The sequence below is a fragment of the Persicobacter diffluens genome, assembly GCF_036244895.1.
In the GTDB taxonomy this organism is placed as follows: domain Bacteria; phylum Bacteroidota; class Bacteroidia; order Cytophagales; family Cyclobacteriaceae; genus Persicobacter; species Persicobacter diffluens.
The window spans coordinates 3229600-3287270 of record NZ_BQKE01000001.1; the positions used below are offsets into that span (position 1 = coordinate 3229600).

A 57671-nucleotide genomic window follows, 5' to 3' on the forward strand; every position below is an offset into this window, starting at 1 on the left:
CGGTTTCTTTATACTTTTCTACAAACTCAGTAGCTCCTGAAAAAGCAATTTGGTTAATATATTTTTTAACCTCTTCGGCTGTCATACCAATACCGCGATCCTTGATGGTAATGGTCTTCGCCTCTTTGTCTACCTCCACCGCTACAGTCAAATCGCCCAGCTCACCAGTGAACTCTCCGATAGAACTCAATTTTTGAATTTTCTGGCTAGCATCTACTGCATTGGACACCAATTCTCTTAAGAAAATCTCATGATCTGAGTATAAGAATTTCTTAATGATGGGAAAAATATTCTCGGTATGAATAGAAATAGAGCCTTTCTCTTGCATGACCTGTGTTATTTATAGTTATCGTCAATTTTTTTACAAGACTCATTTCCCAAATTCCATTCCAAGCTAAGTTTTGAGAAAAAATGACACGCTTTCGGTCATTTTGACTGAAAAATCAAAAATGCTGTCTTGTTCATAAATCCCCCTTTTTTATGTCATTTTGACTCAACCCTCCCATTTTCCGTCGGATCATTACTTGCCAAAAAGCGTAAACACCTGAAGACGAAGGAAGTAAAATTAAATAAAAATGATTTTTTTTGGACAAAAAGCAACATTTCATGATGACAGGAGTTGTATAATTGATGTTTACTGTTAAAAAATTTACTTATTCCAATAAAAATTATTGTAACTATACGAAAAACATTACACTCGGCATTTTTTTCATTAAATCAACAATAACTATATTAATCCTCAATTGATCCATATTTGGCTCCCCCAAATAAAAATAGTATCGGATTATGGCGAAACTGAAGAATATAATTAGGCAACTTTCGGAAAAAGATTTTAATGCGGTTTATAACTCCCTTATAGACAGTAATGCTGAGAAGTCTGCCTACCTTTTAAAATCGATGCGAGAAAAGTCTCTTCCTGACAGCAAAATCATGGAAGAGCTTGAAGTGAATACGAATGCTTATTATACCCTTCGCTCTCGCTTGAATCAAAAAATTGAAGAGTATTTGTTACAGCAAATGGAAAATCCGAGAACGGATATTCTTAAAAAAGTAGCGAATATTAATGAAATCATTTTTACGAAAAAGCGGGCGATTGCCATTGCAACGCTGAAGAAGCTGGAAAAAGAATTATTAGACTATGATCTTTCTAATGAATTAACGATCGTCTATAAATCTTTAAAAAAATTGCAGGTTCACAGCCCTGATTATTTCAATTATTCCCAATTATACAACCGTCATGTGGCTTATATGCTTGCGGTGGATAAAGCGGAAGATTTGGTGGCTGACTACTTTAAAAAATATGGTCATTACACATTGACTCAGGGACCTACGGATTTACTAGAGCTTTCCCTGATCAATAAAGAAGTGAATTCGACCTGTTCACTCTATGATTCTCACCGCCTTTATGTATACAAAAGCTGCATTAACATTTGGCACAGACTATTTGTAGAGCCGGATGAAAATGTCAGTGAAGAGGAGCTGGAGCCGGTAGAAGACATGCTGTTGAAGGTGGATAAAATTCTGGATGAATACCATCTGGATTCCATTTACTATCACCTGCGTGTGGTCTTTGAATACTTGAAGCTGGAGTATTACAACCACTACCATGTATTCCGTAAAGCGGAGAAATACTTTGAGGAGGTGAATGAAAATATTCCTACCCTGATGAGCAACTACAGCTTGTTTACTTTCCCGTCGCACTTTTTGAACACCAAACTGGAACGGGCTTTACGATTAGGTAACGAGCAGGAATTATATGAGGAGAATGATGCGATTTTCGCCATCTACGAACCGGACATGCAGGATATTCCTAAGCTTTTAAACTACATTGCCTACCGTGCCTTAAGTTGCTATTATGCCGGGAAGTATTCGGAAGCAGCCCGTTGGATCAACAACCTGCTGAATGAAGTAAGCCTTAAAAAGTATCCAATGGCACAGTTAGAGATCAAAGTACTTTTGGCATTACAATATTGTCTGATGAATGATTTCGACCTTTTCAATCAGTTGATTAATAGTATTCAAAGGCAAATCAGAATTTTGGGTAAAGATAATGTAGAGCCAATTTTGAGCTTTACAAAAGCACTCAAAATTGCAATTAGTGAAACTAAAAGACAGAAGGAGCAAAAGATTCGGGCCGTTCTGGACAAATACAGATTATTTGAGAAGCCGGACAATATTTTCTCTCCAACGATGCAGATCAGAATTGACGATGAATTTATTATTAAACTTAGCCATTAACCCGAATTATTCACTGCTAGACTTAGCGAACCACTATAAGTGTTTCGTTACCAGTATTTTGCGGCTAGTCCTATCGAATTATCAATAGCTCAAATTTAGGCATGCCTGCTTTCTCCTCATTCATCTGCTTCGTTGGGAAAAACTCGAAATAGGAAACTATTCCTTCATTTTTCCCGCCTAGCAGCTAAACGAGGATTAAGCATGAATAATCCGGCTTAAGAGATTCAAAAAATTTTACAATAGATAAGGGAAGCGAACCACATTGGTTCGCTTTTTTGTTGAAAAACGCTTTTTTTCTTACATGCTTTTTATATTCGTCTATATCCACATCTCCCCTCTTCAACTCCTACGTTAATCTATTTAAGCGCAATAGATGAAAATTTTTCTTTAAATGAATCAAAAAGTAGCATTAGTCTTAGGTAGTGGTGGTGCCAGGGGATTGGCCCACATTGGCGTGATTGAAGCCCTAATGGCTAATGGCTTTGAAATCAGCTCACTGGCAGGAAGCTCCATAGGGGCGGTGGTGGGAGGCTGTTATGCCAGAGGAAAACTGGACGCTGCCAAAAACTGGTTTGGGGCTTTGGATAAATTCGGACTTTTTGGTCTTTTAGATTTTACCCTCTCCCGGCAGGGTTTAGTGAAAGGGGATAAACTTTTTGATAACCTGAAGACCATTATCGGCGACCGCCTTATTGATGATCTGTATCTGCCCTATGTAGCCATCGCTACTGACATTAATCAGAGTAAAGAAATCATCTTCCGGCATGGCAGTCTTTTTACCGCCATGCGCGCCTCTGTGGCAATCCCTTCTTTTATTACCCCTTTTTTTTATCATGGTAAAGAACTGGTAGATGGGGGGATTTGCAATCCATTGCCCATTAACAGGGTGCATCGGCACCGAGGAGACATTTGCATTGCGGTGGACATCAATGCCAACATTCCCTATGAAGCTCCACCGGTGAAACAAAATATGCCGAGTGAATTAAATATTCAGGGAGAGCAGGGAACCTATGAAAAAAACATCAAAACTTTCATCTCCTTTTTCACCCAGAATCAAACCGTTTCTGCCCAAAAGCAACAAATCACGTCCAACGAATTAGGATTTTTTGAATTAATTAACCGCTCCTTTGACATTATGCAGGATCATATGGCCGAGCAAATGTTACAAAACCATCCCCCCGATGTATTGATTAAAATTTCGAGAAAAGCCTGCGGAACTTTAGATTTTTATAAGATTGATGAAATGATAGAGGCTGGGAAAAAAGCGACCATTTCAGCGCTTAGGGAAAAGGGGTATTTACCCCGTAAGAAAAAGCGATTTTTTCTTTTCAGGCAGTAGCCAATGCTATGCCGGTTTTCTTACTCCACTTTATTTTGAAAAAAGAGAGTACGGTAGATTTGAGGGTGCTTAATGCCGCGGCATTCTTTCCTTTATTCAAAATACAATAATCGAGAATGATGCGGGTAAAACTGGTTTTAAGGTTCAGGTCGAAAAGCATTTTATGAAAAGCCTCTTTCCAGTCATCCTGTAATTTTTCTTCCAAAGAACGGCCATCGAAAATAAACTCCAGCTGATTATCCGTATTCTGAAATCGGTAAATAGCCGCCATTAATTGATAGATTTCCGATAAACCTTCCACATGATACTGCTGACAATCCTGCAGAGAAGCAATGGTATCATCCACCAGCCCCAGCGGATTACTCTGCTGGTAATAAAATGCACGCGTAAACCTCACCAATTCCAAGATCAGGGATTCCTGACATTGCTGCTGCATATTCCATAGCGGGAAATTGAAATCAGAAGGAAAGTACTTTTGCATAGGGATTTATAGATACCAAAGACACAAATATATCAAAAAATGGATAGCTTGAAGCCTTTATGAGCCACAGATTCCCTATAGCTGCTTATGCTGAACCGTAGCTTGCTGTTTTCCAATAAATTGCCCGGACAAATAATCAAATGATAATTCCTGATATATCATGGGAATCAGGTCTATACCCGAAGTATTACTCACTCCGAACTTTCCCTTCCGGCTGATGATTAAAAAGTCCTCATTGACCTGCTTGATCTCATCAAACTTCACTGACAATCGCAACTGCCCGGCTTTATTGACAAATCCCTGTTTTCCGTTTAAACTCACGAGGAAGCCTCCTGCAGGCAGCGGTTGAATTTGGTCATATTTCGTAGGAATCACCTCTTTTCCCTGATGGTTGACCAGCCCCCAAAGCGCCCCTCTTTTCACTGCTACATAACCATGATGGAAATCCCCCACTTCATCATAGACCGGCTGCACCACAATTTGCTCTCTTTCGTTCATAAAGCCCCAATGTCCGCGCATTTTTACCGGCGCCCGGTTTTCATAAAAGCGTCCCACGCCATCATAGCGATTGGCCAGACGCAGTAGGCCTGTCATGTCCAAAAAGCCATACTGATGATCAAGTTTTGCTCCAATGTACGTTTCTCCAAAAGCTCCATATTGCTTCACCCCCCGGGAAAATGGAATCTTCACGTCACCACTACCATCTAACAGGGCCGCTCGCCCCTCCTGATAAATGGCAAAGTAACCATTACCTACTGGGCTCAGGCTGTCATATTCCGTGAAAAAATTCAGCTTTCCCTCTTGATCCAGCAGGCCTATTTTATGGCGATGATCAGTTATTAAAAAACCTAATGGATGGACTTCCATTGGGTCGAAGGAAAAATACACCTCCTTGCCTTCCGTATTGATGAGCTTATAACCAAACTGGTCTTTTGAAAACCAAAGACCGTGATGCCACTGTACTTCGGCAGGTCGTGGTGCTACAATCCAGCGCTGTTCGGCATTGACCACCGCATTTTTACCTAAATATTTCACCAAAAACTGTCCCTGATGCTCTTCCAGTATATCATCGTAGCGAGCATAGAGCACGCGCTTATTTTCTGTATCCGTTACTCCCCAGTATTTTCCCTGCTGGAAGGCCCAATAGCGTTCATTAATGATTTTCAAACCCTTATGAGGGGCGCTTAATCTTTTCCCTTCTTTATTAAAAACGGTCATGAACTGCCGATTCCGGCTCATAATGATAAAGCCATGCTGTACATAGCCGGAGTCATATTCAAAGGGCGCTAATACTTCTCCTGTGGTACTGACCAGGCCCATGCGGCTCCCCTGCTTCGCCAGCAGTACATTTTCAGTTAAAGGGCGTAAAAAAGGATAAATTACTTCAGAAGAATCGCTCTGTTCTGCATTCACCAACATACACATCTCCCCTCGATGCAACACCCAACTAGTATTGGATACCGGCACCAGGCTATCTCCTCTGTAAATATTTTGTTTTTTGTTCTCCAGTGACAGCTGAATTAAAGAAGCATAAGGTGACAAGGTCAGCTGTTGGCCCGATAATTCAATGGATTTAAATGCCGCATCCTCCAGGGTATTTCCCTTAAAATCAATAATGCCGGCCATTCCGTCTTCATATACTTTCAAGGCCTGATCTCCCAAACCTTCCAGACTATCGAAACGAAATGCGGTGAGCAGCTCTCCATCAGCTTTTGAAAGGGCATATTTTCCTTCCTTATTTTGAACTGCCAGCAACTGCGGTTTTAATGGCTGAATTTTGGGATACTGAAAATTTAAAAGTGGTTTTCCTTTTTTGTCGATTACGCCAAAATACACCTGATTGCCTATCTTTTTACGCGCTAAAAAGCTTTCACTGCCTTCCACCGGCCACAAATTCACAAAGCTGAAAGGCAAAACCACCTTCCCCTTAGCATCTAAAAGCCCGTACAAAGTGTGTTGAGAAAACCGATCCAGATAGCCCGCCAAAAAATAACTACCCACCGGATACATGGTATTGTATTTGGCTTTGGTTATACGAATATTTTCTAAATTCAATATCCCCCACAAGCCCGACTCCTGATAGCCAATCACTTTTTTGGGATCAACCTCTTTAATGCCATTCGTCCAGCCCAGATCATCATAAACCATCGGCAATATTGTATTGCCACCCTCATCTACCAAACCCTTCTTCGCGGACTTTTCTACCACCTTGTAAGTGTCTGCCCAACCTGAGCCTGAATAGCAAAAAATAATTAATAGAAAATAAATAAACCTCATCAAAGATTCTGAAAAGCAATTGTTTGACCAAAAAAAAAGGAAATACAAAAGTACTTCCTCCTTTCGGCTTTTACTAAATAATCGGGGCGCAAATCTAATAATTCTTTCAGGCAAACTGTGAGGGCGTAGCCTCCAGTCTATCTTTCAACAAGGAAAGGTCAATAGAAATACCATACTTCATCCTTAGGTACCGGTGTATGACGGCGACACTCTTGCGCCGACCCCGGCTTTTGGCGATCACTTGTTTAATTAAATCTTCCATCTACTTTATCGGCTTATACATTTCTGACCCGGAAGCGCATTTTACTCTCCCTCAATTGATTTGATAAATCTTTTCCAGGTACCATTGTTCAGCAATGGAATTGAAAAGCCCTGATATTGGTCGAAATGTCGGTTTAATGATTGTTGATAGTTCGTCATTGGAGTGGCACCATAGTTTTGTTGCCCCTGCCATACCTGCGCCTGTTGCTGATTTACATTGCCCATGACTACTCTTTGTTGTTCATCAGGAAAACGCATTTGGGCAATCGCATCCTTAGCATCTTCCTCGGTGGCATATGGCAAAACATCCATATTCGGCAGCATCAGCACATCCGGTTCCAAATGCAAAGCTACACTAATATTGGTATTGCGGTCCCTCGGGATAATAATCGCCCGGTTGACATAGTTAATAGAACTGACAATAATGCTATCGCCCGGCAAAACAGGCATGGTGAAATATCCATAGGCATTCGTAGTGGTTCCTCGCCCGGTGCTGGGCACAAAAACGTGCACGCCCTGAACCCCACGCTCTGAGCCTGTTTCTAAAATCACCCCGGAAAACTGAATGATATCCCGCTCCTTTCGATCCTTCCCTTCCTGTGCTAAAACCTCCTGAACAGGAAATAAAAAACCGAATAAGAGGATTATTGAAAAAATATATTGCATAAATTTTTGCATCTGCCTTGATTCCTTTTCCCAAAAATATACTTATTTACCTAACTATACGCAAAATCAGCTCCATTTCTAAATGAAGTGGACATAATTTTAATCACTTTTAACTGCCATTCACAATGCGCATTAAAAAAGTCAACCTCCCTACCGGCTGTCATCTGTTCAAAGCATTAAGTGAGGACGCCCGTCTCCGTATTCTGCATTTAATTTATAGAAATGAGGAAATGTGCATCAGTGATTTGGAAATCATTCTGGACTTCACTCAGACCAAAACCTCCCGGCACCTGAATTACCTGAAAAATGCCGGCTTGCTGAACAGCCGTAAGCAGGATCACTGGGTTTTTTACAGCATCAAGGAAGCTATGCAGGACATTGTAACCAGCCTGCTGACCATCGTAGATACCGATCCCAGATTGGTGAAAGATCAGGAGGTTTTTGAGATCATGTATACTAACCGGGAACTGGCCCTTTATAAAAGTCAGAAAAATCATTGGCGTAACCGACATCAATTTGATTTTTAAGCTTTTTCCGAGAAACAGCTGAATGGGGCCGATTTATTGTACCACAGCTCCCAATTTTCAGTCAGCAGACTTAATGCCTTTCCAATGAAATCATCTTAATTCCATAGCAAAGTCCACCAACCAAAAGGGGAACGAAATTTGTACCTTGTGAAGTCAAAATTGCCGGTAACAGGAAAAAATGAAAAAAACACTCCTTCTTTGGGCGGCTATGGGAATGGTATCCCCTGCCCTGAGTCAAAATAATCCAGAAAAGCCCATTGCTTACGAAGTTATTGTTCGGGAGCGACCGTCCATTAAAGCAGATCACCAATTTGATGATCAGGCATTTGAATTTTATTTTAAAGCCGAAGATCCTAAAATCGTCATGCAAATGCTGGATGCCGGTGTGAACTTGTGGATTGATACAAAGGGAGGCAAAAAGCGGGAGGTCGGCTTATTGTGCCGGGCGACGATGCTTTCCACCGAAGAAGAGCTTTTAGAGCAGGCCCTGGCTATGGCGGGAGATCAAAAAATGAACCGCAAACAACTGGCAGGCAAACTGGCCGAAGTGGTAGCCGAAAGCTTTAACCAGAATAAGAAAGTTACCCTGAGAGGCTTCAAAGAAGAAGATTTTACCCGCACTAAAAACCCCAATATGATTGACGCCCATTTTGAAGCGGTGGAAACAGGAATGACCGTACGATTTCGGGTACCGAAGGTGCTTTTTGCTCAAACTAAAAAAAATCTGGGGGTAACGCTTGAGATTCCTTATTTCAAAAAGAATGAGAGTAAAATGGGTGATGACTTGGATCAGGTGTACAATCGTGAATTCGGAGGTAAAAGATCTTATACCCAGGCTCAGATGATGCAGGGAAGGTGGCAGGACCCAAATTCCCCGGGGGCTATTGACATGGGCGGAACCGGATTAAGAGGGGGAATGCCTACTGGACCTGAACCTCAGGAAAAGAAAAATAACCAATGGTATTATCAAAAATTACCTTTGTGAAAGCATTAACAATCTTTGGAGAGCATCATTCGGTGCTCTTTTTTTTGCCCTCTGAAAAGGTTCAAAAACAAAACGTGGTAAAACTAAAACCCTTCCCCTGTTGAAGGAGAGCTTTTGCTTTATAGGTGACAGACTTCAACCGAATTATTCACTTCCAGATTAAGTAGATCATAAAAGGAGTTTATTTTCAACCCTATTAGATTGGATTGGTTTTGCTTATTTATTAATAACCTAAGTTTGAGCAAACTTGCTTTCTCATCATTCATCTACTTTATTCAAAAAAACTTAAAATAAGGAACTATTCCTCCATTTTCCCGCCTTACCCAAAAAGAGGATTTAAACATGAATAGTCCAGTTTCATAGGCAATAAAAAAGGCTGTCCGGAACAGACAGCCTTTTTAAGGATATGTTTCCTGCTAATTAGTTAGCAGGAAGAATTTCAAATAATGCCGGAGAACTGATCGTGATTTCATCATTGTTTCCGTAAGTAGCAAATTCCACTCTGTAGATATCTCCTACTTTCATTTGATTGAAAAGGTTCGCTTTAAGTGCGGTACCAATTTTTTCTGTTAAAGACTCATTTGTATTGTAACGCAAATCAAAGTTAGGATAAGCCTCACCTACAAAGTAGTAATCTTCATTCTTCAAAGTGTAAGAAGCTGTTGGCGCTCCTTCTGTAACATGCTTCAGGATATAAGGATCCGAAATCCACTCGGTATTCAAATAATCCTTTGCATCTTCCATGAAAATGAAATTGCTTGAATTCTCCAGCTGCGTGCTGTTCCAGCTCACTGCAGCGTAATCCCAATCATGACCGTCAGCAGTAAAACGCTCCCAGTTCGTGCCGTCGTAAGCATAAGTCAGGATATTCTCAAAGTTACCGAAGTAAGCATATTTCAACGTCACTTCATTTTTATCATTGAATGCTTTCTCAAGGAAAGCAGGCAACCATTTTGAAGGACGAACAGAGTCGGAGAAATTATTGTTATCAGCCGGAGTTCTTTCATTCTCATCTTCCGAAGTCATTGTCTGATAATCAGCGATGGTCAATTCGTATGCACCTGATGTATCAAACTCTTCCTCCATTGCCGGAACAGCTTCCTCACCTACCTGTGCCCACTGGCCATCAACTTTCGCCCATTTCGCGAAACGATTTCCTGTTCCATAAGCAATATATTGAACGGTCTGACGAGTACCCGGCATCTGGTTACTCAGTTTCTCCTTTAAAAAGAAATTCATAGACTCATCCTCACGCCCTAAGGTAATAGAACCGTAAGTATTACCCGTATTTGCGTAATCATCAGCCTCAAACTCCAAATCATTTTCGATCAATTCGGTATTACTCTCGTGAATCTCATTGTAGATTACCGAAAGGAACTGAACATGCTCACCAAAATACTTTTTAGTCAAAATTTCCGGCATAAACTCCGTAGCAGGATATTCTTCAGAGAAAGTTCCGTCGCGGCGGATGAACTCATTTGATGACAGGGAGTAATCGCCTTCCTCCAATACAATCTGATCTTCCTCCATACGCTCACGGCTTCTTTGGAACATCTGCTTTTCTTTCAACCAATCCGTTCCGTGCTCTAAATCCTCACGAACATCAGAAAGTGGATCACAGGCTATCAAGCTTCCAAAAAGCATGAAAGCGAAGAATTTATTGATATTTTTCATTTGTATTTCCTCTTTTAACAGATAGGGGGAGCCGGTAATTCACCGGCTTAAAAATTAGAATTCGATTCGGAAACCAATAGTGTAAGTTCTACCCATTCCCATATAACCGTACATAGACATCAGGTCAGCGCCATCGTTAGCATCTGCGATGTACTCTGTATCAAACAGGTTATTCACGTTACCTGAAAGAACAGCATCCAATTTACCCATTTTGAAGCGGTAGTTTGCTCTCAGGTCCATCAAACCGAAACCAGGCAATTTCAATACCTGCTCGCCTTCTAATTCAGGATTCGTTCTTCTGGTAGGATCAAAGTTAGAGTAGTTGTTACCATTGTAAACATAGTCCGCACCAATCTTGAAGTTAGTGAACATCTCGTAGTCAGCACCGATAGAAGCAGCCAATTGAGCAGCATTTCCAACTTTCATATCCTTGATGTAAAGGATTTCAGTATCACCAATCTGGTTTTGGTTCTGATCGAAGAAAGTTGCATCTACATTGTTATCCCATCTCCAGTCACCAACAGAGGCCATACCGGTAACCGTTAAACGGTGAGTTGGCTTCCATGTGAAATCCGCCTCAATACCCATATGAATTGCGTTCATGCCCATGATATTGGCATAAATATCTTCTGGTAATGGCTCACCACCAGGACCAGGAGTACCTGCGCGCTGCGTTCTTACCATTGACTTATCCATCCACTTAGTATAGTAGGCGTTCAGGTTTGCGGCGAAAGTAGAAGAACGGTAACCATAACCTAATTCAAAAGACATAATACCTTCATTGTTGGCTCCGTCATTGATACGGTTGGTGTGGTTCATAAACACGGCGTTCATCATTGGAGGACGCTGGAAGAATCCGGCATTAGCAAACACATTGTGGTGTGCATCCAAATTGTAGTTCGCTCCACCTTTGACACTAACCGTTTGGTTATTTACGAAATCAGAGATATGCTCACCCTCAGCGTAATTTCCATAATCGTATCTTCTGTAAGAAACATTTGCCAAAGCCGCATTAGCAAATGCAGAAATATCATTTTTGTCATATTCCAACTGACCGAAAAGAGATCCCCAAATCACTTCACCGTCGTTATCATAACCCATTTTCTCTCCTTCTCTGGCAACGTGTTCTGTGCGCTCTCCGAAAATATTTCTGTCAACTACGATATAATCACCACCAATGGCATCATCCAGCATTTGGTAGTGCTCACCATAGTAATAACGTACATCAGCTCCACCTACAAAGTTCAATTCATCATTGATTTCCCAGCTCAAAGTAGAAATACCACCATACCAGTTGTGGTTGTTCATACCAGATATTCTGTACAATGAAGACTCTCCTGCCTGACCGTTCTCCTCATAGTGACGAGTGAAATCAATCGGGTTATTCGGGTTGTCACCAATGTAGTACAACTTACTGTTATCTGTCTCATTCAGACTTCTTCCTCCACCGCGACCAAAGGAAGCATAAAGGGAAGTAGACAAGTTCATTTTCTCGTTTATCGTCCAGTAGTGATTCAAAGAAAGCTGAGGCTTGCTGTAAAAGTTCTCACGTGCATGGTACTGGCTCCCGTTTAAAATACCCCAGTCTCCGTTGTAACGACGACCATTGTTCTCATAAGTCTGCAACTGCTGCATCGTTCGGTTCTGGCCGTGCCACTGATTTGCACCAAAAGCACTAAAAGCTAATGTATGGTTCTCGTTAATAATTTTCGAGATGTTCGCAAAGTAAGAATAACCTTCAAATGCTGTCCCGTCGATATATCCTTCACCTTCAGTCTTTGAACCGGACACAGTAATCGCCCAGCCATTATCCATCAAACCGGTAGAAGTAGTGAATGATAACTTCTGATAACCATTGTTACCCATTGTTACTCCAACATTACCACCTGCTTCGGCATCAGTCGTTTTTGTCAAAATGTTGATGGTACCACCCGCAGTTGGTACTGCTAATTTGGAAGCACCCATACCACGCTGTACCTGCATGGTACGCGTTACATCAGACAAACCTGCCCAGTTGGACCAGTATACCGCACTGTTTTCCATATCGTTAACTGGGATACCATTGATCATTACCGCGATGTTGTCATTACCGAAACCACGCAAAGTAATACGGGAATCACCAAATCCACCACCCTGGTTTGTGGTATAAACACCCGGAGTGGTTTTCAATACGGATGGAAATTCTGCATTACTTAATTTTGCTTCCAACTCTTTTGGTGTTACATTAGACACCGCAACAGGCGTTTTACGGTCCTGCGCTACGGAAGCAATAATCTGTACCTCTGCTAAACCGACAGCATCAGATTTTAATACAATTTGTCCTAAATCTACGGTAGATCCAGACAACTCCACCTGAATTTCTTCCGTAACCATACCTACGAAAGATACCAGGATGGTTTGCTTGCCGCTTTTGCTAGTGGAAAGCTCAAAGTTACCATCGATATCCGTGATGGTACCTTGTGAAGATTTTGAAATGATTACGTTTGCACCGATAATGGGCTCATCGGTTCCGTCTTCTAAAATTTGCCCTTTTAGGACGGACTGTGCCTGAGCGAAGGTCGCTGTGAAGACCATCAACATCAGTCCTACAAGAAAGTAGAATTGTCTTTGCATTTAAAATGAATTGAAGAGTTCAATGAATTTTCACTGCAAAGATGTTCGGCTAAAAAAAGTCCTCTGATTACAAGGCGAAAGAACGGTAAAACCAAAGCGATCAAAAAACGCCATTTTAATCTAGCTTAAGCGCTCTGTATCGGCCTATTACCCTCCTTTTTTGGTAAGATTTTAATCCCCAAATGAGAGCGTTACCATTTATTTACCACCCCCTTACTATTATTCTACTCAAACCTTTTTAAGGGATATAAAAGTCCAAAATCAGCGGTTGGGATTATGAATAAATTTCCAAAAACTAAAATAAAACGCAAAAAGAGATTAGAATTTGATTAATCGGTCGAATTGTTGAAATTTCTTAATTTTAAACAAAATCCCACTGAATTTCACTAAAAAAAACCTCCGGGAAACCGAATCTGGACAAAATACACGGAATAAGGATAATCCTAATCCTTCTTATTCCCCTCACCATCAGCTAATCACTAACTACCAGTAAATTATCCCCATTAAATTTCCGCCTCATTCGAACTCTAAAAAGAGGCTGTTCACTCAAACTTTTGGATCAAAAAAAGAGAGACCTGCAAGCAAGCCTCTCTCTTTTGTAAAAATATTGAAATTCTCAAATGAGCGATTGCTCTTAGGTATTATTGCTTAATGAAGGCCTCCGTAGCCGCTTCATAAATGTAGCTTCTTGAAACCTCATTGGTTCCGTTATCATAATACATATAGAAGACAATCACCTCTTGCCCATCTTTCTTAAGATCCTCATAATGCATGTTCAGAATATGGTTGATTTTCGCATCAATAATATTATCAACTGCTACTCCTTCCGGATACTCTCCTTCTTTATTATCGTAATACCCAAAGTTGCCGTATTTATCATCTCCGGTTAATTCATAATCCGCTTTTTCCAACTTAATCACTTGCGCCAAAGAAACTACCCAAGCCGTTTCCGAGTGCAAATACTTAAATTTATCCACTGAAGAAAGATTTTCAGCATAGGGTGCTAACTGCATCCATACCTCGCCATCAAACTCATATTCCACCAAATAGTCCTTCGTCTCCCCTCCTCCATAATAATCATAACTAATTCTCAGATTGTCTCCGGATTGCGCATAAGGGTATTTCGCATTCAGGAATCTGGGCAAGTAATTCTCCTGAGGAACAGAGGATGAAAAATTAGGATAATTAAATCCAAAAGCCTCATAATCCTCTCCGGTCAAAGTATAATACTCCTGTGTTAAATCACCTTCTTCGATTACCGCCCAGGCACCCGCTTCTCCTTTTTGAAAAAAGGCTTCCTCTGTAGACACATCACCAATTTCACCTACTTTGTAAGAAACCGCAATTTGGCTACTTTCTCTCTCATCCTGATTATGATGATTCAAAATTTGACCAACTTTAGCTTCCACATCATCCGCAGGCAGGAAATGATAAGCGCAACCCTGAATTTTACCAGCCTCAAAAGCCATGGTATCCGCTTCTACTTCTCCTTTATCATAAACCGCAAAGATGACCTCTACCACCTTGCTACGATCATAACTTCTATGGTTCTCTAAAATATCACTTACCATCGCAACCAATCGGCTGTCATAAGTATATCCCTGATATTCACCTTCCTCATAATCTGAAGCGCTGAAATTTGGATATCTGTACCCCACAAAGGAATAATCGGCAGCCTCCAGCGTAATTTCCGCTGTTGCCGCTTCTTCAGAAACTAACCAACCCTCTTCCTCTTTACAGTACTCATTTCCCGTCAGCGTATAATCTCCATCATTTAAATATAATTTTGGCGAAAGGCGTTGCGTCAGCAAAGTATATTCCACCTCCATCACTTTTTGATCCGAAAATTGATTGGCATTATACTTATCCATCAAATAGCCCGGGATGGTCGTATGGGCTTCCTCCTTGGAAGTATATAATTTTTCTTCCTCGGAAATCACTAAATAGGCAGGAATTGCCTCATCATCTCGCTTTAGCTTTAAATCTTCTTCTGTCGCCTTGTGAATATCCGAATAAGGCTCACATGCCATAAATCCAGCAGTTATGGCTATGATATATAATAAAGTCTTTTTCATTTTTGCTTCAAATTAGAATTTAAGTTTCATGCCCATGTTCCAGGTTCTTCCCAGGCCATAGAATACCTGTGCAGATTGAGCGGTGTGATCAGCACCATCTCTGGCATCGGACACATACTCCACATCCAACAAATTATCTACGTTTCCATAAATGGTGGCGGAAGTTTTACCCAAATTAAAGGTATAGCGAACATTAAGATCCACCAGGTGAAAATCTTCCATTTTCCAGGCATCGGCACGATCCTCTGAATCATTCCTTCTGGTAGGATCAAATTCAGCGAAATTATTACCGAAGAAATTATAATCAGCCCCTATTTTCAGTCCCTTTACCAATTCGTAATCCAAACCTAAAGCCGCGGTAGTTTGCGCTGCATTACCTACTTTCAGGTCTTTAATGAAGATATTCACATACTCTTTCACCTCATTATTTTGATCGAAAATCGGCACATCGATCAAGTCATTATCCCATCTCCAGTCACCAACGGAAAGCATACCGGTGATTTTTAATTTTGGCGTTGGCTGATAGTAAGCATCCACCTCAATCCCCTGGTGAGTAGCATTTACCCCCAAAAGGTTGGCGGTTAAATCCTGATCAATATTTCTGGTGAAAGATCTATCTTTCCACTGAGTGTGATAAAGGTTCACATTGGCACTTAATTTTGAAGCACGGTAGCCATAGCCTAACTCAAAAGAAATAATTTTTTCATTCTCAGCCCCTTTATTTCCGGCATTGGTATTTTCCGGGAATACGGAGCGGAAAAATGGCGCGCGGGAAATGTAGCCTGTATTTGCAAATACATTATGGTGATCGGTCAAATTATAGTTCAACCCGCCTTTTGCACTATAACCCAGAAAATCATAGCTATCAGATCTTTGATCTCCAGCTTCTTTCTGAAAATAATCTATTCGGTAGTAAGTAGTATTTGAAACAGCTCCCGACACAAATGCAGATAATTTATCTTTGGAATACTCCAATTGCCCGAAAGTACCCATCCAATAAACTTCTCCATCATTATAATAAGCCACCTTATCACCAGGAATAGTTTTTCTTTCAGGATTATTCACGTCACTATCGTCAATAAAATAATTCCCACCTAAGAGATCATCTACCTTTCTATAGTGCTCCCCCAAATAATATCTGGCATCCAAACCTCCCATAAAGGTGAAATGCTCCGTAAGCTTGTTATCGTAAACCGATAGCAAACCATACCATTTATGGTTATTTACCGAAGACCTCAATATCGTTTCGGATCCTTCTCCCTGCTCAGCCAAAGAAATGTTTTCGTCTCTGATCTGCTCAAAATTGATTAAGCCATCCGCTCTTCTGTAGGCATCCGTATCTTTAGTAGTCCCCAAAAATCCGGTTCCTCCACCGTTACCAATCGACACATATGCCGAAGTAGAAAGGTTAGAACGATCATTGATATTCCAGTAGTGGTTCAAAGAAATCTGCGGCTTGTGATAGTAATTGGTATTCAGGTTATACTTTTGGCCATCCAAATATCCCCAATCGGAATTATATTTGATACCACCATACTTTTGGTAATCTTCAATCTCCCGATAAGTTCTTCTTTGCCCATGAGTTTGAGGCGCTCCAAAACCCGTAAAAGAAAGCATATGGCGGTCATTCAACTGCTTGGCAATATTCAGAAAATAGGAATATCCTTCAAACTCGGTCGCATCCACGTAGCCACGACCGCTGGTTTTAGAACCGGAAAAAGTTACTGCATATCCATTATCCATTTTCCCGGTGGACAAAGTCACCCCAATTTTCTCTCTACCATCATTACCAATACCGTAATAAACATTTCCACCTTTTTCAGCATCGGTGGTTTTTGTCAAAATATTAATGGTTCCCCCTACGGATGGCACCGCCACTTTGGAAGCTCCAAGCCCCCGCTGTACCTGCATACTTCTGGTCACATCAGACAAACCAGCCCAGTTAGACCAATATACCGTACCATTTTCCATATCATTTACAGGTACTCCATTAATCATAACTGCTATATTGGCTGAGGAGAATCCACGCAGGTTAATTCTGGAATCACCATATCCTCCCCCTTGCTTGGTTGCATAAACACCAGGAGTAGATTTTAGAATCTCAGGAAATTCTTTTGTTCCCAGCTTCTCCTCAATCTGCTGCGGTTTTAGCGTAGAAACTGCCACCGGAGTTTTTCGATCAATCGCCACGTTAGCAAACACCTGAACCTCTTCCAAGCCCAGAGCATCAGCCCCTAACTTGATCGCACCCAAGTCCAGATCCTGTCCTTTCAAATCCACTGCAATTGTTTTAGTCTCCATTCCGACGAATGAAATCACCAGACTTTGTTGTCCTTTAGCATCCGTTTTCAATGAAAAACTACCATTCACATTCGTAATGGTTCCCTGACTGGTTCCGTCCAGAATAACATTGGCCCCAATAACAGCACTTTCATTCCCTTCCTCGATAATTTTACCTCGAAGAATGGTTTGTGCCATTACGGAAGTGGCGGAGAACAACACCACTGCCATGAACATCAAAAGGCGTAATCCTTTTCTCATTTGATAAGTAGGTTAAGTAAAATTCGTATTAAAATTTCCCCAAATTTATACTCATTTCCCGGATCAATAAATTTTCATATTTTTCAGGGCGTAAATTTTACTTTCTTCCCTCCTTTGAAGGATTTACCTCAACATTGCTCAAAACTCCCCATTCAGCACAAATACTGCTAACCAAAACACAAAAAAGACCTTGTATTTAGAAATAAAGAAGGGTTTCATAATTTCCTGATAAATGTTTGAAGTGATTTGGCCGCCATTTTCAAATAAAAAATTAACGGTTTAATAACATTATTTAAAGAACATTTTTACCCAAACCCAAAGATCGTATTTGTATTTAACCAAAAAATTACCTAATAAGACAAAAAAAAGAGGCTCGTCTCAACGAACCTCTTGCGCTTTTTTATTTTTTGACCGGATCCAAGCCAATATAAGGCTTAAATCTTCCTTTAGCTGCCGGGCTGGAAATGAAGACATATTTCCCTATTTCGGGTTTTTCCAGAGAAGTAGGTAAATAAGAAGGATACAAGCACACCCCAAATTTGGGTTAATTGAAAATCAGTATAATCATATCAACAAACTGAAATCAATACACTTTAAGCAACCCACTGAATCTAGCGGTGAATCATTCGTGTTAAAACGTATACCTCACCCCTAACTGTGCCTGCCATCTGGCGCCGTTCACACCCGAATCATCAATATTCCAGATATCTCCTGAAGGCGTATTAAAAATAAACTCAGGACGATCAGTTCCTTCTCCGCCAACATTTCGGATCAGAGGAAATTGATCAAAACTCATGAAATACTTTCTACCCCAATCTTTATTCAGGAAATTAGTGAAGTTGAAAATATCAAACGAAACTGTCAGTTTATGTCTTCTGCCATTATTGGTATTGATGAAGAATTCCTGCGCCAATTTTAAGTCCATAGTAAAGGTAAAAGGCAAGCGGTCCCCATTTCTTTCCACATAATCTCCTCTTCTTTCAGAAAGGTAATCATCGCCACGAATATAGGCATCCAATTGCTCCCACTGCTCTTCAGCAGTGATCGTACGTCCATCCTGCACATAGTCAATCAAATTAATTTCGTCTGCAGATCGGGGAACATAAATCAAATCAGAGGTTGTGGTGGAAGACCCCGGATCATCAAAAGCAATTTGACCTGTACCTCTTTTGGTGGTGCCATCAGTCCCCTGCACGGTGGACCCGCCATAAACATAAGAAAATCGTTTTCCCGATTCAGCATTCCCAAATAGGGAAATGGTGGTCGCCATGCTTTTCAGGTATTCTTTTCGATAAGAAACAAAACCCACAATTCGGTGGCCCGGATCAAAATCAGAAAAAGATAAATCCAGATTATTTTTACCATTAACGTTTTCAGTAAATCTCCACTGGGAAGAGTTTTGGGAGGAAGTACCGTCAGTCAATACTTTACTTTGCCCATAGGTATAAGAGAGACTCCAATCCAAACCAAAAGCGGTACTTTGTTTTATGGTGGCAGAAATATTATAGGAATGCCCTTTACTCGTGTTTTCTCCCAAAATAATATCCGTATAATCAGCGTCTATTCTATTGGCACGATCATAAAACGGGCGCTGATCTCCCGGACCTTCCAAATTACCTGAGGGATTAGGACTCACATTTAAATTTTTATAGACCACATCATTCAGTGTTTTGGTATACATAAACTCTACCGTAGCCACTAAACCAGCAGGTAATTTTTGATCCACCGCAAGGTTGGATCTCCATACCTGGGGCAATTTAAAATCATCACGGAATAAATCCATCTGTCCGGAAGGTTCCGGATTATCGGGAAATGGACCAAATGGCGGCTGCTTACTGATATCGGGATCAAAAAAACGATCATCTGCCGTATAAGTACCCACTGACAAACCGGTATTGGTGTATGCTCCTCCTAACCAAACCAAAGGAATTCTACTGTTAAAAATTCCGGTACCACCGCGCAGCTGAGTGGTTTGATTGCCAAATACATCAAAATTGAAACCTACCCTGGGCGCAAACAAGGGCCGCACTTTAAATAGCTGGCCTGATTTTACGCCATTCACATCCCAACCCGCTGCTGCGATCTGAGGAAGTGTCTCCTGATTAAATTTAGTATTTTCTATAGGGTCATCAGTATAAATGGGAATATCGACCCGTAATCCGGCGGTCACCTTCAACTTATCATTGACTTCAATTTCATCCTGAACATAAAAGCCCAACTGCATCGCATTAAAGTCTGCTGCCGAAGTGGTATTTTCATTGCCTAAAGCCGGTGGGTTTAAAATGGAGTACCCTCTTCTATACTGTACCACCGCGGTAGAATCGGTGTCTCCGGTTAAAAAATCTGCCACAGAGTTATAACTATATTCCCCAAAATTCTGGCGAACGAAAAGATTGAATAACTTATAAAACTCATTATGCGTTCCGATCGTGATGGTATGCCGCCCCTTATAAATACTAAAGTTATCGGTGATCGTAAAAATATCCTGCTCCAACTTATTGGCGGTGGAAAATGGCTCAGAACCAAAAGTAATTCTACCGGCTCCGTCTGTAATTTGTACAGAAGGAAAGGCTCCCCCCAGCCAGGTTCGGTCATCCAATACATGGGTATAACCTAAAATGAGATTATTGGAAAATTTAGAACCGAAGTTACTGTTCAGCTCAATAGCGGTAGAATTTGTAACGGAAGGGAAAGTACGTCCTGCATTGAAATAACTGATACTGGTGTTACTCGAACGGTCAGGCTGCAGCGCCTCTCCTTTGGTGTAAGAATGGCGGGCGGTCAGCTTATGATTGCGATTGATATTATAATCAAATCTCAATAAAAATTTCTCTCCCCGCAGTTCCTGCGTATTGTTTCTGAAATCTCCCGGATCATAGTCGTAACGAGAAATTAAAGCTTGTCGCAAGTCATCCAGGCCAGCGGCATCGGTGTCACCCAGATAGCCGACAGGATTATATGGCTGAGGCGTTTCATCTCTTTGTATCTCTACATTAGCGAAGAAAAACAGCTTATTCTTTATTATCGGGCCGCCCAGTCTGGCGCCATAGGTTTGAGCAGAAAAGTCAGAAAGCTTCTCCCGCTCCACATTGGGGTCATCCGTCGGCGTTTTTCCTGCTATGTTCTGATTCCTGAACAACCAATAAGCCGAACCTTCAAATTGATTTGAACCGGAACGGGTCACCGCATTAATCCCTCCACCGGCGAAGCCACCCTGGCGCACATCATAAGGTGCGATCACCACTTGGAATTGTTCAATGGCATCAATACTAACCGGTGAAATACCGGTCTGCCCACCATTGGTCCCCTGGGAGGAGAGTCCAAAAACGTCATTATTTACTGCTCCGTCAATAAAAATAGCATTATAACGGTTATTAATCCCTGCAATAGATAAGCCGCCATTGTTATCGACTTTCGCTTGTGGGGTCAGGCGGGTAAAATCATTCAGGTCCCTGGCCACTGTTGGTAAGGCTTCAATCTTATCTGAACCAACCACTGTCTGCGCTCCCGTTCGGTTGCCATCAAAATCGTCCTCAGCGGAAGCGGTTACTTCCACCCCCTCCAGCGCCATAACCGATTCGCCCATGGCCACATCCACCTTGAAAGTCTGCCCTAAGGTCAAAAATAAATCAACTTTTAAATAAGCGTCATAACCGACAAAAGAGACCTCCAGTTTATATGGTCCCCCTACGCTCATCCCATTGATACGATAAAATCCATTAAAATCAGTAATACTTCCGTATTCTGCTCCGGTCCTGGTGTCCGTCGCAACAACCGTGGCGCCCGGCAGCGCATCTCCATTTTCATCTGTTACCCGACCATTCATACTCGAGGTAGTCGATCCCTGTCCAAAAGAAAGCGTGACAGCAAAAACGAAGATCAGCAGCACTATAAAATTTTTATAGTATTGGTGATTCATAACTTGTTGGTTTAGTTCGTATGCTAAACAAGTTAAATTGCATTTCGTTGGGATCTAACTCGATTAATTTGCCTCGATAACAAAAACTTTTTATTGAAATAAAGCAAAGAGGTTCAAAAAGTATTCTTTTTCCTATTTTTTTCACTATTACCAACGATCCGCTAAAAAATCCTAAAAACAGTCAAGTAGCAGATCAGTTTGATTTGCTAATCTATTTCCCAATATTTACGACTATAAAAATGATGCAATGAAAGTAATAGAAACAAGTATAGCCGGATTGGTGGAAATCCAACCGGACGTTTTTGGAGATGCCCGGGGGTATTTTTTAGAATCTTATTCGGAAGAAAAGTACATGAATGCCGGAATTAAGGAAAAATTTGTTCAGGACAATCAGTCTTTTTCTACCAAAGGAGTACTCCGGGGATTACACTTTCAGCGCGATCCTCATGCCCAGGGAAAACTGGTGCGTGTAGTCATGGGAAAAGTACTGGATATTGCGGTAGACCTCAGACCGGACTCTTCTACTTTTGGTCAATGGGACTCCTGCATTTTAGATGCCCAAAAACATAATCAGTTCTATGTTCCACCCGGCTTTGCACACGGCTTTCTGGCTTTGGAAGACAGTATTTTTAGCTATAAATGCACCAATGGCTATAATAAAGAGGCGGAAGGCGGCATTATTTACAATGACCCGGAATTAAACATTGATTGGGGCAGTGATTTGATCCAACAGCCCAATATCTCCGATAAAGATAAAATCCTACCAACTTTTGCAGCATACAAAGCCGCGGAAGGGCTATAAAGCCAAAAAGGATATTCACCAGGCCTGAATATCCTTTTTTTTCATGATATTTACGGGATATTTTTCTGACGCATCCTTCCCCTTTCCTTATCGGGATAGGCTCTGCGGGTAATTAAAACGATACAACAACTCCGGATTTTATGGTATTTGTCACCGGCGCTACAGGATTCATCGGCAGCTATATTTGTCGGTCATTATTGCTACACGGACATCAGCTTCGCTGTCTGAAAAGAGCTCAAAGTAATATGAAGCTTTTGGAAGATGTAGCGCATCTGATAGAGTGGGTGGAAGGTGACCTGATGGACCTCCTGTGGCTGGAACAACAGCTGGAAGGAGTTGACAAAATTGTCCATGCCGCGGCCATGGTATCCTTCGGCGATGAAGACCCTTCCGAAATGTACCACACTAATATTCAGGGTACGCACCAACTGGTCAATCTGGCGCTGGAAAAACAAATCAAACAATTTGTTCACATCAGCTCTATAGCCGCCATTGGGAATGCCCCGGAAGGGGAAATTACCGATGAAAGCCACCATTGGGAAGAAAAGTCTGATGGATCATCTGCCTATGCCTTAAGTAAGCAGCGAGCGGAAATGGAGGTATGGAGAGGTGTTTATGAAGGCCTGAATGCCGTCATCGTAAACCCCTCGGTGGTTTTGGGCCCCTGCCCGGCAAATCAAAGTTCCGGTAAATTACTGGCCTATCTCAAAGAAGGCAACCGTTTCTATACCGAGGGAACGATTTCTCTGGTGGATGTCCGGGATGTGGCAGAGGTGGTCCGTTTACTTATGGAAAAGGAAATTTTGGGTGAACGTTTCATTCTTTCTGCTGCCTCTAAGGGCTATCAGGAATTTTTCAAGGAAGTGCGCCAACGCTGGGGCCTGACCATGTCTTTGAAAAAAATTGGCAAAAAAAGACTTACCTCCCTCCGTGCTATAGAAAAGCTTATTGGACTAATTTCCGGTCGACAGGCCAAAATCAGCAAAGACATGATTAGGCAGGTGGGCGAAAGTAATTATTACTCCAGTGACAAAGTCATGGACTTTCTGGACTTTCAGTTCCGTCCCTTAGCGGAAACCCTGGATTGGACTTGCCAATCTTTCGACACCTAATTACCTTGCATCGAAGCGGTTTTATACGCTTCTCCCCCTTAATTCCTTTGATTAGAAATCAATTTTGAGGACATTTGACGAAATCCATTAAATATTTTTCATATAATGGGTTTGGTTATCACCAATTTTCCAATTATTTAGGATCATTGGTGAAATAGTGCACTGAAGGAAAGATATGAAAGAGCCGAATCACAAAAAGAAAGAAAAGCAAGAACTGGCCAATGCCTTTTTGGAAGAAATTTCCGAAGGCAGCATGCCTATGCTTAGTCTTGAGCAATGTGAATTATTGCTGGAGATCTTTGTGGAGAACGCTCATGAGGAAGGATTGAATCATTTGGAAGAAGTATTAATGGAGCAGTTTCCTTTTTCGGAAGAAGCCCAACTAATGCTGGTAGAAATCAAATCCTTCATGCTTCAATACGATGATGCCCTCTCCATTTTAGATCAACGATTAATGATGAGCCCTACCAATGCGGACTTACTGACCGCCAAAGGGGAGATTCTGATCATTACTGAAAAATATGAGCAGGCAGAAGATGCTTTACAACAAGCCTTGCTCTATCACCACGAACCTGCCGAAATCCATTATAATTTGGGTTTGGTTGCGCAGGCCACTCAAAAACCCGAAATCGCCATTGAAAACTTTAACAAGGCGCTGGAAATTGACCCTAATCTGGAAAATGTCTGGTTAGACCTGGGCTATAACCTCGAAATGGTCGACCGACCGGAGGAGGCCATGAGGTGCTACGAGCATTATCTGGATTTAGATCCGTTTTCCGCTACCGCCTGGTTTAATCTTGGCGTGGTGTGTTGTAAGCTTGACCATTTGGATAAAGCGGTAAATGCTTACGATTTTGCCATAACTTTGGAAGACGATTTTGCCTCTGCCCACTTCAACCTGGGCAATGTTTACATGAATTTGGAAAAATTCGACAAGGCGATCCGTTGTTACGAAAAAGTTTTGGAGCTGGAAGGGAGTTCCGGTGAAACTTATTGCTATCTTGGCGCGGCGTATGAGCATCAGGGGCTTACCCGGGAGGCTTCCCGCCATTATAAAAAGTCAGTTAGTTTTGATAAAAATTACGATGACGGCTGGTTTGGCCTGGCTTCCTGTTGTATCAAAACCGACCGTCCTTCGGAGGCAAAACACTTTATTGAAAAAGCCATTGCGCTAACGGAGGACAAGCCCGTTTATTGGATGATTGCGGCGGAAGCCGAACGCATGCTCAATAATTGGGAAAAGGCGGAGCTTTGTTTTGAAAGAGCCCGTTCCATTGGAGGCATTAATGAGGAATTGTATGTGCACTGGTCCATGATGTATTACCAGCGCAATGATTTTTCCAAAGCCTTTGAGAAAGTGTCTGAGGGTATGCAAATACTCGAGAAAAATGCGCGACTGCACTATATTGCAGCCGCTTATTTATTACTCGGACACCAATACGACGAAGCCATCGATTACCTGAAAACCGCTCTTTCGCTGGATCAGGAAAAATTCGATGCCCTTTTGGATTTTTTTCCTTCCAGGAAAACGCAAAAGGCCTTGTTTGAATTTATTAATCAGTATAGAAAAGATCAGATAGAATGAACTACTTTTTGAAGGATCTTCCAGAGAGAACCCAAAAGCCAAGACAGTCTGGTTTTACCATGGTCATGGATAAGGGTCTTTCTTTAAGAGAAGTGGAAGACTTCTTAAGCGTTGCAGGAGCTTACACGGATATCGTTAAGTTGGGGTTTGGAACTTCTGCGGTGACTCCTAATCTTCAGGAAAAAATCAACCTTTATAAGGAAGCAGGAATCCCTACCTATTTTGGTGGAACATTATTTGAAGCCTTTTTGGTTCGCGGACAGTTTGATGACTATATCCGCACCATGCAGAAATTCGGGGTGGAATATGTGGAAGTTTCTGACGGATCCATCGAATTGCCACACGATGTAAAGTGTGAATACATTTCGAGACTGGCACAGGATTTCACTGTGCTTTCTGAAGTAGGGTCCAAAGATGCTGAAAAAATCATTCCTCCTTATAAGTGGATTGAGTTTATGCAGGCGGAATTGGATGCCGGTGCCTGGAAGGTTATTGGAGAAGCGCGTGAAGGTGGCAATGTGGGCTTGTTCCGTTCCTCCGGTGAAGTACGCTCGGGTTTGGTGGAAGAAATTTTGACCAAAATCCCTTCAGAAAAAATTATTTGGGAAGCCCCTAAGAAAGGGCAGCAGGTTTGGTTTATCAAGCTTTGCGGGCCAAATGTAAACCTAGGAAACCTTGCCCCTAATGAGGTAATTCCTTTGGAGACCATTCGCTTAGGATTGAGAGGAGACACCTTCATGGATTTCCTTTCCAACAAAAACATTGAGGAAGCTATCCAGTAATTTATAGCGCCTCCTTACCAAAAGCGAAGATTCTCCGGGGTCTTCGCTTTTTTATTTTTTGATCGACGGCATTTGGGTATATTTAGCCCGAATTAGGCCTGCTTAAATCCTCGTTGAGCTGCAAGGCGGGAAAAATGAAGGAATTTTTCCGATTTCGAGTTTTTGCCAAAGAAGCAGAGGAATGAAGAGAAAGTAAGCCTGCCCGAATTTGGGCTATTAAAAATCAAAGAAAAACACCAATAATGGACTGAAGATAAGCCCTCTGGCTTGATCTGATGAATTTAGCGGTGAATAATTCGGCTTAGGCTGCAAAAAATGGCTTGATCCAAGCAAAGACGATTATTAATCATGAAATCTTATTTCACTTTATTTTTGAAGGGCATGGGCATGGGCGCAGCCGATGTAGTACCGGGTGTTTCCGGCGGAACCATTGCTTTTATTACCGGCATTTACGAAACGCTGATTAATTCCATTAAATCCGTGGATGCCACAGCCATCCGGCTTTTATTTAAATTGGATATAAAAGGCTTCTGGAATCATATCAACGGAACCTTCCTTCTGATACTTTTTGCCGGGATAGCCACTAGTGTCATCTCTTTGGCGAAAGTCATCACCTATCTTTTAGGGAATCACCCAATTCCCATCTGGTCTTTTTTCTTCGGACTAATCATCATCTCCGCCATTCTGGTCAGTAAACAAATCCGGAACTGGAATTGGAAAGTGCTGTTAAGTGGAATTTTGGGCATTTTAACTGCCTACCTGGTAACGGTAGCCACCCCCACCGAAACGCCAGAAGGATATGGGTACATTTTTTTATCCGGAGCCATTGCCATCTGCGCCATGATTTTGCCCGGAATTTCAGGAAGCTTTCTTTTACTGATTTTGGGGAAATATGAATTTATCCTCAACGCCATTAAAGACTTTAAACTGGATGTAATCGCCGTTTTTGGTATGGGATGTATCCTGGGGTTGGGTTTATTCAGCCGATTTATCTCCTGGCTACTGGCCAAATACCATGACCTTGCCGTAGCACTTTTGGCAGGTTTCATGATCGGTTCACTGAACAAAGTATGGCCATGGAAAGCGGTATTATCCTTCCGCACCAATTCTCATGGAGAGCAAGTACCCTTAATTACCAAAAATATTTTACCTTCCACTTATGAGGGCGAACCGCAAACCATCATCGCCATTGCCTGCATATTCGGGGCCATAGCCTTTGTATATGGCCTGGATTATGTCGCTGCTCGTGGAAAAGCTAAATTGAAATAAACCGACCGCATTTTTTATGAAACAATTTGGATTAATCGGCAAAAAACTGACCCATTCTTTCTCTAAAAAGTATTTCACTGAGAAATTTAAAAAAGAGGAAATTGAGGATTGCCAATATGACCTTTTTGAAATTCCGGAAATAGCTGCTCTACCAAAACTCATTCAGGAGACTGCCGGACTGCAGGGCATCAACGTCACCATTCCATATAAAAATGAGGTACTCCCTTTTATGGATCGGCTGGATCAAAGTGCGAAGAAAATTGGAGCGGTAAATGTGGTGAGAATTTTGGAGAACGGTCAGTTGGAAGGGTATAACTCCGACTATTATGGCTTTAAAAATTCCCTTGAAAAATGGCTGGGAGACCAACAATCGGAGATCAAAACCGCATTGGTATTGGGAACTGGTGGAGCTTCCAAAGCCGTAAGGGTTGCACTGGAAGACCTGAGCATCACGGTCAAGATGGTCTCTCGTTCCGCCGAAAATGCCGACCATACTTATACGGAAATTGCTGAAAATCCGCAGATTTTAAAGCAGTGTAAATTGGTGGTCAACACCACTCCGCTGGGCACTTTCCCGAATGAAGCAGAAAAGCCGGATCTGCCCTATGAAGAAATTACCGATCAACATTTTCTTTATGATTTGGTGTATAATCCGGAAATCACCGCCTTTATGCAGGAAGGCCTGAGAAAAGGCGCAAAAGCGAAAAATGGCTATGAAATGCTGGTGCTTCAGGCGGAGAAAAGCTGGGAAATCTGGCAGGCGGAAAAAACCGGGGAAGAAGCGTAAAGGCTGGCTATTTCGGCAAAAAACCGCGATATTATTGAGTACCCTCCAATCAAAATCAACATCCATATGGACTTCAAACTGACTTCGGAATACAAACCCATGGGAGACCAGCCCCAGGCCATTGCGCAATTGGTGGAAGGAATCGAGGGGCAGGAAAAATTTCAAACCCTTCTGGGCGCCACGGGAACAGGTAAAACCTTTACCATGGCCAACGTGATTGCGGAGTCAGGACGTCCGACGCTGGTATTGGCACACAACAAAACACTTGCAGCCCAGCTTTATGGAGAATTCAAGCAATTTTTCCCGGAAAATGCGGTGGAGTATTTCATTTCATATTACGATTACTACCAGCCGGAAGCCTACATCGCTGCCACCAATACCTTCATTGAAAAAGACCTGATGATCAATGAAGAAATTGAAAAGTTGCGTTTAAAAGCCACTTCTCAATTACTCACCGGCCGTCGGGACATCATTGTAGTGGCCTCCGTATCTTGTATTTATGGTATCGGAAATCCGGAGGAATTCGGCAAAAATGTACTTTCCTTTAAAGTGGGAGACAGCGTTCCCCGAAATCAATTCCTTTTTGCTTTGGTGGACATTTTGTACAGCAGGACGGAATCGGACTTTAAAAGAGGAACCTTCCGTGTAAAGGGTGATACGGTGGATTTGTACCTGGCTTATGCCGATTTCGCCTACCGCTTCTATTTTTGGGGAGATGAAATTGAAGCCATACAAACCATTGACCCGGAAACAGGAAGAAAGCTTTCCGACGAGCAGACTACCACCATTTTCCCAGCCAATTTATTCGTAACCGGTAAAGACACCATCCAAACGGCCATTAAGGAAATTCAGGATGATATGGTCAAACAAATCCGTTTCTTTGATGAGGAGGGACGGGTGGAAGAATCCAAAAGAATTCAGGAGCGTACGGAATTTGATCTGGAAATGATCCGCGAACTGGGCTATTGCTCCGGCGTGGAGAACTATTCCCGTTACTTTGATCGAAGAAAGCCGGGGCAACGCCCTTTCTGTTTGCTGGATTATTTCCCGGAGGATTACCTGATCATGATTGATGAAAGCCATGTGACCATCCCACAGGTAAGGGCCATGTATGGGGGAGACCGCGCCAGAAAAGTAAATCTGGTGGATTATGGCTTCCGCCTGCCGGCAGCCATGGACAACCGGCCACTGAAATTTGAAGAATTTGAGGGAATGATCAACCAAATGGTATTCGTTTCCGCCACACCGGCAGATTACGAGCTTCGTAATTCTGAGGGCATCATCGTAGAGCAGATTATCCGCCCGACCGGCTTGCTGGACCCAAAAATTGAGGTACGCCCTTCCATTAATCAGATTGATGATTTGATGGAAGAAATTGACAATCGCATTCAGAAGGATGAAAGGGTTTTGGTAACGACATTGACCAAAAGAATGGCCGAGGAGTTGACCAAGTTCCTGGAAAGAGCCAATGTAAAATGTGCCTATATCCACTCGGAAGTAAAAACCCTGGATCGGGTAGAAATCCTTCGGGATCTTCGCCTGGGAACCTATGATGTATTGGTGGGGGTAAACCTGCTGCGGGAAGGACTGGATTTGCCGGAAGTATCCCTGGTCGCCATTCTGGATGCAGACAAAGAAGGCTTCCTGCGTTCGACCAAATCCCTGATTCAGACCATCGGTCGCGCCGCCCGTAATGCAGACGGTACTGTAATCATGTATGCCGATCGTATCACGGACTCTATGAATACGGCCATGGAAGAAACCAACCGACGTCGCAGTATTCAGGCCGCTTACAATGAGGAGCACGGGATCACGCCTAGAACAGTACGAAAATCCAAAGAAGAAATTCTGGGGCAGACCAAAGTGGCCGACAGCAAAGCAGAGCCTAAAGAATACTATGTCGAAGATCCGGAGCCAACCCTGGCAGCCGATCCTGTACTGCAGTATGCAAAGAAGGAGGACATCGAAAAGATGATCGCCAAAACCCAAAAGGAAATGGAAAAGGCGGCCAAAGACCTCGATTTTATTACCGCAGCCAAATTGCGTGATGAGCTGTTTGCCCTGAAAAAGCAAATGGAATCATGAAATTTGAAATCAAAGCCGAGGCCATAGAGCACCTGCAAAGCATTCCGGAAATGAATTTATTAATGGAATTAGTCCCGGAGATTCCGGAACGGGAAATCGTTCCCGATCCTTTTCTGGGCCTGGTTTTTAATATCATCTACCAACAAGTTTCTTTTGCCGCGGGCAATACGATTTACCACCGCTTTTTACAATTATTTGAGCAGACACCTGATCCAAAGGCCCTTTTAGCGCTGGAATTTGAAGTACTGAGAAGCTGTGGATTATCCAATGCCAAAGCCAAATACTGTCGGGAAATTGCAAAGGCTTTTATCGAAAAACCGGAGCAATTCACTCCGGAATTTTTGCAGCAACTTTCGGATAAAGAAATTCATCACCTTCTCCTGCCCATCAAAGGTGTAGGCCCCTGGACCATCCAAATGTTCCTGATATTTACCCTACAGCGTCAGGACGTTCATTCCTACGGAGACCTGGCCTTAAGGAAAGGCATGCAATGGCTCTTTCAAAGGGAGGAAATGAATCCGGAAATTTTTGAAAAGCTGGCCGCAAAATTCTCTCCTTACAATACAGTGGCGAGCTTCTATTTGTGGGAAATTACCCTCCGCCAATATTTCCGTTTTGACAGCCCCGAGGCTTTATTTAAAGTGCAACCTTAACCAAATCCAATTTATTTTAGTAAATATTGATTTTTCACTAAAATAATAACTCTCCCACCCTAATATCTTACAAAAGCCGCTACTAATATTTACACAAAAGCTTATATTGGGATCATAAATAACAGCTTTTCCTATGTGGTTAATTGGCCTTTTAATTTTTATCGGCATTTTGCTGATCATTGTCGAAATCATCTTTATTCCGGGCACTACTTTCGTGGGAATTATAGGAGTGCTATCCGTGATTGGGGGTGTTTTCATGACCTATAGCGAATTTGGAAGTGATACCGGCCACTGGGTATTATTGGGTACTGGCGTAGCGGGAGGACTATTATCAATCTATGCTTTTCAGTCCAAGCCTTGGTTAAAAATGGCCAATACCGATGCCATTAAAAGCAAAGTCAATACCCGGGATAACCTTGGCCTTTCTGTAGGAGAGCAAGGCGAAGCTGTTTCAGATTTGAAACCGGTAGGTAAAGCACTTTTCGGCGATATGGAAGTGGAAGTCACCACCAAAGGATTATTCCTGGAAGCTGGCCAATCCATTGAAATTATTTCCATTGAAAGCAATAAAATAATCGTACAACCTTTAAGTTAAATTTATGGGCTCATTCGGTCTGGTAGTTCCTATTATTTTAGGAATATTTTTATTATTTCTCTTTCTATACTTTGTTCCTGTTAACCTATGGATCACCGCCCTTTTCTCGGGTGTTCGGATTTCATTGGGAGAATTGGTCGCTATGAGAATTAGAAAGGTACCACCAAGTACCATCGTTAATCCATTGATTACCGCTACTAAAGCGGGATTGAAAATCTCCACCAATGATTTGGAAACCCACTATTTGGCGGGGGGAGATGTTTACAATATTGTCAGAGCATTGATCTCAGCAGACAAGGCCAATATTGGACTGGACTTTCAAAAAGCTACCGCCATCGATTTGGCAGGTCGTGATGTGTTCGAAGCCGTTCAGATTTCTGTAAATCCAAAAGTGATCACTACCCCTAAAGTGGCGGCTGTAGCCGCTGATGGTATTCAGTTGATTGCCACTGCCCGTGTGACGGTACGTGCCAACATCCAGCAATATGTAGGTGGTGCAGGTGAAGATACTATCCTTGCCCGTGTAGGGGAAGGTATTGTAACCTCCATCGGTTCGGCCCAGTCCCACAAAGAGGTATTGGAAAATCCGGATAAAATCTCCAAGCTGGTATTGCAGCGGGGATTGGATGCCGGAACAGCCTTTGAAATCCTGTCGATTGATATCGCCGATGTGGATGTAGGGAAAAACATTGGAGCAACCCTTCAGACAGATCAGGCACAGGCTGACTTGAAAGTAGCGGAAGCAAAAGCCGAGGAAAGAAGAGCAATGGCGGTGGCAGCTGAGCAGGAAATGAAAGCGAAAACGCAGGAAGCGCGTGCAAAAGTAATTGAAGCGGAAACCACCATTCCATTAGCGATGGCCGAAGCTTTCAGAAGCGGAAACATGGGCATTATGGATTACTACAAATTCCAAAATATCCAGGCGGATACGGATATGCGTAAATCCATTTCTGATGATGATGATACTCCTGCAGAATAAGGAGATTCCTAAAAAAATAATAAAGCAGTCTTCTCCGGAAGGCTGCTTTTTTTATCCCGGAATTTCAGCCCATAAAAAAACCGCAGGCTAAATACCCACGGTTCATTTTATATTTTCTAAAAGGACTACATTCCTTTCTTATTTCTGGTAATCGCCAGATTGTGTGCCTTATCGTAATGGTGAATCAGGTTATGCCAATCAAAGAAAGTGGAGTTGTGTTCCGTCTTATTTCGCTGAGAAATACGCTGACGGCGATCCATCTTAATGAATTTGTGTAATTTATAAGCTAACTGATCCGCACCTGCATCAAAGTTCGCATTCTTACGGTCAATTACATAAATCCCTTTTTCTTCATGATCCTGCAGGTTATTCACCACATAGTCACCAAAACCTGCCAAATCAGAAGTCACCGAAGGCACTCCGGAAGCCATCGCCTCCAGTGGCGTATAACCCCATGGCTCATAGTAAGATGGGAATACTCCCAAATGACAACCACGAACGAACTGCCCATATTCCATACCGAACAAAGGACTGGAAGGAGAAATGAAATCCGGGTGATAAACCACCTTCACACGATCATCCTCATGGTTCAACAAATTAGAAGAACGCAGGAAGTTCAGGATCTCATCATTATGATCGTCGTACAAATTGTGGGTCACTACCGATGGCAATCCACCACTTTTCCAGGACTGTAAAGTACGACGGAAACGTAATTTCCAATACTCATCCACAAACTCATTCAGCTCCGGAAGTTTGTGATCATCCGAAGATGCCGCTGCATAGAACAGGCGCTCTCCAATCTGATTCTGAATCATCTTAGTGGTATGGCGTAACTCCTCCATCACCGCACGCGAATGCAATACGTCCGGATTCACCGACTGGTATGGCCGTTTTGTCACAAAAAACATCACCACGTTCACATCACTTTGTTCTTGCTTCAGGCGATAGTTTAATTTCGCCAAAGCTTCCAAAGTGGTATCAAAACCTTTATTCTTATACTCGAATCTACCCGAAGTAAAGAAATAAAGCGTATTATCTAAATCAAAAGTATAGCTTGGGAAGAAATGAGCCATCACAAACTGATGGATTTTCTCCTTATACTCTTTATGTAAATTCTGAAATTCATGCAGGGCAGTAAAACGCTCAATATTCAAGCCGTTCGGGGTAATCTCATCCGGCTTTCTGCCCAACAAATGGATACATTCCTGCCCCGTCACCTCTGATACGGTCGTCAATACATGTGCACCGTGTGCCGCTGCGCGCTCAATCCGAACCTGTGGCTCAATATTGAAATTGATCGCTTCTTTCTCCCAATCAAAGAATGGCAGGTGATGATAAAACTCCTGATCATTGGCCGCCAAATAACGCCCCAACATGGTGGCATGAGTGGTGAAGATCGTTGAGATATTCACGCCTTCATAGCGCAATTCAGGAATTGCAGTGGAAGACATCCACTCATGGAAATGACCGATGATATTTTTGGAGGTCTCTTCCTCTGCTAAAATACTGAAGAAGATTCTGCTCAACTCTCCAAATGCCGCTGACTTATCCAACCAGTCATCCTGTGAAGGCAACGGTATCCCATGATGATCCCAAAGATTGTATTTAATTTCACCCAGACGATCATATACAGAATTGGGATTTACCAAAACCACCTTTGGTTTTCCGGTAACCAACCACTCGCCATAATGTACGTCCAATCCGGACTCTTGCATCCTTTTTACTGCCCGACACACCGCATTGGACTCCTCCAATGGTAGTGGCTCAAAAGCCGCCTGTGCTTGATCATGTACATATGGACCCAACAGGGTATAATTCTCTTCCCACTTTTTAACCATCGTAGGAGCCTTGGAACGGATCACCGTATAAATTCCCCCCACCTGATTACATACCTCCCAAGAAACCTCCACAAGAAGCGTTTTGGAAATGCTACTTTTTGAAATTCTCCTATTGGTTACTTTGTTGGTCCTGTTAAATTTTGACATACAAAAGGTGAAATAATAAGCTGAACTGTTGAAATTTGCTGCAGAAAATTTTTAACGCTTAATTAAACTAAAAAAGTGTTAATTATCGGTAATAATACATGAAAATTCTTCTAACTGCAAACCTTTGCAATATTAGATAATCGCTACTTTTCTTTTCAAACATACAATGCAATAAATCATGAAAAATAAAGAAACTGACCGATTTTTTATCGCCATCGTGCCTGAGGAACCAGTATTTCATGACCTCCATCAGTTTAAGCTGGAGGCGGCAACACATTTTTCAACAAGTGGGGCCCTAAAGTCACCTCCACACCTCACTTTACACATGCCTTTTTTATGGAAAAAGAAAAAATTAAATCAATTAAAAACGACAATTTCCAATTTTGCAAGCCAAGAAACTGGCTTTGAAATTGAATTAAATAATTTCAACCAATTCCCCCCTCGTGTAATTTTTGTAGATGTAAAGCAAAGTATGGAATTGTCCAATTTACAGACTAAGCTGAAAAAAATGATGAAGCGAGAACTCAACCTATTCAATGCCGACTATAAAGAACGTCCTTTCCGCCCACATTTTACTATTGCATTTCGGGATTTAAAAAAGGCTATTTTTCCAGAGGCCTGGAATTTCTTCAAAGAAAAACAATACACACAAACCATTCAGGTTAAATACATTACACTACTCAAACATGATGGAAATGTGTGGGAAGTTTACGAAAAATTTCATTTTGATGGTTAAACCTTACGTAGCGGGAAAGCCACTAATTTTCTCCCGCTATGCAATCGTTCTGACCTCAAACCCACTTCATCCTGAAAATGCACCAGGTTTTGCTGATCATCAAATTCTGAAAAAAGTATGGTATTCTTCACTTCTAAAACTCCCCTGGGCTTAACCTTTTCCACATAGCAATACACCCACAAGGCATCATCCTCAATTTCCATCCCTACAAACCGAATTTCCCGTGCATCTCCTTCCCATTGAATTTTAACATGTTCCAAAAAATAAGCTTCCACCGCTTCCTCTGGAATTCCCATTTCCCAATCCACCTTTAATTGCTGTTCCCTCAAAATGGCATCGGCCAAATCATCCAGAAAAACTTTGCCCTCCATTTCAATTCTTTTCTCTTCCACATCATATTTCATGTCCAACAAACTAATATGATAGGGATGAGCATATACGGGATTACTTAAAGTAACCAATGATAACAAAAAGACGCCGACAATATAAAATTTTCTCATTTTCGGGGATTTGGGTAAAATTTGAACAGCAAAAAGGGTATTTTTTGTAAATTAACAAATTATTGGCTGAGCTAAAGCCACGCTTTTCACTCGCCATACAGACTATATTTTCCTTTTTTTAGACTTCTTTTTTACAAATGAGCACATTTTCTACCTTTTTTGAAATGGGCTGGTTGCACATTTTGGACCTGGATGGATACGACCATTTACTTTTCGTCGTTGCCCTCTGTCTTTCGTTCACAATCAGACAATGGCAAAAAATTCTGGGATTACTAACTGCTTTTACTGTGGGGCACAGTATTTCTCTGGCGCTGGCTACATTTCGCATTGTGAAAGTAAACGGTGACTATGTAGAGTTTTTAATTCCACTCACTATTTTCATTACGGGCGTCACCCACTTATTTCAGTTAAAAAGTGGTACTACCAAAAAATCCGGCTACGGATGGGCCTATGCCGTGATTTTGGCTTTCGGCTTAATCCACGGACTAGGATTTTCCTCCTACCTGCAATCTCTATTGGGCCGTTCACAGGATATTTTCACCCCGCTACTTGCCTTTAATCTGGGCTTAGAAGCCGGTCAGGTGGTGATTGTTATTGCTTATTTCTTACTATTTCAGCTATTTACTTTAATCAATAAAAAATTTTACCACTATTGGAAGCCTACCTGGACGATTGCTATCCTGACCGTCTCGGTGATTTTGATGTATCAGGCCAAATTTTGGTAACCCTTTCTTAACCTTACCTATCTTGCTTTTTTTATGAACAAACGAATTTTGCTTGCGATTGCGTGCTTGTGGCCGATGATCACTTTTGCGCAAGAGGCTTACAGCCCCTACAAAGGCCGTAAGTTCGAGCAGCTGGGCAATGACCTGGCCACGCCAAACCTCTACCGAACTGGATCCGGAGCTCCCGGCCACCAGTATTGGCAACAACGCGCTGACTACAAAATAGCAGTGCACTTGGATGATGAACGACAGCGCATTGATGCACAGGAAACCATCACTTACCACAACCAGTCCCCGGATGCCCTGCAATACCTTTGGTTGCAGCTGGATCAGAACATGAGAAACAAAGACTCGGATTCTTTTAAAATTGCGCCAAGTGAGATTAATGAAAAAATGTCTTCCGGCCAGATCAACCGCTTCATGGGACATGATCAGGATCTGGGCTTTCATATTGAAGAAGTGAAAAATGCTGCGGGCAATGCGCTACCCTACACCATCAACAAAACCATGATGCGTATAGATTTACCTGAGCCTTTGGCTGCTGGTGCTTCTGTTACTTTTGATGTGAAATGGTGGTACAATATCCATGACCGGATGCAATTGGGCGGACGTTCCGGCTATGAGTATTTTCCTAAAGATGAAAATTACCTTTATACCATTTGTCAGTGGTTTCCCAGAATGTGTGTATATGATGATGTGAATGGCTGGCAAAATAAACAATTCCTGGGTTCCGGGGAGTTTGCGCTGACCTTCGGGGATTACGAAGTCGCCATTACCGTTCCGGAAGACCATATCGTTTGTGCGACAGGCGAACTTCAGAATGTGGAAGAAATCCTGAATCCAACACAGTTGAAACGATGGGAAAAAGCTCAAACTGCGGATCGCCCGGTATTGATTGTGACCAAAGATGAGGCCCAAAAAGCAGAAAAGAAACAACTTAAAGGAGAAAAAACCTGGGTTTATAAGGCCGAAAATGTGCGCGACTTTGCTTTTGGTAGTTCCAGAAAATACGTGTGGGATGCCATGGGGGTACAGTTGAACAATAAGAAGGTAATGGCCATGTCTTATTACCCAAAAGAAGCCTATGAGTTATATTATAAATACTCCACAGAAGTAGTGGCTCATACCCTTCGCACCTATTCCAAATATACCATTGACTACCCCTATCCGGTAGCGATTTCCGTCGAAGCAGCTAATGGAATGGAATACCCGATGATTTGCTTCAATTACGGACGTGTGGCCGAGGATGGCACCTATTCAGAAAGAACGAAGTACGGGATGATCTCCGTAATTATCCACGAAGTAGGACATAATTATTTCCCAATGATCATCAATTCCGATGAACGCCAATGGACCTGGATGGATGAGGGATTGAATACTTTCCTTCAATTCTTAACAGAGCAGGAATGGGAGCATGATTATCCTTCAAGAAGAGGGGCTCCGTCCAAAATTGTTCCGTATATGAAAGGCAATCCGGATAATATCGTTCCGGTCATGACCAACTCAGAACAATTGAAGCAATTTGGCTCCAACGCTTACGCCAAAGTCGCTACAGCACTTAATATTTTAAGAGAAACGGTAATGGGCCGGGAGCTTTTTGATTACGCTTTCAAAACTTATGCGGAAAGATGGGCTTTCAAACATCCAACGCCGGAGGATTTCTTCAGAACGATGGAGGATGCCTCAGCCGTGGATTTGGACTGGTTCTGGAAAGGCTGGTTCTATTCGACTGATCATGTGGATATCTCTTTGGAAAATGTACAGTGGTATAAGTTGAATACAAAAAATCCGGATGTAGAGAACCCAATTGCAAAAGCGAAGGCAGAAAAAAGAGAGAAAAGTATCAGCAAAGAGCGAAATAAGCAATTGACTACCCGGGTGGATGATGAGCGTCCGGATCTTCGTGATTTCTATAACTCCTACGATCCCTACAAAACGACCGACGAACAGCGAAAAGCTTATAAAACCTTTATTACCAAACTTTCTGAAAAGGACAAAGCATTATTAAATAGCGACTTGAATTTCTATCAATTGGATTTTAAAAATGTGGGAGGATTGGTAATGCCCATCATTTTACAATTTGACTTTGAGGATGGTAGTCATGAAACTGCTTTTATTCCCGCTGAAATTTGGAGAAAAAACGAAGAGGAGGTTAGCAAAGTATTTGCCTTTGAAAAAGAAGTCACCAATATTATTCTGGACCCCATGCTGGAAACTGCAGATACCGACCTGAATAATAATTACTTCCCTCGACAAAGCATCCCTTCGAGGTTCGAACTATTCGAAAGAAGTAAAGCCGCAAGGGGCGCTTCCTACGGCAGTAACCCTATGCAGAAAGCAAAGAAGGCGAAAGCCTCTAAATAACCCGGATTAGTTATGCTTAAATCCTCGTTTAGCTGCAAGGCGGAAAAAATGAAGGAATAGTTCCCTATTTCAACTTTATTTCAACGAGGCAGGTGAATGAGGAGAAAGCAAACTTGCCCCAATTTGGGCTATAATAAATCAAAGAAAATAAATTATAACGGCCTGTAATTTAATTACTTCCATCTGGTTGATAAATTTGGAGGTGAATAATTCGGGATAACAATACCGTTTGAAAGCAAAACGCCGATCAGGATTTCTGATCGGCGTTTTTTTGTGCTATTTATTTTTTAGAAATCGTATCCAATGGAGATGGACAACCTCGGACGTTTACGTTCGTAATCTTCGGTGGCCCAGGCCAGATCCAGTCGGGTGAAGAAACCCAGCAGCGGCGCTCTCATGCCCACACCGTAACTGTAAAGCCAGGGGTTTTTAAAGTTATTAATTCTGGCCACAAAAGGCCCGCCCTCTATTACATCAGTATTGATATTATTTTCGCGGGCAAAAGCGGAGGGACCGGTCCAGGCAGAACCAATATCAAAGAAGCCAACAAACTGGAGATTTCTCAAGAAATTGGAAGATATCGGTTCGCGGGACAAATAACGAATCAAGGGCACCCTTAATTCAATATTTCCCAATAAGGCATTTGTTCCACTAAACGTATTGTAATTAAATCCGCGCAAATCGGTTACATACTCCGCAAAAAGAATATCAGAATTATTAAAATCATTTTCAAAGTACAGTGGATCTCCCGGCTCAGCGCTCTGCCCATCATTTTCCGTTTGATTAAACAGCCAATTGTTTACGCCACCTAATAAGAACTGCTTGGCGCCATCCCCGAAAAACCGGCCATAATACAATCTGGTCGCCACCACAATTTCTTTATGAATGGGCAAATAATGTCGGATATCCATGGACAACTTCCCGAAACTCTCCAAATCACCCATGGTAGCGAATTGATATTCTATTCCGGCATTGGCTCGAAAGCCCGTCCTCAAATTCAAGCCCTGACTGGTGGTATTATCAAAAACATACTGCCCTTTGATACCAGAATACAATCCTTCGGGATTTCCTACAGGATTAATAGGTGGATTTACCAAATTATCAATATTTTTATCCACCCAGACGGTATGCGTCAGCATGGGGGTTAAAGAAACTCTGGAACTAATACTCACCGGCAGGGAAACGGAAGCTTCCAACTTATTCATTTTATATTGCTGCTCCTCAAACTGCTGCGTGGTCATGTTTAACACCCTACGGTCATAACGAATCCTGTAATCTAAAAAGCCTTTAAGGTATTCATATTCTCCAAAGAAAGTTCCGGAACGGAAATCAGTCGCCATTACAAATCCCCCATAAAAGCGATGATCCTCCAATAAGTCGGTCATTTCGGCTTCCATCTGAATACCAAAGCCCATCAAGGGGTCAATCACAAATGAGGTCACCAAATTATTCATCCTAAAGTAGGTCTCATAATCATCCGGCCCCATGACCTGGGAGTCTCGGCGCATGAGTCTGTAGCGTGTAAGGAAAGATTCTCTTTTCTTATTTGCCGGCGTTTTCGTAGAAGAAAACTGATAATTATCCGTGTTTACCAAATTAGGATCATCAGAAATCAGACTTTCCGTAGCCAGCCCTTCCGGGTCCAAATCCTTTAGAGGAGGCTGATCAAAATCTTTTCCAATGGTATTGGCTATGGAATCCAAAAATAAAGAACCCGGAGAACGAAGGGTTTCATTAAATTTACGCAACTCATTTTCCACCCTTTCCAGGGAATCCTGCAAAGCCTGCTTTTTTCTTTTCTCCATTCGGTCTTTGACCGCCTTCGCATTTAGAAGTTGTCTTCTGCCGGTGGCAAGTGTAAAAATACTTCTGTTCAATGGCGCATTAGGCTCATAATAGATAAAATCCTTATCCGACTTACGGGCGGTATACACCATAGCGTTATCCGGGCCAATATCATAATCCCGAATACTTACTGCGTAATTACTTACCTGCTGATACAAGCGGTTTTCAAGATCATACCGATAAAGATTATATATACCCTGCTGATTACTCAAATAATAGAAGTACTGTTCATCAACAGGCACTGGTTTAATATTATAGCCAATATTATTGGTAACCCGTGTTAGGACCGTTCTGGTCGTATCCAGATTATAAAGGAAAATATTATAGGTTTCTGGTAAATCCTTAAGTTTATTATCCTTCACACCAAGAGTGTCTGATATACGGTTAGATGCAAAAACTACCGTATTGGTATTAGGAATAAAGCGAGGCTCAATGTCATCAAAAATATCCTTAGTCAATAACCTCGTAGTAAAACGTTTCAGGGAGACTAAAAACAGACCATTTCTACCTTTTCGATCTGCAGCAATGATCCCGACATTACTATCTCTTTTAATATCAAAAGAAGTAATATTATTCACCCGACCCAAGGGGCGTTCTAAAAAGGATTTGGAAGAAAATTCGTACATCTGCAAATAGCTTTGCTCCTTTTTCCGGTAAATGATGCCCAGCGTATTATCATCCTTCCAGCTGATCAGTGGTAAATATTCTCCCGGCCTGTGGTTAACTTCTTTATAACCTGCCTTAATAATTGTTTTTACCTTTCCACTGGCAATCTCTTCTACCTCCACACTGAACTTACCGGAATTATCCACCGCATAAGCAATACGGGTACCGTCCGGACTAATACGCATTTTACCATAGGCACGTCCCTTTTTATTTTTATCAAACAGCAGAAACTGATCCTGTGGCATTTGGTAAGAGTTGCCTATATTGGCTGACATGTCCTTGTAAAAACGTTGCCACTCTGAAATAAATTCCGGATAAGAAATCCCGAGGGTGCTCACAATGGAACGTTCCTCATTATGAATGATGCGGGTTAAGTTCAGAATATTGGATAAATTGGCTCTTCCGTATCGCTGCACAATAAAATTCCAGATGGATTGCCCCAGAAGCTGCGCCTCCTCCCCGGAATAGCTGTTTACCCTTCTAAAATCTTCAGAAATGATTAATTCCCGAACGAAATCATCCATTTCCACCGACCAACCCTCGGCAATATAAGCGGAAGCTCCCGTAACAAACCAGGTGGGTAAATTCAACAAATAGGTACTCTGAAACATATCCGCCAAAGATCCGCCGAACATCATGTCCTCCACTAAAAGCTTGGCGACATGAAATAAAAGCGTTTCGCGATACAGGGACATGGTGCCCGGGTAGGCTAATTCCACATGAGATTTAGTGAAATTGGTTTGCCCTCCAATCGAGTAGTAATTTCCACTAAGCCCTACATTGCTTTGCCCTAATTCCTCCTCTGAATTGTAGAGGAAAATTTTAACCTTGGAATAAGGGGAATAACCGATAAGGTCGGTCATGCGGTCAAACTCTTCCTCGAGGTATTCAATGCCTAACTTGGCAAATTGCTGTCCGCCTTCATAATAATAAATATCGAAATTATCTGTGCTGTAGTATTTCCAGTCTTTCACCTGATACTGAATTCGGTTTTGGCCAAATTCATCACGTAAAGCCTGTGCAGAAACCCGGAAAAAAGGGGTGAGGCAAAATAGAAATAGTATACCTAATAGTAATAAGCGTTGGAGCATAGGTGTTCAGTAGGTTATTAGCAAAAGTGGAGAGAGTCCTCCCCAACCGGCAATAATATTTAGAGATTTATTAGGGGCAATCCACTGCCCATGCCCATCGACTTCTTTTGCACCTAAGTTTCCCTAATACATAATTTTTTCTACGAATGTTTCCGCTATACGTTCCAAGGTATTTGCTTGACAATCAATAAAAATGAAAAAAAGAAAATTTCCCCCTGAAGAAAACCCAGCCGGCAGGGGAAATTTCGACTTTAATATCTTAAAAAAACCGATAGATATCCACTTCCGGCTCTATTTTAGTCCCTTTTAGTAATAGATTCTTCAGCTGTTCTCCAAAAAAAGGCGCTAAGGAAACCCCTTTGGTGCCAAGCCCGCCAAAGAGAAAAATTTGTGGATAATCAGGGTGCTGCCCTATAAATGGTCTTCGGTCCTTAGTCGCCGGGCGAATGCCCGCCCGTTGATCCACCACCTTGGGACTCAGCTTCACCAAACCTTCCAGCTTTTCCAAAAGGGTTTTTCTAGCCTGTTCGGTAACCTCGTAATTCAAATTATGATTATCATAAGTTGCCCCTACTCGATAGCGGTGATTACCCAATGGCAGGGCAAACACCCCCCGATTGTAAATTCGCTCAAAGTCACGGTCCAGTTCAATGGTCAACACTTCTCCTTTTACTGGTCTGAAAGGGAGTCCCTCCCAGTACTTACTTTCCCCCACCGCATATCCTTGGGCGTAAATAATTCCCTTGGCTTTTACACCTTCATATTCGACGCCCTCGGCTGTCAGCAATAAATCCTCCTCCCGAAAAGCCGCTTCGCGATAGTGGACTCCTAATGCATCACGGTAAGTATCCAACAACAAGTTAAGATCCAGCCAGCCCGCCTGATTAAGAGCCAATCCATCATGAGGGGCATGAATTCCCTCCTCTGCCGGTGCATTCACCGAATTCACAAAAGGCTTAAAATTATCTTCAGCGCTTTTGCCCATCCAGTCATTTTGTTCTACCACCTCAAGGAAGGGGCGGTATATTTCCTGCAGGTGTAAGGCTTTAATGCCTAATTGCTTTTCCAGTTGACTGTAGAAATCCCACAAATAGGGAAAAAGATCGTGTGCCCGCCAGGTCAATGACATTTTACGCCCCGTTATCGGGTTAATAATGCCTGCCGCCACTCTGGAGGAAGCATTGGCATTGGTTTGATTGATGACCAGAACCGTCATCCCTGCTTCTCGCAATTGATGACTGATGACGGTACCCGCGATACCCTGACCTATAATAATATAATCGTAGGCTTGCATAGTAAATGGTTTAGGATTATGGTTTTTGCAGATTAATCGAGAAATTTAGGGCTAAAATATTAAGAATATGCAAATAAAAGTTTTTCCCTTTAACGCTTTTTCTGAAAACACCTATGTGCTTCATGATGAAACCAAGGAAGCCGTGATTATTGACCCGGGTTGCTATACCCATGAAGAACGTCAGGAGCTGCAGGCTTATATTGATGGCGAACAACTGAAAGTGGTGGCCCTTTTGAACACCCACGCCCATGTGGACCATGTATTGGGCAATGCTTTTGTCAAAAATACCTTTAAAGTAAAACTGCACCTACACCCTGCTGATAACCCCACGCTGGCTGCAGTAGAAAATTACGCCTCCATGTGGGGATTTCCGGCTTATGAGCCTACTACCGCCGATGAGGAATTAAAAGAGGGGGCAACTTTCACTTTTGGAAATTCGGCCTTGAAAGTACTTTTTGTTCCGGGCCATGCTCCCGGGCATGTGGCTTTTTATCATGCTGAAAGTGGCAATATTATTGCCGGTGATGTACTTTTCAGACGAAGTATTGGTAGAACAGATTTACCGGGAGGAGATTTCGATATCCTGGCAAAGTCCATTAAAGAAGTGATGTATACCTTACCAGAGGAAACGGTAATCCATCCTGGACACGGCCCTGCCACTTCTGTAGGAGAAGAAAAAAGAGAAAATCCATATGTCAGATAATGCTAGCAAATTGAAAATTTTCAATATTCCAAATACGCTTACCTGCCTGAATTTACTTTCAGGCTGTGTCGGCATTGTGCTGGCCTTTCAGGGAAATTTGCTTTGGGCGGCCGGCATGATATGGTCAGGAGCTATTTTCGACTTTTTTGATGGTTTTACGGCCCGACTTCTTAAACAATTTTCACCTATTGGGGGAGAATTGGACTCTCTGGCCGATATGGTCACTTTTGGAGTGTTGCCGGCTGTGCTTTATTTTCAGCTTTTAGGGCAATGCGAGCTACCGGAATATGTACCCTATTTTGCCTTTATCATGGCGGCATTCTCCGCATTGCGACTAGCCAAGTTCAATGTAGACGATCGCCAGACGACCTCCTTTATCGGTTTACCCACTCCGGCAAATGCCATTTTCGCGAGTGCCCTACCTTTTATGCTGGCTCATAATATATTAGGAGCGGAAAACTGGTTATTGAATCCTTATTTACTTTTGGGATTGAATTTCGCCTTTTCCCTATTGCTCACCTCGGAAATCCCGATGTTCGCCTTAAAGTTCAAAACTTATGGATGGAAAGGGAATGAGTTGATTTACTCCTTTATTATCCTGGCGGCAGCCTCCATTTTTATACTGAATGTCGCCTCGGTCCCTTTTATTATTTTGTTGTATATCCTAATTTCCTTTGTAAGAGCTTATCGTTCCTAATCGCCACCTTTGCTGTTTTTTATGTCGAATTCCCACCGTTCATATTCCTATTTTTTCTTAGGGCTCATGGCCCTATTGCTTGTGTGCAAATCCGCTTTTGCAGCAGCTTCAAGTCCGGACTTGAGTCAGGGCACCTGGGTGAAACTGAAAGTCAATCAGGCCGGAGTATTTAAAATCACTGCCAACAGCCTGCAGGAAATGGGCTTAAATCCTGCTGATATTGATCCCAGAAAAATCGCTATTTACGGACGTGAAGGCGGTATGCTTCCCCAGGAAAATGCCCTGAATGAAGTTCACCAATTGCCGGAACTGGCCATTTGGGTAGATGGGGAGGCTAACGGTAAGTTTGACACCAATGATGCTGTTTATTTTTATGCTGAAGGGCCGGATCGTTATTTCTTCAATGAAGAGGCCGGTTTTATTGATTTTGAAAAAAACTTGTACAGCCGGGAGGCTTTTGTCTTTTTCCATATAAAAACCGAAGGCCTGGGAAAAAGAATCACCACAGCGCCCGCCATCAATACCGGCACACTCTATACCACCTTTACCGAGGTGATGGCTTTCGAGGAAGAGATTTACAATATTTTAGGGCAGTCAGGTAGATTCTGGTATGGGGAACGTTTTGAGAATGGGGGCAGCCAGAGGGTAAATTTTGAAATTAGTGATCTGTCCACCGATGGAAGCTTAAAGGTTAATCTTCGCGCCCTGAACTCCTCCTATGGGACAGCCGAAGTGGCTGTTTCGCTCAATAACACTAAATTAGGGAGCATGAGCATCTCGGGGGTTTCCAATGCAGACTATGCTGAAAGAGGTAAATGGGCCTCTGAAATATTTGAAAACCCCTCTGTACTGGTCATTGACCCTGCAGCCACCAGCCTCAATTTTGACATCCGATTCAGTACTAATGCAGAACCATTTCGTCATTATGGAAATTTAGATGCTGTCGTGGTTAATGCAGAAAGAAGCCTAAAACTTTTTAATGGACAAACGGTGTTTCGGCAGACAAGGGCTGCAGGACAAGACGAAAAACGATTTCAAATCTCCGGCACCAATGCCAACACCCAGGTATGGGAGGTAACGGATTTTGCTAACGCCAGCCTTCAGTCGAGTCAGTTTGCCAACGGGAACACCACCTTTGGTTCTCAAACTGCGGGAGCAGGAAGATATATTGCTTTTAATCCTGATAATGGACTAACCCCCGAAATCATCGGATCCTTTAATGCGGCCAATATAAGATCAAATCCGGCTGTGGATATGGTCATTGTTAGCCATCCTAATTTCATGACTCAGGCGCAGGAATTGGCTACTTACCGAAATCAAAGCCAGGGTCTCCATGTAAGGGTGGTCAATATTGAGGATGTATTTTCCCAATTTTCTATGGGTAGTCAGGACATCTCTGCCGTCAGAAACTATATGCGTTTTCTTTATGAGGCCGGCAATCAACAATTAAAATATCTTTTACTTTTTGGCGACTGTTCATTTGATTATCTGGATCGCGTCACGAATAACACCAATTTTGTCCCGGTTTATGAAAGCCGGAATTCCACTCATCCCATTTACTCTCACTCCTCGGATGACTACTTTGGGTTTTTAGAGGAGAACGAAGGTTTTTGGGAAGAAAGCCGGGCAGGAGATCATAGCCTGGAAATTGGTATCGGTCGTTTACCCGTACAAACTCCCGAAGAAGCTCAGGTTGTGGTGGATAAGCTTATTCGGTATGAAAGCCTGCCGCCTCAGGACTGGCAGTCCAGGATGGTTTATGTGGCAGATGATGGTGATGGCAACATACACCAAAAACAAACCGATGAGATCGCCCAAATCATCCACAAAGATCATCCGGCATTCAGACCTGAAAAGATATACCTGGATGCCGCTCCCAGAGACCCGGGAAATATTGGAAAATCTCAGGTAACGGAAGCGGCCATCATCGGTGCTTTTGAAGAGGGGGCCTTAACCATTAGTTACCAGGGGCATGGAAGTTTTGAACAATGGGCGGATGAAAACATCCTGACCCGGGCCATGGTGAATAATCTTCAAAATTATGAAAAGCTTCCCCTGGTGATTACCGCCACCTGTGACTATGGGGTGTATGATCATCCACAACTGGAAAGTGGGGCGGAATTATTACTAAAAAATCCTAATGGAGGAGCTATTGGTTTGGTAACAACTACCCGTAAGGTTTTTGCCTCTACCAATCAGGAATTAAACAGGGCTTTTCATAATGCGCTTTTCCTAAGAGAAGAAGGAGGGCAATTCAGAAGACTAGGAGATATTTTCAAAGACACCAAAAACAATGCGCTGGCAGGTGCTGTCAATCGAAATTTTGCCCTTTTGGGAGATCCTTCTATGCGGCTGATTTGCGGAAGCCCACAAGTGGAAATCCTGAATATTAATGGTAAAGCACCTTCGGAGCAGCCCAACCTGGCGGCAATGGACTTCATTCAAATGGACGGACAAGTCAATCTCGCTTCCGGAAATATGGATCCTTCTTTCAATGGAATTGTGGAAGTGAAGGTTTATGACAAGCCTTTACAGAATCAAACCTTAGGTTTTCGGGATGATGTGATGAGCTACGACGTCTATGAAAACCTACTATTCAATGGGCAGGCCACCGTGGAAAATGGAGCGTTTTCCATTGAATTTGTCGTACCCAAAAACATCGATTACCAAAAAGGCCGAGCCATCATCCAGACTTTTGCTTACTCCAATGAGGAAGGTAAGCCGGCCCTGGGCGGAGAAGACCGTATAACAATTGGAGGAACATCTGACAATCCGGTAGAATCAGAACTGGGCCCGCAGATAGAACTATTCATCAATGACACGCTTTTTGTGGAAGGAAGTTTAACGCCCTCCGCTTTTGATCTTTTGGGAAAGTTAACCGCAGAAACCGGCATTTCCATTTCTCCAAACAATATCGGGCAAAACCCTTTTACCCAACTGGATAATGGTGCGCAAATCCCACTAAACAAGTATTACCAATCCGCGGTAGATGACTACCAAACCGGCTGGATCAACTATCCTTTTTCCGGACTAACAGATGGAGAACATCAAATTCGTGTAAAAGCTTGGGATAATTTTAACAATGCATCGGAAAAAGTAATTACATTTTTAGTAACAGAGCAGGATAAACTTACATTAAGAAATGTATTCAATTTCCCTAACCCAGTTAGAGAAAGTACCGTTTTCAGGTTTGAGCATAACACTCCGGGAGATCCTTTGGTGGCAAAAGTTCAAATTTATAACACCCAGGGGCAATTGATTTACACCATTTCAGAAAGCTTTGATCGCGCATCTTCAGTAGTAGAAATGGAAAGCTGGAAACCTGCTGAAAGTGCCGGACAGCTCGCCTCAGGTATGTATTTGTTTAAACTTTCTGTGGAAAATCTAAATGAAAAAGGTAAATCTGAAAGTTTGAACAGATTGATATATATACCATAAAAATCATTACCTTGTATTCACTGCAAATTTGTTCAACTGTACCCACTGTTTAAAACCTATTTTGAACCAATGAAGAAACTCAATTATATTTTTAGCTTTTTAATCGCACTGGCTTTTTCTCCAACAACCGTGTTTGCCCAAAATATTGGTCCTGGTGGGCCAAATGCCTCCGGGCAACAAGGTGGTGGTGTTATTCAAACAGCCGTTCCCTTCATGTTAATTTCCCCGGATGCTCGTTCGGCAGGTTTAGGTGACATGGGAGCTGCTACTTCCGCAGATTTAGCTTCAGCATACTGGAACCCGGGAAAATATGCTTTTATCGAAAATGATTTTGCTGCCTCCCTTTCCTATACACCCTGGCTGGGTAAGATCACCAATGACATGTCCATTTCTTATTTGAGTGGTTATTACAAATTAACTCGAGAACAGCTTATCTCGGTTTCATTGACCTATTTTAATATGGGAACCATCGAATTTGTAGATGAGAATGGTCAAACAAACTTACCCCAGGGCCGCCCCAGAGATTATAACATTCAGGTGGGGTATTCCAGAATGCTGTCCGAGTCCTCGGGTATTGGGGTGAACCTGAAATATATCCGCTCCAACCTAGGCGCCTCAGCCGTGAATGGAGATATTCAGCCAGCCCAATCGGTAGCCGCAGATATTGGTTACTATTACAATAAAAAATTCAAAAGAAGCCTGAAGAAAAGCGAATTGTCTTTTGGAGCAGTAATCTCCAACATCGGTGCGAAAATGACCTATCTGGGAGAAGCCGAACAACAATTTCTTCCAGCTAACCTAAGACTTGGTTCGGTTTATTCCTTTAATTTAGACCCATACAACAAACTGTGCTTTGGCTTAGAGTTTAATAAGTTAATGGTACCTACTCCTACATTTGATGAGGATGGCAATAAAATTAACAATCAGGACAAGTCAGTAATCAATGGAATGTTCTCCTCTTTTGGAGATGCTCCAAATGGTTTTGGGGAAGAGATTCAGGAAGTCAAACTTCAAGCCAGTATGGAATATTGGTATAAAGAGCTTTTTGCTGCCCGCCTGGGTTACCAATATGAAGATCCTGAAAAGGGAGATCGTACCTATATGACTTTAGGTTTAGGCTTTTATTACAATGTATTCGGACTGGATGTCGCTTATTTGGTTCCATTTACCAGAGAGAATCCATTGGCTGAGACCATCCGATTTACTTTAAGTTTCCAATTTGGAGAGGAAAGTACCACTTCAGTAAGAGATTAATAAAAAAAAGATTCTATGATACAGGACGATGGAAGCAATTTCATCGTCCTTTCTTTATATGCTAACTATGCTTGACAGATCCATCCCGCCCAAATTCCAACGGATTGATACCTTTAACATCGGAAAAGTAAAAACCTCCACCCTGGACAATGGGAGAAAAATGCACTACATCATCTCTGATGCCCAACCGGTGGTTAAAATAGAATTGCTATTTCGATCTGGACAGGTGAATGAAGAGGTGAAGGGCGTAAGTTCTTTTGCTTATAAAATGCTGGCCGAGGGAACTTCTTCCAAAAGTGCCAAAGAAATATCAAGCACTATTGAGCATTATGGCGCCCAATTGGACATTACCGGGGGGACAGATAACAGCGCAGTCAGTTTATTTTGCCTGAAAAAGCATATTCCTTTACTACTTCCCATCTTAAAGGAAATCATGGAAGAGGCCAGTTTTCCTGAAAAAGAATTGGAGAATTTAAAAAGCCAGCGAATTCAGAACCTTAAAGTAAATTTGGAGAAGAATGCTTTTTTGGCTGCACGCTCCTTTAGAAATGCCCTTTTTGGCGAAAGTCACCCTTATGGTAAGGTGCTCCAAATCGAGGATATTGCAAAAATCAACCGGGAAGAATGTCAAGCCTTTTATAAAAAACATATAGAGAATCAGTTTGAAATACTGCTTTGTGGTGATGTTGATGATGCTATTTTTTCACTATTGAATCAATATTTCGGACAAGCTTCGGTTGAAACCAATATGCTTGTTAAGCCAGATCTTCTTCAAATTCAACCCCAATATACTCCCCAACACATTCACAAAGAAGGAAGCCTGCAATCGGCGATTCGAATAGGCCGCCCGATTTTCACCAAAAAACATGAAGATCATCCTAAGCTTAGTATTATCAACGAAATTCTGGGAGGGTATTTTGGTTCCCGACTAATGAAAAATATCCGGGAGGAAAAAGGCTATACCTATGGTATTCACTCTGTCCTTTACTCTTTCCAACAGCATGGGTATTGGGCCATTGGAGCGGAAGTGAAAGGGGAAAATACCATGGATGCCTTGAGAGAGATCAAGAAAGAAATTCAAAAGCTTATTGAGGAACCGGTACCACAGGATGAGTTGGAAATCGTTCAAAACTACATCATGGGGCAATTTTTGTCCTCCCTGAATACGCCATTTGCACTATTAGAGAAATTTAAAAGTATTTACCTTTTCCAACAGGATTATAACTATTACGACCATTATCTGAATACCCTCAATCATTGTACTCCTGAGGAACTACAAGCGATTGCCGCCAAATATTGGCAGGCGGATGACTTATTGGAAATTGTGGTAGGACAAGTTTAATGGGTGCGTGAAACCGAATTATGCACCGCTAGCATCGGTAAACTACGATAATGGATGATCAATTCTGTTTTATTTTATTGATTTTTAACCCGAAGTGAGGTGAGCTTGTATCCTTCGGGTCAAAAAAAAGCCTTCCCTGAATTAACAGAGAAGGCTTTTTTTATTTTAAAGGAAATATTTCAAATGAATGAGTTCTTTTTCTGATAGGTAGCGCCATTTTCCTCTTGGCAGGTCTTTTTTATCCAAACCGGCATAAACTACACGGTCCAGCTTCACCACCTCATAGCCCAAATGCTCAAAAGTTCTGCGGACAATTCTATTTCGCCCAAGGTGAATTTCAATACCCAGGCTTTTAGCATCTGATGACAAAATTACCAAATCATCCACCGGCACCGGCCCATCTTCCAACTCAATGGTATTTTGAATTTTCGCAAAATCCTCCTCCGTAATGGGTTTGTCCAGCTCTACCTGGTAAATCTTTCTGACATTATTAGAAGGGTGCGCTAATTTCTCGGCCAGCTCGCCATCATTGGTCAAAAGTAACAGACCGGTAGTCATGCGATCCAAACGCCCAACAGGGTAGATACGCTCACCTGCGGCCTTCTTCACCAATTCCATCACCGTTTTTCTGTTTTTCGGATCATCCGTGGTGGTCAGGAAATCTTTTGGCTTGTTCAATAGTACATAAACCGATTTCTCACGACTCAAAAGCTTTCCTTGCCAGCTCACCTTGTCTTTTGGCTCCACCTTATAGCCCATCTCACGAACCACCTTACCATTTACGGAAATCTCCCCTTCGGAAATCAGACGGTCTGCCTCCCGACGACTACAAACTCCGGCATTGGCAATAAATTTATTCAAACGAACCGCATAAGACTGGGGAGCACCTTCTTCTCCTCCGGATTTGGCCGCTTTCTTTTTCGCCAATTCTTTCATCTTACGAAAGTTATAATTTGGCGTATTGGTCGACTCACTGGCAGCCTGACGGTCTTTATAAATCTCCTTTAATGAGCGCTGTTTCTTTGCAATTTTTTCATCCGATTCCGGCTTATGCTCTGCAGATCGAGAACGATCAAATTTTTTCTTATGGGAAGTTTTCCCAGCTCCGGGACGTCCTGAACCAGATTTCCCCCCACCTGAATATCGCCTTCCTGAATTACTTCGTCTTGCTTTTGTCATAACAGCTACCCTTAATCAGAGCTCTTAAATTTTAAATAAGTCGCGAATTTACTGAATTTCTCCTAATCCTCCCCCATTTCTCCAATGATATTATCCTCCTTTCGGAAGTCTGTAGGGGTGGGCAGTTCCTTCAGGTGATTAATCCCGAAATATTCCATAAACTGCTCGGTGGTTCCATATAGCAAAGGTCGACCCAAACTCTCCGATTTTCCTTTTATTTCTATCAATCCTTTCTCCAATAGTTTCTGTACGGCATAATCGCAGCTCACTCCACGTATTTGCTCCATTTGCATTTTAGTGATGGGCTGCTTGTAGGCAATAATGGATAAGGTTTCCATGGCCGAAGTAGATAATTTTTTCTTGGCCTTTTGCTGTAATAAAAGGGTAACCAGTGATTGATAAACTGGTTTGGTCAAAAACTGATAACCTCCCGAAGATTTATTAATAAAAAAAGCGAAATCCCCCTTGTCGTATTTTTCTTCAAGGGCGGATATCGCTTTAATAATGTCTTCTTCGGGTATTTCTGCACCAAATTTATCAGACAGGCACCTGCCTAATACTTTGACGGTAACAGGTTCTTCGGCACAGAAAATTAATGCTTCAACGTAAGTTGCTAATAATTCCAATTTAGGCTCTTTTCAATTTCGCTTCAATGGTCTGCGTCGTATGAGGCACTGCACGTAGACGATCTTTTGGGATGAGCTTCCCTGTATCTACACATACCCCGTACGTACCATTTTTGATACGAATTAAAGCCTTTTGAAGATTATTTAAAAATTTCTGTTGACGTACGGCCAATTCCTGGAGGTTTTCTTTCTCCTGAACATCCGCACTATCTTCCAAAGGTTTAATATTACCTATGGAATTTTCGGTACCACTGTGGTTTGATTTCCCAAGAGTCTCTTTAATAAAATTCAACTCGTTGGTGGCGCGGCCGATCTTTTTCAGGATCAAAGCTTCAAACTCTGCCAAATCCTCTTTAGAGTACCTTAATTGCGACTGGTTTTGCTGTTCTGCCATAACGGGTAAATATTCTGTGGAAATATTCATTGAGTTTAAAAAGTAAGACAAAAATAAAAATTACATCTTCATTTCCGTCCACAAATGATAAAATTTTACTTAATAGTTTAATTTTATTAATTGAATAAGGGGAATGCTTAACATCCACCATAAAATTTAGTCTGCACCATTATAGACGAAAATTTCTTCATTTTTGATCCCCAAATGTGCTTAAATTTCATCATCTTTCATTAATTCAACATTATCTTGAAATTAAATTTGGGCAAATAAAATTAAATGAAATAATATTTCAAAATATACCAGCTTTGAAATATTTATCAGAAGTAAAATTCCTTACAACAGAACTACTGGTGGTAGCGATTAATTTTTTTGAAAATAAAGTAAATTCCTCACCTAAATCATTCATGGACAATGGCTACCGTCAATTTAGCAACAGAACTTTTTTGCTCTTCAGCCGTAACCTCCACCCAAATTAAATAGTGACCGGCAGGCAAAAAATTTCCGTTTTCCTGCTGCCCATACCAAACGAACTCATTATCCGGCGCCAAAACGTAGTTCGAAGCCAAATCAATCACCTTACGGCCATAAAAATCAAATACTGCAATGTCTGCTTTGGAAGGCAGTTGGGCAGATTTCAGTCGAATTCGCATTTCATTCCGCCCCCATTGGCTACCCACCTCCAACAATTCCGGAACGGCCTCCACCTCCACGGAGGTTCCCGTTTTTTCCCAGCCACCATGATCCAAACCGGGGGAAGCAAATCCAACTTGCTCAGAACAGGAAACCCAAGCGCTTTTATTCAATCCATCCCGGCCCACTCTTAATAAAGAAACTCCTTCCACCTCATTTAAAATTGGATGATGACTACCCGCATCAATAATACATTCATCAAGTAGCACTCCTGCATTATTTTCTAAGCGAAAACTTGCGCCATCATTGGGCAAAGAAGGAAGTGCATTCACGACAAAAACGTTCTCCTTTTCCATAGACGGGTAGACCGAATGTAAAGCAGAACTATCCTCCGTAAGGGCAAGTACTTCTCCTGCCTCCAAAATCAATGGATCCTTAGAAAGGAGAGCGGAACTTTCGTTTCGCCAATAACAATCATGCAACACCAAAGGACAGTTTCGGAAATTTTTCAGCTCGATAAAATCCTCCATCTCTGGATAGGGGTCAAATAACACTTCATTCACCTGAATATCTCCCGCTTCCGGCGGCTTGGCCACCTGTACATAAAGCTCCCGAGGATTGCTGTCCTCAAAATCACATGCTGAAAGATAGCGTTGTATCAAAAGCAATTTTTGCCCCGGCGCCAATTCTTCTTCAAAATCAAATCGCCAAAAATGAGGTCCTTTAAAGGTGGATGCTACCATCATATTCTGAGGCCATTCAATGCTTACTGAATCAATTTCCTGATTAAAAAACACCTGAATAAAGCGCTCCCAAGCCCAAATATTCACGATTTTCGGCAGTACGGAACCCTCTACAAATTTTCCCTTTTGACTATTCTCCTCTCCGGGACTTCCTCCTTCTGCGTCGGAATTTTTCCAATTCCCCACCACCTTACACGCCATATCCTGATCCACCAATTCCAGAGAGTGGCCTTTTTCCAAGCCAAACAGCGCCTCCTCATACCACATCTTGTGGATATCAATACCGTTGGAAGATAAACTCAACCGGTCCTCCGTATTATTTAAACTGATTCCCATTAAATCATCCAGTAAATAATAATGATGAGGAGCCAAAAAACCGTAGGGAAGGTTCATCCGGCCGCGATCATCTTCCAAAGTCATAAAATGTAAGGGAACCTCTTGGTCTGAGGCATTATACAATTCGACAAACTCCGGCCCTTCCAGCGGATCAGGCATTACTTCATTGATAAGGATGGCATGTTTTGCTATCCTTTTCGGAGCGGGAATCACCATCTCCCCTATCGTTAAGAGATTACCATTCAAATCTGAAAATGGAGGAAAGACTAAGGTTAAAGAATCCTGAATGACTTCTTCCTTTATATGGATGGTCAAGGTATTTTCTTGCCATTCCCAACCAGTTGCGGGCTGGTCCGCAATCACAAATGACGCCATTAAATCTGTAGGATCTTCAATAGATTCCGTAAAAGCAATGGTGAAGGAGTTGCTGTTTTGCCAATATAGGGAGTCTACCTCCGGAGGAGTCTGATCCATGTACAGCGTCCTTTCAAAGCTGGGCAGAAGAAAGCCCGAAACCGTTTTTTCATTCTCAAATCTAAAATGAAGGCTATCTTTAAACCAAAATTCATCCTCCAGCAAAAGAGATAAAGCATCTTGCTCCGAATTGAATAGCAATTTTTTCACAAGCATACCATTGACATAGTACTCGCCCTTAGCCTGAACCGCTTTATCAAACACTAATTCAATCAGTCCTAAATCTTTCCGCACCACTTCCTTTACTCCTTCTTCGAAAATATGTACAAACTCAAGATCTGCTCCGTAAAAAATATGAATCGAGTCACCGGAAGTAAAGGGGGTATTAAAATCCAAAACAAGCTCACCTTCATCTTTTCGAATGAACTGAAACGGAGGAATGGTTTGAATATTTACTTCAGAAGTATCTTCGAAAATGGGAACTATCCCCCTGGAGGGTGATTGAAAATGAAAAGCCCCATAAACTGATGGTTGCAAATTTAATGTCTGAACCCTTTGGTTTCCTTTTCCATCTACTGCCAAATAACTAATCCTGCTATCTGGGCCCACCTCCATCCCAACCATAGAAGGGTATTCCGGAAAAATCAGAGATTTGCCCTCGACCTTAAACTCCGTAACGGCCTCATGAAATACCAAATGAACAGAATCTGGTTGAATCCAATTCAACTGAATCAAATTGGGCGGAAAAAAATCAAAAACAAAGTCCACTTTCTTGGTTCCGTATAGCGTATTACCCGCAAGATCCCGAATATTTCTGATCTCCAATACTTGAGGATCTTCCGATGGAAAAGCATTCTGAAATTTCACCAGAAGCTGATCACTACGCTCTTTCTCTATATGCAGTACAGTATTTCCCTTCAGGGCAAAGACGGAAAAATGAGCCGGCAACTGTATGGGCTCAGAAAACTTGACAAGCAATAGATGCTCATCCAAACATACTACCTCTCTAACGAGCGGCCTTTTCTCATCCCGAATAATTGAAAAATCTGGTAAGGATAGCGTATCTCCGTATTTTACAAAAGCCAAATCAAATTCCCTTTCTTCCGATTTGGCCAATGCTTCCCGAAAATAGAAATCGGTATGCCTGCCAAAATGCTGTAGAATAAGTCCTGAATCATTAGAAAATACATTTTCCCACTCCTGATGCCAAAAATACCGAAACCGATTCCCGTCCAATACTTCATAATGATTCCTTAAGAACAAAAATTCCATTTCATGATGCTCCCCAAACGGCCCTCCAAGTGCATCATGAATCCCTCTCCATTCAATTGCTGCGGATGTATCCAATTCCAGATCAAAGAATAATTGTCTTGAATTAATGAGCCGGCCAGAGATCAATTCTCCCTTATACCAAATTTGAGGATTTTCAAAAATCATCGCCTGGGGAAATATCACCCAACTTCTTCCCTTCCATAAATAAACTTTGGTCACATCAATATCCCCGGACTCCGAAGTAATATTTATTCCTAATGTTGAACTATTACCCCCAAAATAAGCACTTCTTCCACCAAATAGTACTTCATTGGACCACCCGCCATTAATCGTCTCCGCGCACGCTTTCCCAGCTTTCCCCAAATAGCCACCAGGAGGTGAAAAAGCCAATCCTATTTTTATACCATCGGCATAAAAACCGCTTTCAACCTCTAATTGTGCCCCAAAAAGCCACAAAGGGACAAAAAATATAACAAGGGTTGTTATTATTGTTGTAGGCGCCTTGCAGGCTGGAAATAGGTGAAATTTGGGCATTGAACTCTGATTTTTTGTTTTAGCTTTGTATCCGAAATCATTGAAGGATTCGGCAAGTATTTGTATGTAAACCAAATAGGCCACCCTTTGAAGCTGTAATTTTTAATCAAACCTTATTCAGGAAATGAAATTAGCGATTGTTGGCGCCACCGGTTTGGTAGGCGGGCAAATGTTGAAAGTGGTCGAAGATTTAAACTTTCACTTCGACGAATTATTGTTGGTAGCTTCAGCGAGATCTGCAGGTAAACAGATGGAGTTCATGGGCAAGAGCCACACGATCGTGACCCTGGAGCAGGCGGTGGAAGCTCGTCCTGATATTGCCATTTTCTCGGCAGGAGGTAGCACTTCATTGGAGTGGGCACCAAAATTTGCAGCGGTCGGTTGCCGCGTAGTGGATAATTCATCGGCATGGAGAATGGATCCAGGTAAAAAATTGGTGGTTCCGGAAATCAACGGAGATGAATTAACGGCGGAAGATTACATCATCGCCAACCCAAATTGCTCCACCATCCAAATGGTATTGGCGCTTTGTGACTTGCGCAAGCGCTATGGTATCAAGCGTATCGTTGTTTCTACTTACCAGTCCGTTACCGGTTCAGGTAAAAAAGCGGTAGATCAGATGATGGCGGAGCGCGCCGGAGAAACACCGGATATGGCC

40 protein-coding genes (2 of these 40 only partly in view) are annotated in these 57671 nt (G+C 42.2%); 23 read left to right on the plus strand and 17 right to left on the minus strand.

Annotated features, from left to right (window positions below):
• Positions 1 to 328, minus strand: the start of a protein-coding gene (gene htpG / locus AAA970_RS13240) for a molecular chaperone HtpG (protein ID WP_060684759.1). 1574 nt of this gene lie to the left of the window's left edge; the window shows 328 of its 1902 coding nt (coding positions 1-328); it begins with the start codon at positions 326 to 328; its stop codon lies beyond the left edge, outside the window.
• Between the two features lie 458 nt (positions 329 to 786).
• Between htpG and AAA970_RS13245 the strand changes: the two genes are divergently transcribed.
• Both AAA970_RS13245 and AAA970_RS13250 read left to right on the plus strand, forming a co-directional pair.
• The gene (locus AAA970_RS13245; protein ID WP_053406707.1) at positions 787 to 2238 is read left to right on the plus strand and encodes a hypothetical protein; all 1452 of its coding nucleotides are present in this window, start codon (positions 787 to 789) and stop codon (positions 2236 to 2238) included.
• A 391-nt stretch (positions 2239 to 2629) separates the two neighbouring features.
• A complete protein-coding gene (locus AAA970_RS13250; RefSeq protein WP_338237466.1) occupies positions 2630 to 3577 on the plus strand; it encodes a patatin-like phospholipase family protein in 948 nt (315 codons plus the stop codon).
• On the opposite strand, the gene AAA970_RS13255 is transcribed toward AAA970_RS13250, so the two are convergent.
• From AAA970_RS13255 to AAA970_RS13265, 3 genes are all read right to left on the minus strand, one after another.
• Positions 3567 to 4058, minus strand: a complete 492-nt coding sequence (locus tag AAA970_RS13255; protein WP_053406705.1) for a hypothetical protein — start codon at positions 4056 to 4058, stop codon at positions 3567 to 3569. The two genes, AAA970_RS13250 and AAA970_RS13255, sit on opposite strands and share 11 nt — an antisense overlap.
• A 75-nt stretch (positions 4059 to 4133) precedes the next feature.
• Positions 4134 to 6335: a WG repeat-containing protein gene (locus AAA970_RS13260; protein ID WP_338237467.1), complete on the minus strand. Its 2202-nt coding sequence runs from the start codon at positions 6333 to 6335 to the stop codon at positions 4134 to 4136.
• Positions 6336 to 6638: 303 nt separating this feature from the next.
• The gene (locus tag AAA970_RS13265; RefSeq protein WP_338237468.1) at positions 6639 to 7262 is read right to left on the minus strand and encodes a carboxypeptidase-like regulatory domain-containing protein; all 624 of its coding nucleotides are present in this window, start codon (positions 7260 to 7262) and stop codon (positions 6639 to 6641) included.
• A gap of 125 nt (positions 7263 to 7387) precedes the next feature.
• On the opposite strand from AAA970_RS13265, the gene AAA970_RS13270 reads away from it, so the two are divergent.
• Both AAA970_RS13270 and AAA970_RS13275 read left to right on the plus strand, forming a co-directional pair.
• Positions 7388 to 7789 carry an ArsR/SmtB family transcription factor gene (locus tag AAA970_RS13270; RefSeq protein ID WP_053406702.1) on the plus strand — a complete coding sequence of 134 codons (402 nt, stop codon included), beginning with the start codon at positions 7388 to 7390 and terminating at the stop codon, positions 7787 to 7789.
• 178 nt (positions 7790 to 7967) lie between these two features.
• Positions 7968 to 8774: a hypothetical protein gene (locus AAA970_RS13275; protein WP_338237470.1), complete on the plus strand. Its 807-nt coding sequence runs from the start codon at positions 7968 to 7970 to the stop codon at positions 8772 to 8774.
• A gap of 420 nt (positions 8775 to 9194) precedes the next feature.
• Here AAA970_RS13275 and AAA970_RS13280 read toward each other — a convergent pair whose 3' ends face one another.
• From AAA970_RS13280 to AAA970_RS13300, 5 genes are all read right to left on the minus strand, one after another.
• Positions 9195 to 10448: a hypothetical protein gene (locus tag AAA970_RS13280; RefSeq protein WP_338237471.1), complete on the minus strand. Its 1254-nt coding sequence runs from the start codon at positions 10446 to 10448 to the stop codon at positions 9195 to 9197.
• A 54-nt stretch (positions 10449 to 10502) separates the two neighbouring features.
• Complete coding sequence (locus AAA970_RS13285; protein WP_338237472.1) at positions 10503 to 13061, minus strand: TonB-dependent receptor; 2559 nt, start codon at positions 13059 to 13061, stop codon at positions 10503 to 10505.
• A 641-nt stretch (positions 13062 to 13702) separates the two neighbouring features.
• Positions 13703 to 15136, minus strand: a complete 1434-nt coding sequence (locus tag AAA970_RS13290) for a hypothetical protein (protein WP_338237473.1) — start codon at positions 15134 to 15136, stop codon at positions 13703 to 13705.
• Positions 15137 to 15148: 12 nt separating this feature from the next.
• Entirely contained in the window at positions 15149 to 17677 is a 2529-nt protein-coding gene (locus tag AAA970_RS13295) for a TonB-dependent receptor (RefSeq protein WP_338237474.1), read from the minus strand.
• Between the two features lie 631 nt (positions 17678 to 18308).
• Positions 18309 to 21596, minus strand: coding sequence for a TonB-dependent receptor (locus AAA970_RS13300; RefSeq protein ID WP_338237475.1), 3288 nt, complete (start codon positions 21594 to 21596; stop codon positions 18309 to 18311).
• Between the two features lie 247 nt (positions 21597 to 21843).
• On the opposite strand from AAA970_RS13300, the gene rfbC reads away from it, so the two are divergent.
• The 10 genes from rfbC (at position 21844) to floA (ending at position 32245) form a co-directional block, all read left to right on the plus strand.
• Positions 21844 to 22398, plus strand: coding sequence for a dTDP-4-dehydrorhamnose 3,5-epimerase (gene rfbC, locus AAA970_RS13305; RefSeq protein ID WP_053406696.1), 555 nt, complete (start codon positions 21844 to 21846; stop codon positions 22396 to 22398).
• Between the two features lie 140 nt (positions 22399 to 22538).
• Positions 22539 to 23510 (plus strand): NAD-dependent epimerase/dehydratase family protein, encoded by a 972-nt coding sequence (locus AAA970_RS13310; protein WP_338237476.1) that lies wholly within the window; start codon positions 22539 to 22541, stop codon positions 23508 to 23510.
• Positions 23511 to 23685: 175 nt separating this feature from the next.
• Entirely contained in the window at positions 23686 to 25095 is a 1410-nt protein-coding gene (locus AAA970_RS13315) for a tetratricopeptide repeat protein (protein ID WP_053406694.1), read from the plus strand.
• Entirely contained in the window at positions 25092 to 25877 is a 786-nt protein-coding gene (locus tag AAA970_RS13320; protein WP_053406693.1) for a phosphosulfolactate synthase, read from the plus strand. Before AAA970_RS13315 ends, AAA970_RS13320 begins: the two co-directional genes overlap by 4 nt.
• A 348-nt stretch (positions 25878 to 26225) precedes the next feature.
• Entirely contained in the window at positions 26226 to 27146 is a 921-nt protein-coding gene (locus tag AAA970_RS13325; RefSeq protein WP_338237477.1) for a polyprenyl-phosphate transporter, read from the plus strand.
• A 16-nt stretch (positions 27147 to 27162) separates the two neighbouring features.
• A complete protein-coding gene (locus AAA970_RS13330) occupies positions 27163 to 27933 on the plus strand; it encodes a shikimate dehydrogenase family protein (RefSeq protein ID WP_338237478.1) in 771 nt (256 codons plus the stop codon).
• Between the two features lie 66 nt (positions 27934 to 27999).
• Entirely contained in the window at positions 28000 to 30018 is a 2019-nt protein-coding gene (gene uvrB / locus AAA970_RS13335; protein ID WP_053406690.1) for an excinuclease ABC subunit UvrB, read from the plus strand.
• Positions 30015 to 30671: a DNA-3-methyladenine glycosylase family protein gene (locus tag AAA970_RS13340; RefSeq protein WP_338237479.1), complete on the plus strand. Its 657-nt coding sequence runs from the start codon at positions 30015 to 30017 to the stop codon at positions 30669 to 30671. Before uvrB ends, AAA970_RS13340 begins: the two co-directional genes overlap by 4 nt.
• A gap of 133 nt (positions 30672 to 30804) precedes the next feature.
• Positions 30805 to 31266: an NfeD family protein gene (locus AAA970_RS13345; protein WP_338237480.1), complete on the plus strand. Its 462-nt coding sequence runs from the start codon at positions 30805 to 30807 to the stop codon at positions 31264 to 31266.
• Positions 31267 to 31270: 4 nt separating this feature from the next.
• Complete coding sequence (gene floA / locus AAA970_RS13350; protein ID WP_338237481.1) at positions 31271 to 32245, plus strand: flotillin-like protein FloA; 975 nt, start codon at positions 31271 to 31273, stop codon at positions 32243 to 32245.
• 125 nt (positions 32246 to 32370) lie between these two features.
• Here the strand turns inward: floA and AAA970_RS13355 are convergent, their stop codons facing one another.
• Positions 32371 to 34230: a glycosyltransferase gene (locus AAA970_RS13355; protein ID WP_338237482.1), complete on the minus strand. Its 1860-nt coding sequence runs from the start codon at positions 34228 to 34230 to the stop codon at positions 32371 to 32373.
• 178 nt (positions 34231 to 34408) lie between these two features.
• Between AAA970_RS13355 and AAA970_RS13360 the strand changes: the two genes are divergently transcribed.
• On the plus strand, positions 34409 to 34966 hold the full coding sequence (locus AAA970_RS13360) for a 2'-5' RNA ligase family protein (protein WP_338237483.1): 558 nt from the start codon (positions 34409 to 34411) through the stop codon (positions 34964 to 34966).
• On the opposite strand, the gene AAA970_RS13365 is transcribed toward AAA970_RS13360, so the two are convergent.
• The gene (locus tag AAA970_RS13365; protein ID WP_338237484.1) at positions 34963 to 35466 is read right to left on the minus strand and encodes a DUF6702 family protein; all 504 of its coding nucleotides are present in this window, start codon (positions 35464 to 35466) and stop codon (positions 34963 to 34965) included. The genes AAA970_RS13360 and AAA970_RS13365 overlap by 4 nt on opposite strands.
• 137 nt (positions 35467 to 35603) lie before the next feature.
• On the opposite strand from AAA970_RS13365, the gene AAA970_RS13370 reads away from it, so the two are divergent.
• Positions 35604 to 36191: a HupE/UreJ family protein gene (locus AAA970_RS13370; RefSeq protein ID WP_053406685.1), complete on the plus strand. Its 588-nt coding sequence runs from the start codon at positions 35604 to 35606 to the stop codon at positions 36189 to 36191.
• A gap of 33 nt (positions 36192 to 36224) precedes the next feature.
• Positions 36225 to 38555: a M1 family metallopeptidase gene (locus AAA970_RS13375; protein WP_420916717.1), complete on the plus strand. Its 2331-nt coding sequence runs from the start codon at positions 36225 to 36227 to the stop codon at positions 38553 to 38555.
• Between the two features lie 287 nt (positions 38556 to 38842).
• On the opposite strand, the gene AAA970_RS13380 is transcribed toward AAA970_RS13375, so the two are convergent.
• Both AAA970_RS13380 and AAA970_RS13385 read right to left on the minus strand, forming a co-directional pair.
• Entirely contained in the window at positions 38843 to 42157 is a 3315-nt protein-coding gene (locus AAA970_RS13380; protein WP_053406684.1) for a hypothetical protein, read from the minus strand.
• Between the two features lie 259 nt (positions 42158 to 42416).
• Positions 42417 to 43451: an NAD(P)/FAD-dependent oxidoreductase gene (locus AAA970_RS13385; RefSeq protein WP_338237485.1), complete on the minus strand. Its 1035-nt coding sequence runs from the start codon at positions 43449 to 43451 to the stop codon at positions 42417 to 42419.
• A 67-nt stretch (positions 43452 to 43518) separates the two neighbouring features.
• On the opposite strand from AAA970_RS13385, the gene AAA970_RS13390 reads away from it, so the two are divergent.
• The 5 genes from AAA970_RS13390 (at position 43519) to AAA970_RS13410 (ending at position 50885) form a co-directional block, all read left to right on the plus strand.
• Positions 43519 to 44154 (plus strand): MBL fold metallo-hydrolase, encoded by a 636-nt coding sequence (locus AAA970_RS13390; RefSeq protein ID WP_338237486.1) that lies wholly within the window; start codon positions 43519 to 43521, stop codon positions 44152 to 44154.
• Positions 44144 to 44851: a CDP-diacylglycerol--serine O-phosphatidyltransferase gene (gene pssA / locus AAA970_RS13395; protein WP_338237487.1), complete on the plus strand. Its 708-nt coding sequence runs from the start codon at positions 44144 to 44146 to the stop codon at positions 44849 to 44851. Before AAA970_RS13390 ends, pssA begins: the two co-directional genes overlap by 11 nt.
• 66 nt (positions 44852 to 44917) lie before the next feature.
• On the plus strand, positions 44918 to 48289 hold the full coding sequence (porU, locus tag AAA970_RS13400; RefSeq protein ID WP_338237488.1) for a type IX secretion system sortase PorU: 3372 nt from the start codon (positions 44918 to 44920) through the stop codon (positions 48287 to 48289).
• A 69-nt stretch (positions 48290 to 48358) separates the two neighbouring features.
• A complete protein-coding gene (gene porV, locus AAA970_RS13405; protein WP_063790755.1) occupies positions 48359 to 49543 on the plus strand; it encodes a type IX secretion system outer membrane channel protein PorV in 1185 nt (394 codons plus the stop codon).
• A gap of 67 nt (positions 49544 to 49610) precedes the next feature.
• The gene (locus AAA970_RS13410) at positions 49611 to 50885 is read left to right on the plus strand and encodes a M16 family metallopeptidase (RefSeq protein ID WP_338237489.1); all 1275 of its coding nucleotides are present in this window, start codon (positions 49611 to 49613) and stop codon (positions 50883 to 50885) included.
• 165 nt (positions 50886 to 51050) lie between these two features.
• Here the strand turns inward: AAA970_RS13410 and AAA970_RS13415 are convergent, their stop codons facing one another.
• From AAA970_RS13415 to AAA970_RS13430, 4 genes are all read right to left on the minus strand, one after another.
• Complete coding sequence (locus tag AAA970_RS13415) at positions 51051 to 52064, minus strand: pseudouridine synthase (RefSeq protein WP_082305112.1); 1014 nt, start codon at positions 52062 to 52064, stop codon at positions 51051 to 51053.
• A 62-nt stretch (positions 52065 to 52126) separates the two neighbouring features.
• Positions 52127 to 52690 carry an SMC-Scp complex subunit ScpB gene (gene scpB / locus AAA970_RS13420; protein WP_053406679.1) on the minus strand — a complete coding sequence of 188 codons (564 nt, stop codon included), beginning with the start codon at positions 52688 to 52690 and terminating at the stop codon, positions 52127 to 52129.
• A 1-nt stretch (position 52691) separates the two neighbouring features.
• Positions 52692 to 53114 carry a TraR/DksA family transcriptional regulator gene (locus AAA970_RS13425; protein WP_420916718.1) on the minus strand — a complete coding sequence of 141 codons (423 nt, stop codon included), beginning with the start codon at positions 53112 to 53114 and terminating at the stop codon, positions 52692 to 52694.
• A gap of 368 nt (positions 53115 to 53482) precedes the next feature.
• Positions 53483 to 56935, minus strand: coding sequence for a hypothetical protein (locus tag AAA970_RS13430; protein ID WP_338237490.1), 3453 nt, complete (start codon positions 56933 to 56935; stop codon positions 53483 to 53485).
• A 202-nt stretch (positions 56936 to 57137) separates the two neighbouring features.
• Between AAA970_RS13430 and AAA970_RS13435 the strand changes: the two genes are divergently transcribed.
• Positions 57138 to 57671, plus strand: partial view of an aspartate-semialdehyde dehydrogenase gene (locus AAA970_RS13435; protein ID WP_338237491.1) — the 5' portion only. Its footprint extends 459 nt past the window's final position; the window shows 534 of its 993 coding nt (coding positions 1-534); its start codon is at positions 57138 to 57140; its stop codon lies beyond the right edge, outside the window.

Bases quoted from the DNA above. Each gene is read 5' to 3' on its own strand.
- AAA970_RS13315 (WP_053406694.1), top strand. From the start codon at position 23,686: ATGAAAGAGCCGAATCACAAAAAGAAAGAAAAGCAAGAACTGGCCAAT.
- AAA970_RS13380 (WP_053406684.1), bottom strand. From the start codon at position 42,157: ATGCTCCAACGCTTATTACTATTAGGTATACTATTTCTATTTTGCCTC.
- AAA970_RS13330 (WP_338237478.1), top strand. From the start codon at position 27,163: ATGAAACAATTTGGATTAATCGGCAAAAAACTGACCCATTCTTTCTCT.
- AAA970_RS13320 (WP_053406693.1), top strand. From the start codon at position 25,092: ATGAACTACTTTTTGAAGGATCTTCCAGAGAGAACCCAAAAGCCAAGA.
- AAA970_RS13255 (WP_053406705.1), bottom strand. From the start codon at position 4,058: ATGCAAAAGTACTTTCCTTCTGATTTCAATTTCCCGCTATGGAATATG.
- AAA970_RS13325 (WP_338237477.1), top strand. From the start codon at position 26,226: ATGAAATCTTATTTCACTTTATTTTTGAAGGGCATGGGCATGGGCGCA.
- AAA970_RS13295 (WP_338237474.1), bottom strand. From the start codon at position 17,677: ATGAGAAAAGGATTACGCCTTTTGATGTTCATGGCAGTGGTGTTGTTC.
- pssA (WP_338237487.1), top strand. From the start codon at position 44,144: ATGTCAGATAATGCTAGCAAATTGAAAATTTTCAATATTCCAAATACG.
- AAA970_RS13285 (WP_338237472.1), bottom strand. From the start codon at position 13,061: ATGCAAAGACAATTCTACTTTCTTGTAGGACTGATGTTGATGGTCTTC.
- AAA970_RS13310 (WP_338237476.1), top strand. From the start codon at position 22,539: ATGGTATTTGTCACCGGCGCTACAGGATTCATCGGCAGCTATATTTGT.
- AAA970_RS13385 (WP_338237485.1), bottom strand. From the start codon at position 43,451: ATGCAAGCCTACGATTATATTATTATAGGTCAGGGTATCGCGGGTACC.
- AAA970_RS13260 (WP_338237467.1), bottom strand. From the start codon at position 6,335: ATGAGGTTTATTTATTTTCTATTAATTATTTTTTGCTATTCAGGCTCA.
- porV (WP_063790755.1), top strand. From the start codon at position 48,359: ATGAAGAAACTCAATTATATTTTTAGCTTTTTAATCGCACTGGCTTTT.
- uvrB (WP_053406690.1), top strand. From the start codon at position 28,000: ATGGACTTCAAACTGACTTCGGAATACAAACCCATGGGAGACCAGCCC.
- AAA970_RS13300 (WP_338237475.1), bottom strand. From the start codon at position 21,596: ATGAATCACCAATACTATAAAAATTTTATAGTGCTGCTGATCTTCGTT.
- floA (WP_338237481.1), top strand. From the start codon at position 31,271: ATGGGCTCATTCGGTCTGGTAGTTCCTATTATTTTAGGAATATTTTTA.
- AAA970_RS13270 (WP_053406702.1), top strand. From the start codon at position 7,388: ATGCGCATTAAAAAAGTCAACCTCCCTACCGGCTGTCATCTGTTCAAA.
- AAA970_RS13345 (WP_338237480.1), top strand. From the start codon at position 30,805: ATGTGGTTAATTGGCCTTTTAATTTTTATCGGCATTTTGCTGATCATT.
- AAA970_RS13370 (WP_053406685.1), top strand. From the start codon at position 35,604: ATGAGCACATTTTCTACCTTTTTTGAAATGGGCTGGTTGCACATTTTG.
- AAA970_RS13275 (WP_338237470.1), top strand. From the start codon at position 7,968: ATGAAAAAAACACTCCTTCTTTGGGCGGCTATGGGAATGGTATCCCCT.
- AAA970_RS13290 (WP_338237473.1), bottom strand. From the start codon at position 15,136: ATGAAAAAGACTTTATTATATATCATAGCCATAACTGCTGGATTTATG.
- AAA970_RS13360 (WP_338237483.1), top strand. From the start codon at position 34,409: ATGAAAAATAAAGAAACTGACCGATTTTTTATCGCCATCGTGCCTGAG.
- AAA970_RS13410 (WP_338237489.1), top strand. From the start codon at position 49,611: ATGCTTGACAGATCCATCCCGCCCAAATTCCAACGGATTGATACCTTT.
- AAA970_RS13390 (WP_338237486.1), top strand. From the start codon at position 43,519: ATGCAAATAAAAGTTTTTCCCTTTAACGCTTTTTCTGAAAACACCTAT.
- AAA970_RS13425 (WP_420916718.1), bottom strand. From the start codon at position 53,114: ATGAATATTTCCACAGAATATTTACCCGTTATGGCAGAACAGCAAAAC.
- AAA970_RS13355 (WP_338237482.1), bottom strand. From the start codon at position 34,230: ATGTCAAAATTTAACAGGACCAACAAAGTAACCAATAGGAGAATTTCA.
- AAA970_RS13340 (WP_338237479.1), top strand. From the start codon at position 30,015: ATGAAATTTGAAATCAAAGCCGAGGCCATAGAGCACCTGCAAAGCATT.
- AAA970_RS13415 (WP_082305112.1), bottom strand. From the start codon at position 52,064: ATGACAAAAGCAAGACGAAGTAATTCAGGAAGGCGATATTCAGGTGGG.
- AAA970_RS13375 (WP_420916717.1), top strand. From the start codon at position 36,225: ATGAACAAACGAATTTTGCTTGCGATTGCGTGCTTGTGGCCGATGATC.
- rfbC (WP_053406696.1), top strand. From the start codon at position 21,844: ATGAAAGTAATAGAAACAAGTATAGCCGGATTGGTGGAAATCCAACCG.
- AAA970_RS13250 (WP_338237466.1), top strand. From the start codon at position 2,630: ATGAATCAAAAAGTAGCATTAGTCTTAGGTAGTGGTGGTGCCAGGGGA.
- AAA970_RS13280 (WP_338237471.1), bottom strand. From the start codon at position 10,448: ATGAAAAATATCAATAAATTCTTCGCTTTCATGCTTTTTGGAAGCTTG.
- AAA970_RS13245 (WP_053406707.1), top strand. From the start codon at position 787: ATGGCGAAACTGAAGAATATAATTAGGCAACTTTCGGAAAAAGATTTT.
- AAA970_RS13365 (WP_338237484.1), bottom strand. From the start codon at position 35,466: ATGAGAAAATTTTATATTGTCGGCGTCTTTTTGTTATCATTGGTTACT.
- AAA970_RS13265 (WP_338237468.1), bottom strand. From the start codon at position 7,262: ATGCAATATATTTTTTCAATAATCCTCTTATTCGGTTTTTTATTTCCT.
- porU (WP_338237488.1), top strand. From the start codon at position 44,918: ATGGCCCTATTGCTTGTGTGCAAATCCGCTTTTGCAGCAGCTTCAAGT.